Below are 50,125 nucleotides of genomic sequence, written 5' to 3' on the forward strand. Positions count from 1 at the left end.
GGAGCTCTTTCACGTGATTACGCGTTCCGCGAAGCGGCTCGAGGGTTGGTACGCGTTGGAGCGAGTCCCGGCCGGGGAGGTCGAAGATCACCGAGTCCCAGGAGGCGGCTGCGACGTCGTCCGCATACTGCTCGAGGCAGCGTCCGCGGAAGTAGGCGCGAGTGTCCTCTGGTGGCTTGGTGCGGGCTCGTTCCACGTCTGTGTCGTCGAGGAGGCGCTTCATCTTGCCGCGGGCCGCCAGACGGTTGTAGAGGCCCTTTTCGGGGCGTACGTCGGCGTACTGGAGGTCGACGAGGTGGAGTCGTGCCGCGTCCCATTCGAGGTTGTCACGGCGTCGGTAGCCCTCCATGAGTTCCCGCTTGGCGACCCAGTCGAGTTCGCCGGCGAGGCTCATGGGGTCGCTTTCGAGGCGGCTGAGGACGTCTTCCCAGCGGGTGAGTACGTCCTTGGTCTGTTCGTCCGCGTCGGCGCCGTATCGCTCTTCGACGTATTTGCGTGCGAGTTCGAAGTACTCCATCTGGAGTTGGACTGCGGTGAGTGTGCGGCCGCTGCGGAGCGTGATCAGGCGCTTCAGTGAGGGGTCGTGTGAGACCTGGTGGAGGGTGCGTACGGGCTGGTCGACGGCGAGGTCGACCGCGATGAAGCCGTCCTCGATCATGGACAGGACCAGGGCGGTCGTGCCCAGCTTGAGGTACGTGGAGATCTCCGACAGGTTCGCGTCGCCGATGATCACGTGCAGGCGGCGGTACTTCTCGGCGTCGGAGTGCGGTTCGTCGCGCGTGTTGATGATCGGGCGCTTGAGAGTCGTCTCGAGGCCGACTTCGACTTCGAAGTAGTCGGCGCGCTGGCTGAGCTGGAAGCCGTGTTCGTGGCCGTCCTGGCCGATGCCGACGCGGCCTGCGCCGGTGATGACCTGGCGTGAGACGAAGAACGGCGTGAGGTGGCGCACGATGTCTGAGAAGGGGGTTTCCCGCTTCATCAGGTAGTTCTCGTGTGTGCCGTAGGAGGCGCCTTTGTTGTCGGTGTTGTTTTTGTAGAGGTGGATCGGCTGGGCACCTGGGAGCTGGGCCGCTCGTTCGGCGGCCTCTGCCATGATGCGCTCGCCGGCCTTGTCCCACAGGACTGCGTCCCGTGGGTTGGTGACCTCTGGTGAGCTGTATTCGGGGTGTGCGTGGTCGACGTAGAGCCGTGCCCCGTTGGTGAGGATGACATTGGCGAGGCCGATGTCCTCGTCGGTGAGCTGGCTGGCGTCGGCGGCCTCGCGGGCGAGGTCGAAGCCTCGGGCGTCCCGCAGCGGGTTCTCCTCCTCGAAGTCCCAGCGGGCGCGGCGCGCCCGGTGCATCGCCGCCGCGTAGGCGTTGACGATCTGGGACGAGGTGAGCATGGCATTGGCGTTGGGATGGCCGGGGACGGAGATCCCGTACTCCGTCTCGATGCCCATTACTCGCCGTACAGTCATGCGGCCCTCCTTGCCCGGCGGCGCCCTCGGTCGGGGGCGCCGCTCAAGTACCGCTGGCGCTCCGGTGCGTGTGCGGTGCCCGTCCCCGCACTGCGCGACTCGGCGGTATGGAAGAGCCTAGAACGCCTTTGCGCTGGTGGGGAGATCATTTGCGTCATTGCTCCGCTCCGGTGATGCCCTGAAAAACAGTCGACTGCGGGTACCCGGTGAGGGCACCCGCAGCCGCCCTGTCTTTTACAGGTACTGACCGGTGTTCGCCACCGTGTCGATGGAGCGTCCGGTGTCTGCGCCCTGCTTTCCGGTGATGAGGGTGCGGATGTAGACGATCCGTTCGCCCTTCTTTCCGGAGATGCGGGCCCAGTCGTCCGGGTTGGTGGTGTTCGGCAGGTCTTCGTTCTCCTTGAACTCGTCGACGCAGGCTTGGAGCAGGTGGGCGACCCTGAGGCCCTTCTGGTTGTGTTCCAGGAAGTCCTTGATGGCCATCTTCTTGGCGCGGCCGACGATGTTCTCGATCATGGCGCCGGAGTTGAAGTCCTTGAAGTAGAGGACTTCCTTGTCGCCGTTGGCGTAGGTGACCTCGAGGAAGCGGTTCTCCTCGGATTCGGCGTACATCTGCTCGACCGCGGTCTGGATCATGCCCTGGACCGTGGCGCCCTTGTCGCCGCCGTGCTCGCCGATGTCCTCGGGGTGGAGGGGGAGGCGCTCGGTGAGGTACTTCTGGAAGATGTCCTTGGCCGCTTCGGCGTCCGGACGCTCGATTTTGATCTTCACGTCGAGGCGGCCGGGGCGCAGGATGGCCGGGTCGATCATGTCCTCGCGGTTGGAGGCGCCGATCACGACCACGTTCTGCAGGCCTTCCACGCCGTCGATCTCGGCGAGCAGCTGCGGGACGATGGTGTTCTCCACGTCCGAGCTGACGCCTGATCCACGGGTGCGGAAGAGGGATTCCATCTCGTCGAAGAAGACGATGACGGGTGTGCCCTCGCTGGCTTTCTCACGGGCGCGCTGGAAGACGAGGCGGATCTGCCGCTCGGTCTCGCCGACGTATTTGTTGAGAAGCTCGGGGCCTTTGATGTTGAGGAAGAAGCTCTTGCCCGTGGCCTGTCCGGTCACCTCGGCGACCTTTTTGGCCAGTGAGTTGGCGACGGCCTTGGCGATGAGTGTTTTGCCGCATCCGGGAGGCCCGTACAGCAGGACGCCCTTGGGCGGCCGCAGTTCATGCTCCTTGAAGAGGTCGGGGTAGAGGTACGGGAGCTCGACTGCGTCGCGGATCATTTCGATCTGGTTGCCCAGACCGCCGATCTGTTCGTAGCCGATGTCGGGGACCTCTTCGAGGACGAGTTCTTCGACCTCGCTCTTGGGTACGACCTCGTAGACGTAGCCGGATCGAGGTTCGAGCAGGAGGGCGTCGCCGGGGCGGATGGTGACGTCCATCAGCGGCTCGGCGAGTCGTACCACTCGTTCCTCGTCGGTGTGCCCGAGTACCAGGGCGCGCTCGCCGTCCTCGAGGATTTCCTTGAGGGTGACGATGTCTCCGACTCGCTCGTACTCCATGGCCTCGACCACGTTGAGCGCTTCGTTGAGCATCACTTCCTGGCCGCGCCTGAGCTCTTCGAGTTCGACGCTGGGGCTGACGTTCACCCGGAGCTTGCGGCCCCCGGTGAAGATGTCGGCCGTGCCGTCCTCGTTCGCCACGAGGAAGACGCCGAAGCCGGCCGGCGGCTGTGCGAGCCGGTCGACTTCCTCCTTGAGGGCCACGATCTGGTCGCGGGCCTCTCGGAGGGTGTTGGCGAGCCGCTCGTTCTGCGCGGACACGCCGGCCAGGTTGGTCTGCAGCTCGACGATCCGCTCTTCGAGAATTCTCGTGTGTCGCGGAGAGTCGGCGAGCTTACGTCGCAGGACGGCGATCTCCTGCTCAAGATAGGCAATCTGCCCGGCGGGGTCCTCGGACCCTCGTCCCGGGCGGATGCCGCGGTTCATGTCGTCGTCGTGGGCTGCCACGGTCCTCACCTCCTCCAAGGGGAGCTGGACGCTTCCAGACCCTACCTGGGTGGGTGTCGATTGAAACCCCTAGATCACAAAGACGGTAGGGGTGTGTCCGATCTTCACCCTTGCGCTCTCCCTCATGCCAGGGAAATACCCACTGAACATGGCTGGGAAGCGGACGGAGGTAGGGTCGAAGTGTTCAACACCCGTCAGAGCTGGGCCGACTTGCGTTTTATTCCGGTTCGCTCGGCACAGGATCGGCAGGAGTCATGAGCGTTCAGCAAGAGGCCGGCGTCGGCGGCGAGGACCTGGAGGTGTGGATCGATCAGGACCTCTGCACCGGCGACGGCATCTGTGCCCAGTATGCACCCGAGGTTTTCGAGTTGGACATCGACGGACTGGCCTATGTGAAGGGGTCCGGCGATGAGTTGTTGCAGGCTCCGGGAGCCTCAACGCCCGTGCCCCTGACGCTTTTGCGTGATGTTGCCGACTCCGCGAAGGAGTGCCCGGGCGAGTGCATCCATGTGCGTCGGGTTTCGGACAAAGCCGAGGTGTACGGCCCGGACGCGGAGTAGTTCGACGGTCACGTCAAGTCACTTTTCGTTCCGGGCCGTTCCTGTATGTCTCTTTGGTCACACGCTCTGGGCGCCAGCAGGGACAGAGCGGACGAATGTGCCGTTTTTCCACTGCCACTTGGCGCGTTCGTCCACGTCCGGGCAGCAACGCGGGACGTCGGGCGAGGAGTAGCCGAGCAGGGTGGCGGTGACGGAGGCGTCACGTACGGCGAAGTCTGTGACGGTGAGGCGGTCTTTCGGGTCGACCAGGGTGGCCACGATGCGGGGTTCGGTGGTGTCGGCGGCCTGGGTGAGTACGTACACGCCGCTGGGCGGGGCGCCCGCGATCGCGTCGCAGCGGACCACGGCGACCGTCTCGGGGCGACCGTCGCCGTCGAGGTCTCCGGAGGCCTTCTTCTGCACGACGACCTTGGTGGGGCCGCACTCCACGGGGAAGTCGACGCCGCTGGGATCGGGTGGCGCGGTGGCGGCGGGGGCGGTCTGTGCGCCGCGGCCGGGCTGGGCGGCGGTGGCCTGGTCGGGCTGGAGGAAGGCGGAGGCCGCGACGACTCCGGCCAGGGCGGTGGCTGTGGCGACCCAGTGGATCGGGCGGGCGTGGGTGTGTGCCAGTTCCGGGACGGCGGATTGCTGCACGAGAGATGTGTCTCCTGTGAGGGCTGTGCCGGTGGGGGTGGCCAGCATGGTGCCATACGTCACAGTGAGGGGGAACGGCGGGGTGCGCTTTCCTGTCGCGGTGTCAACAGAAAAGTGCCGTGGCCGAGTTCCCGAGGGGTTTCGGGAACTCGGCCACGGCACTTGCGCGTTGTGTGCGGCACGGGGCCGCCTCAGCGGCCGGTGCCTCCGTCGGCGTTCGGGCCGGTGTAGTCCTCGCCGTACGCGCCCTTGGCGGGGCGGCGGCGGCGCATGGGCGGCTCGACGCCGTCGGCGAGGCGGCGGGCGGTGAGCAGGAAGCCGGTGTGCCCGATCATGCGGTGGTCGGGGCGGACAGCGAGGCCCTCGATGTGCCAGTTGCGGATCATCGACTCCCAGGCGGTCGGCTCGTTGAAGCAGCCGATCTCGCGGATGGACTCGACGGTCCGGGCGAGCTGGGTGGTGGTCGCGACGTAGCAGCACAGGATGCCGCCGGGGACGAGCGCCTTGGAGACGGCCTCCAGGCATTCCCAGGGGGCGAGCATGTCGAGGATGACGCGGTCGACGTCCGTGTCGCTCAGGTTGTCCTGGAGGTCGCCGACGGTGAGCTGCCAGGCGGGGTGCGGGCCGCCGAAGTAGCGCTCCACGTTCGCTTGGGCGATCTCGGCGAAGTCGGCGCGGCGCTCGTAGCTGTGCAGCATGCCGTGGTCGCCGATGGCGCGCAGCAGGAAGCTGCTGAGCGAGCCGGAGCCGACGCCGGCCTCCACGACGCGGGCGCCGGGGAAGATGTCGGCGAAGGACAGGATCTGCCCCGCGTCCTTGGGGTAGACCACGGCGGCGCCGCGGGGCATGGACAGGACGTAGTCGGGGAGCAGGGGACGCAGCGCGAGGTAGGCGACGTTCCCCGTGGTGCGGACAACGCTGCCCTCGGGGGCGCCGATCAGCTCGTCGTGCGGGAAGGACCCTTTGTGGGTGTGGAAGTTCTTCCCGGCTTCGAGCGTGAACGTGTAGTGGCGTCCCTTGGGGTCAGTGAGCTGGACCTGGTCCCCGACCTTGAAGGGCCCGCGTCGGCGGGCGGCACCGGTCGGTTCGGACATGTGACCAGCCTACCGGCCTGGGCGGAGGCCGTAGACCACGCGCGCGCGTGCCCCGAGGTCAACTGGGCCTGGCCATGGCTTTGACGAAAGCGCGCTCGACGTCGGCCGCGGACAGGACACCGTAGATCTCGCCGGACTCCTCCACCACCAGGTATTCGGTGGCGGGGGTGGCCCGCAGGACGTCGAGGAGTTCCTCGCCTGCGAGTTCGGCGGAGATCCGCATGCCGTCCGTGAGGTCCTGGGCGAGGCCGCTGACCGCGACCCAGGGGCGGCGGTGCTCCGGTACGCCGACGATGGCGGCCTCGCGGACCAGGGAGAGGGGCTCTCCGTGGGCGTCGACCACGACCAGGGCGCGGGCACCGGCGTCGTTGGCGCGGCGCAGCGCTTCGGAGAGCGGGGTGTCGGTCTCCACGGGGACGGCGCGGCGGGTGAGGGAGCGGGCGCGCAGCTCCGGGAGGTGTTCCCTGAGGCGGGCCATGCGGAGGCTGTTTCCGGCGCCGGTCCAGATGATGGCGGCGAGGATCGCGGCGAGCAGGGCGTCCATGACGGTGTCCATGCCGCCGAGGTCCTGGGCTTCGCCGCCGAGTGCGCCGGACTGGGTGAGCAGGGGCAGTCCGATCAGCACGGAGATGGCGAGGGCGCGGCCGACCCAGGCGGCGGCGATGGTGCCGGTCATCGGTTTGCCGGTGATCTTCCAGACGACGGCGCGGAGCATGCGGCCGCCGTCGAGGGGCAGGCCGGGGAGCAGGTTGAACGCGGCGACGATCAGGTTGGAGATCATCAGGCCGGCCAGCAGTACGCCGGGGACGGTGCCCGGTTCGACGGTCAGCAGGGCCAGGTAGAAGAGGCCGGCGAGGACGAGGGAGAGCAGGGGGCCGACGAAGGCGAGGATGAACTCGCGGCCCGGAGTCTCGGACTCCTTCTCGATCTCGGAGACGCCGCCGAAGAACTGCAGCTGGATGCGGCGCACCGGCAGTTTGAAGCGCAGGGCGGCGACCGTGTGGGCCAGTTCGTGGACGAGTACGGAGGCGTAGAAGGCGACCGCGAAGAAGAGGGACACGAGGTAGCGGGCGCCGCCGAGTTCGGGTAGTACGCGCTCGAGCTGGCCGCCGAAGACCCAGGTGATGAGCGCCGCGACGAGGAACCAGCTGGGCGCGACGTACACGGGGACCCCGAACGGGCGGCCCATGAGCAGCCCGCCACCGGGCCCCTTGCCGCGCGGTGGCGGCTGGAGTCCGGAGCCGCCGCCGGCAGGGGGCCGCGCGTCCGGGCCACCGCCGCCGGGGCCGTCCGTGCCCTCGCCTCGGCGGGCCTCGGCCGGCTCCGTCGAACCGTCCGGGCCTCCGGCCGGGGAGTCCGTGGCCGAGGGCCCCGTGGCGTCCCCCGTCGTGCCGGAGCGGTGTGCGGGCGTGGGCTGCTTTTCCCAAGTCACCGTGTCCGTCGGGCCGTTGGGGGCGGTGGAGTCGGTGGGCTCTGGGCGGGTGTCGTCGCTCGCCGGCTCCGCGTCCGGGCGCGGGCGTGCGGTGGTGGCGTCCGGCACCGCGGGGTGCTCGGTCGCTTCGTCCGTCCCGGATCGCGGCTGCCCGCTCCCGCCGCTCTCGTCCACGATGTCCCCTCGTTCGACGCGTCTCCCGCTCACGATCATGCAGAACGAGAGGTTCTGCCGTCGATGGTATGCGGCCGTCGCGGTGCGTTTCGCCCGGCACCCCCACTGTTTCCCGGGCGGTCGCGCCCGTACGCAGGTCACTGTGTGTCGCGTTGTCAGTGGCGGGCCGTAAGGTCTGTCGGCATGGAAACCAGTACCGGCGACGGCGTCGCGCAACCGGACAGCGGCACGGGCTCCGGCACCGGGTCCAGGGCCGTCGTGGCCGTGCCCCCGGCCTCGTTGTCGCCCTCGCGTGCCGGGGACTTCATGCAGTGTCCGCTGCTGTACCGCTTCCGGGTGATCGACAAGCTGCCCGAGAAGCCGAGCGAGGCGGCCACGCGCGGCACACTGGTGCACTCGGTCCTGGAGCGGCTCTTCGACGCCCCGGCCACCGAGCGCACGGTACCGCGCGCGAAGTCGCTGATCCCCGGTCAGTGGGACCGGCTGCGCGCGGCGAAGCCGGAGCTGGCCGAGTTGTTCGCCGACGCCGACGAGCAGGCGGCAGGCGAGCGGCTGGCGCGCTGGCTCGCCGAGGCCGAGCAGCTCGTGGAGCGCTGGTTCACGCTGGAGGACCCGACCCGCCTCGAGCCCGCCGAGCGCGAGCTGTTCGTGGAGGCCCAGCTCGAGTCGGGCCTGAAGTTGCGCGGCATCATCGACCGGGTCGATGTCGCGCCGACGGGCGAGGTGCGGATCGTCGACTACAAGACGGGCAAGGCGCCAAGACCGGAGTACGCCGAGGGCGCGCTGTTCCAGATGAAGTTCTACGCCCTGGTGGTCTGGCGCCTGAAGAAGGTCGTCCCGCGCCGCCTCCAGCTCGTCTATCTCGGCAGCGGTGATGTGCTGACGTACGACCCGGTGGTCGCCGACCTGGAGCGGGTCGAGCGCAAGCTGCACGCGCTGTGGGACGCGATCCGGCTGGCCACCGAGACGGGCGACTGGCGACCGCGGCCCACCAAACTGTGCGGCTGGTGCGACCACCAGGCGGTATGCCCGGAATTCGGCGGCACTCCCCCGCCGTATCCGCTGCCGGTGAAGGGTGCCGAGTCGGGTTCGGCCGGGGGTCCGGGGGCCCGCGGCGGCAGCCGCTGATGTCACAGCCCCGGGACATGCAGTCGCTGCCGGTCAGGGCGGCCGATCCGGGCGGAGCCCAACAGGGCAGAATGGGGCCGGACTAGCGAAGGAGACTTACGTGGCCATCCGTGTCCTACTGGTCGACGACCAGCCGCTGCTGCGAACCGGCTTCCGGATGATCCTGGAGGCGGAGCAGGACATCGCGGTCGTCGGCGAGGCCGGAGACGGTCTCCAGGCACTCGACCAGGTACGTGCCCTGCAGCCCGATGTGGTTCTGATGGACATCCGTATGCCGCGGATGGACGGTGTCGAGGCGACCCGGCAGATCACCGGCCCCGGCCGGGACGGCCCCGCAAAGGTCCTGGTGCTGACCACTTTCGACCTCGACGAGTACGTGGTGGAGGCGCTGCGCGCGGGCGCCAGCGGTTTCCTGCTCAAGGACGCCCCGGCCAACGAGCTGGTGCAGGCGATCCGTGTGGTAGCCGCGGGCGAGGCGATGCTCGCGCCGAGCATCACGCGCCGGCTGCTCGACAAGTACGCGGGCCATCTGCCCTCGGGCGACGAGCCGGTGCCGGACACACTGCACACGCTGACCGAGCGCGAGGTGGAGGTGCTGAAGCTGGTGGCCCGCGGCTTGTCGAACGCGGAGATCGCCGCGGACCTCTTCGTCAGCGAGACCACGGTCAAGACGCATGTGGGCCACGTCCTGACCAAGCTGGGCCTGCGTGACCGCGTACAGGCGGCGGTGTACGCGTACGAGAGCGGACTGGTGCGCCCCGGCGCGCAGTGACCGACGGCGCACCATTGTACGGCTATACGGCGATGGCCGCCCCCTTCCGAAGACAGGGGCGGCCATCGCCGTATACGCACAACCGTCAGTCCTTGCTGATCTCCCAGAACCGGAACACGGTCGACGCGTCGAGGCAGTACTCCAGGCCGTACACGTTGTCGCGGACGACCGCGTACTGCTTGGCCTGCCAGATCGGGAGGACCGGGACCTCCTCGGCGACGATGTCCTGGAGCTGCCCGTACTGCTGCTCGGTCGAGGCGCGGTCGCTCAGGGCGGCGGTCTCGGGGATGAGCTGCCCGGTGACCGTGGAGTTCGTGTAGCCGTTGCCGAGCACGTTGCCCTCGCCGAAGAACGGGGCCGTGAAGTTGTCCGGGTCGGGGTAGTCCGGCACCCAGCCCTTCACGTACACGCCGTACTTGCCGGCCTCGATGTCCTTCTCGTACTGGTCGTAGGCGACCGACTTCACGCTCGCGTCGAACAGGCCGCTGGCGTTGAGCTGCTTGGCGATCGCCTTGAACTCCTGGTCCGTGGACGGGCCGTAGCGGGTCGGCGTGGACCAGAGGGTCAGCTTCACCTTGTCGGTGATGCCGTCGGCGCGCAGCACGTCCTCGGCCTTGGTGCGCGAGGGGCGGGCGCCGTAGGTGTCGAAGAAGGCCGTGTTGTGGCCGGTGATGCCTGCCGGGATGATCGAGTACAGCGGTGTCGCCGTGGAGTCGTAGACCTTCTCGACGAGGGCCTCGCGGTCCAGGAGGTGGGCGATCGCCTTGCGGACGCTCAGCTTGCCCGCGACCGGGTCCTGGGTGTTGAAGACCAGGTGCTGCACCTCGGCGCTGGAGCCCTCGACGACTTCGATGCCCCGGCTGGTGGACGTGTCGTTCTCGACGTCCGCGACGTCCTGGGCGGCGAGACCGCGGTAGGCGACGTCGACCTTGGTGTCGGTGAGGGCCTTGCGCAGGCGTGAGCGGTCGCCGTGGAAGAACTTGAGGGTCACGCCGGAGTTCTGCACATCGGCGTTGCCCTCGTAGTTCTCGTTGACCGAGAACACGGCCTCGTCCTCGCTGAAGGAGTCGAGTTGGTACGGGCCCGAGCCGATGGCCTTGCCGTCCTCGCGCAGCCCGTCCGCGTCGTACTCCCGGTGGTTCACGATCGAGCCGGCGCCGGAGGCGATCTTGCTGGGGAAGGTGGCGTCGGGGACCTTCAGCTGGAAGACGACCGTCTTCTCGTCCGGGGTCTCGACCTTGTCGAGCATGGGGAACATGATCGCGGGGCCGTCGGCGTCGTCGATCTTCATCATGCGGTCGAAGGAGAACTTGACGTCCTCGGAGGTGAGTTCGTCACCGTTGCTGAACTTCAGACCGTCGCGCAGGGTGCACTCGTAGACCCTGGTGTCCCCGTCCGTGAAGGAGCACGACTTCGCGGCTTCCGGCTCCGGTTCCGTGCCGCCCTTGGGGAAGCTCAGCAGGGACTGGAAGACGTTGTTGAACAACAGCCAGGAACCCGGGTCGTAGCCCGAGGCGGGATCGGTGGCCAGGACGTCGTCGGTCATCCCGATGACGACGGACGAGCCGGTGCCGCCGGATTCGCCCCCCTGGGAGCCGCAGCCGGTCAGCAGAGTGCCGGCCAGCGCCGTCGCGGTGGACAGAACCGACCATTTGGTGCGCATGTTCACGTACGTGTGCCTTGTCGTTGGTCTGAGAAATCCGGCGGTGAATTCCGGTCAGCCGCTTTCGCCGTGCGGGGTCGGCTGCTGACGGTGTGCTGGGTCAGCTGCCGACGCCGCGGCCCAGTTCCCAAAGCTGGAGCGTGGCGGTGGAGTTGAGGGTCCGTTCGGCGCCGGTGATGTCGTCCCGTGCGGCGATGTACTGCTTGCCCTGCCACAGCGGCAGCATGGGGACGTCATCGGCGACGATGTTCTGGATCTCCTCGATGCTCCGCGACGCGGTGAGCCGGTCGGCCTGCCGACGGGACTCCGGGATCAGGGTGCCCCGGATCTCGTTGTTCGCGTAGGGCGAGCCGATGGTGTTGTTCTTGTCGAGGAACGGCGCGAGGTAGTTGTCGGCGTCGGGGAAGTCCGGGAACCAACCCATGCCGTAGACCTCGTACTTGCCCTTCTGCTCGTTCGGGCGGAACGTCGCCCACTTCTCGCCCTTGACGTCGACCTCGAACAGGCCACTGTCGTTCAGCTGCTTCTTCAGCAGCTCGAACTCCTCTTTGGTGGCGGGCCCGTAGTGGTCGTCCGTGTAGTGCAGGGTCAGCTTCACCGGTGTGGTGACGTTCGCCTCGGACAGCAGGGCCTTGGCCTTGGCGGTGTCGGGCTCGCCGTACTTGTTGAAGAACGAGTTGGCGTGGCCCGTGACGGTGGTCGGCACCATGGAGTACAGGGGGTCGGCGCCGGTGCCGTACACATCGGAGACGAGTTGGCCGCGGTTGATGACCTGCGCCATCGCCTGACGGACGGCCTTGGACTTCACCGACGGGTCGTTGGTGTTGAAGCCCAGGTAGCGGATTTCCAGGCCGGGCTGCTCGATCAGGTCGATGTCCGTGGACTTGGCGTTCTGGAGCTTCCTGATCTGCGCGGGCGACATGGTGCGGGTCATCACGTTGATGGTGCCCTTGTTCAGCGCGGTACCCATGGCGTCGGCGCTGTCGAAGGAGCGCAGTTCGACCTTGTCGTTCTTCACCTTCAACTGCCCCTGATAGTTGGGGTTCTTGGTGAAGACGGCACTCACGAGTTCGTCGTTCTTGACCTCGGCCTCGAGGGTGTACGGGCCGGAGCCGTCCACCGAGAAGCCGTCGCGCAGCTTGTTCTTGTCGTAGTCGTCGGGGTTGACGATGCCCGCGACCGGCGTCGACAGCTTGAACGGGAACGTGGCGTCGGCGGTCTTGAGGTGGAAGATCACCTCGCGGTCGCCCTGGGTCTCGACGGTGTCGATGCCCGAGAGCAGTGCGAAGACACCGCTGTCGGCTTGGATCCGCAGCGCGCGTTCGATCGAGAACTTCACATCGTCCGCGGTCACGGGGTCGCCGTTCGCGAACTTGAGGCCCGAGCGCAGGGTGCACGCGTACCGCTCGTTGCCGGTGTCGGTGAAGCCGCAGCGCTGGGCGGCCTCGGGCTGGGGGTCGCCGCCGCCGTCGGGCAGGGTCATCAGCGTCTGGACGGTCTGCCTCAGGACGTTCCAGGTGCCGACGTCGTACGCGTACGCCGGGTCCAGCGGGGCGGGTGCCTCCTTCGAGGCGGCGAACCGGTCGGTGGTGCCCACGACGATGGCGTCATCGCTGCTGCCGCCGCCGGTGGACCCGCCGCAGCCGGCGAGGACCGGGGCGAGCAGGCCGATCACGGCCGGCAGCACCAAGGTCTTACGGTTCATGCTCGAAGTTCTCCAGAGCTTTCGATCCGTGAACCCGGCATGCCGGGGTGTCGCAAGCGGGTCACGGGTGTTACGACGAGGTTCTCGCCAATGAGATTAGTCCGCACCAGCAGGAGGGCTCGCCAATACCGGAGTTGACTTCCCATCACGCTGCGAAACCGGGCGTGGACGCACTGAAAACCCGACAGCGGAAGGTTTCGTGCACGGTTCCATCAAACGGGACACAAGGACACGTTCCGTACCGCCAGTAAGGGACTTACGGCATATCGCGGCCCCCATGTCGACCCTGCCCATGGGTGGTGAACATCACAGGCTCAACTGGGTTGGACGGCCCCGTAATTCAACCTTCCGATGAAGATTGAATTACTCGGGTGGCCTGCACACGTACTGCTTTCCAGTTTCCTCTCGTATTCAACTTTTCACGCGCGGTGAGCGCCCGTCACATTCCCGTCCACAAGCAGTCCTGGCAGTCCCTCAGACCGTCAGCAGCCCGCGCAGGAAAGACAGGTCGACCTCTTCCAGCGAGGGCACGACGGTGCGCCGGACGGCCGGGGTGATCGGCGCGACGGAGGGCACGGCCACCACATGGCAGCCCGCGGCCTCGGCGGACGCGATACCCGTCGCGGTGTCCTCGATGACCACGCATCTGGCCGGGTCCGCGCCGAGGCCCCTGGCCGCGAGCAGATACGGGTCGGGGTGCGGCTTGGTGCGCTCGATCTCGTCCCCCGCGACGGTCAGCCCGAAGTTCGCCGGGCCGAGCGAGGTCAGTACGCGGTCGATGATGCGGCGGTGCGAGGCGGAGACCAGCGCCGTGGGGATCTCGTGCGCGGACAGCTCGGCGAGCAGCCTCGCGGCGCCCGGCATCAGCGGCAGGGCGCGGCCGATCCGGTCCTCGAATCCGTCGTTCAGCAGCACCGTGAGCTCGGCGAGGGTGATGTCGGCTCCGGTGGCCTCGATGAGGAAACCCGCGCTGCGGGTCATGGGACCGCCGACCACGACGTGCCGCCAGGAGTCGTCGAGCCGGTGGCCGAGGCGCGCGAACACCTCGACCTCGGTGTCCCACCAGAAGCCCTCGGTGTCCACCAAGGTTCCGTCCATGTCGAGGAGCACGGCCTGCAGGGCGGAGCCTTCGGCCGTACGAGTACCGAGTGCGGGGACCGTACTGGTCATCCGGGCACACCTCCGAGAGGGACGAGAAGGCCGGCTCCTGGTGAGGAACCGGCCTGCGCTGGACCGACCAGTGTACGACTCTCGCCGCGGATGTGCCGCGTTTGACCGACGTGTGCGAGGGCACACTCCAGACCCGCCATGGGGCCATCTCAGCGTGCCCTCGCACCCGGTGTGTGTGCCCTCGCGAGGCCTCAGTCCCGGCTCAACGGGCGTTGAAGTACTTCGCCTCGGGGTGGTGGATGACGATCGCGTCCGTGGACTGCTCGGGGTGGAGCTGGAACTCCTCGGACAGCTGGACGCCGATCCGCTCCGGCTCCAGCAGTTCGGCGATCTTGGCGCGGTCCTCCAGGTCCGGGCAGGCGCCGTAGCCCAGTGAGAAGCGGGCGCCTCGGTACTTCAGCGCGAACATGTCCTCGACGTCGGCCGGGTCCTCACCGGCGAAGCCGAGTTCGGACCGCACGCGCGCGTGCCAGTACTCCGCCAGGGCCTCCGCCAACTGCACGGACAGACCGTGCAGTTCGAGGTAGTCGCGGTAGGCGTCGGAGGCGAACAGCTTCGCCGTCTCCTCGCCGATCCGGGAGCCGACGGTGACGACCTGGAGGCCGACCACGTCCGTCTCGCCGGACTCCTCGGGGCGGAAGAAGTCGGCCAGGCACAGCCGGCGGCCACGGCGCTGGCGCGGGAAGGTGAAGCGGGTGCGCTCGTTGCCCGCCTCGTCCAGCAGGATCAGGTCGTCGTCCTTGGACACGCACGGGAAGTAGCCGTAGACGACGGCCGCTTCCAGCAGGTTCCCGGTCTGCAGCTGGTCCAGCAGTCCGCGCAGCCGCGGCCGGCCCTCGGTCTCCACCAGCTCCTCGTACGTCGGCCCGTCGCCCGTACGCGCCTGCTTGAGGCCCCACTGACCCTTGAACAGCGCGCCCTCGTCCAGCCAGGAGGCGTACTCCTTGAGCTGGATGCCCTTGATGACGCGGGTCCCCCAGAACGGCGGCTCCGGGATGGGGTTGTCGATGGCCACGTCGGAGCGGACCGCGCCCTCCTCGGGGCGTTCCTCGACGACGGTGGGGGCGGTGGCCCTGACCCGGCGCTGCTTCAGCTCGGGCAGAGACGCTCCCGGCACACCCCGCTTGACGCCGATCAGCGCGTCCATCAGCCGCAGGCCCTCGAACGCGTCGCGGGCGTAGCGGACTTCGCCCTCGTAGATCTCGTGCAGGTCCTGCTCGACGTACGCGCGGGTCAGGGCCGCCCCGCCGAGGATGACCGGGTAGTCGGCGGCCATCTTGCGCTGGTTGAGCTCCTGCAGGTTCTCCTTCATGATCACCGTGGACTTGACCAGGAGGCCGGACATGCCGATGACATCGGCCTTGTGCTCCTCGGCGGCCTCCAGGATCGCGGAGACGGGCTGCTTGATGCCCAGGTTGACGACGTTGTAGCCGTTGTTGGACAGGATGATGTCGACCAGGTTCTTGCCGATGTCGTGCACGTCGCCGCGCACGGTGGCGAGCACGATGGTGCCCTTGCCTGCCTCGTCGCCCTCGACCTTCTCCATGTGCGGTTCGAGGTAGGCGACCGCGGTCTTCATCACCTCGGCGGACTGGAGCACGAACGGCAGCTGCATCTGGCCGGAGCCGAACAGCTCGCCGACCACCTTCATGCCGTCAAGCAGCGTCTCGTTGACGATGTCCAGGGCGGGGCGCTCCTGGAGTGCGTCGTCCAGGTCCTGTTCGAGACCGTTCTTCTCGCCGTCGATGATGCGGCGCTTGAGGCGCTCGTCCAGCGGCAGTGCGGCCAGTTCCTCGGCGCGGCCCGCCTTCAGGGACTTGGTGGTGGCGCCCTCGAACAGGGCCATGAGCTTCTGGAGCGGGTCGTATCCCTCGGCGCGGCGGTCGTAGACCAGGTCGAGGGCCGTCTGGACCTCTTCCTCGGTGAAGCGGGCGATCGGGAGGATCTTCGACGCGTGGACGATCGCCGAGTCCAGGCCCGCCTTGACGCACTCGTCCAGGAAGACCGAGTTGAGCAGGACGCGGGCGGCCGGGTTCAGGCCGAAGGAGATGTTCGACAGGCCCAGCGTGGTCTGGACGTCCGGGTGGCGGCGCTTGAGTTCGCGGATCGCCTCGATGGTGGCGATGCCGTCGCCCCGGGACTCCTCCTGACCGGTGCAGATGGTGAAGGTCAGGGTGTCGATGAGGATGTCCGACTCGTGGATGCCCCAGTTGCCGGTCAGGTCGGCGATCAGCCGCTCGGCGATCGCGACCTTGTGCTCCGGGGTACGGGCCTGCCCCTCCTCGTCGATGGTCAGCGCGATCAGCGCGGCGCCGTGTTCCTGGGCTAGCTTGGTGACCTTCGCGAACCGGGACTCGGGGCCGTCGCCGTCCTCGTAGTTGACCGAGTTGATGACCGCGCGGCCGCCGAGCTTCTCCAACCCGGCCTTGATGACGTCGACTTCGGTGGAGTCCAGGACGATCGGCAGCGTGGAGGCGGTGGCGAAGCGGCCGGCCAGCTCCTCCATGTCGGCGACGCCGTCGCGGCCGACGTAGTCCACGCACAGGTCGAGCATGTGGGCGCCCTCGCGGATCTGCTCGCGGGCCATCTCCACACAGTCGTCCCAGCGGCCCTCCAGCATGGCCTCGCGGAACTTCTTCGAGCCGTTGGCGTTGGTGCGCTCACCGATCGCCATGTACGCGGTGTCCTGACGGAACGGCACGGTCTGGTAGAGGGAGGCGGCGCCGGGCTCGGGCTGCGGGTGGCGCTCGGCCGGGGCCAGATCGCGTACCCGCTCGACGACTTGGCGCAGGTGCTCGGGCGTCGAGCCGCAGCAGCCGCCGATCAGGGAGAGGCCGTAATCGCGTACGAAGTTCTCCTGGGCGTCGGCCATCTCGGGCGGTGTCAGCGGGAAGTACGCGCCGTCCTTCGTGAGGATGGGCAGCCCGGCGTTCGGCATGCACATCAGCGGCGTACGCGAGTGGCGGGCCAGATAGCGCAGGTGCTCGCTCATCTCGGCCGGGCCGGTCGAGCAGTTCAGGCCGATCAGGTCGATACCGAGCGGCTCCAGGGCGGTCAGCGCCGCACCGATCTCCGAACCGAGCAGCATGACGCCCGTGGTCTCGAAGGCGAGCGAGCAGATCAGCGGCACGTTCACGCCCACGGCATCCATCGCGCGGCGCGCACCGATCAGACTCGACTTGGTCTGCAGCAGGTCCTGCGTGGTCTCCACGATCAGGGCGTCCGCGCCACCGGCGAGCAGGCCCTCGGCGTTCTGCTGGTAGCCGTCACGCAGTACGTCGTACGCGATGTGACCGAGCGACGGCAGCTTGGTGCCCGGGCCGATCGAGCCGAGGACCCAACGCTGGCGACCGTCCTTGGCGCCGAACTCGTCGGCGACCTCACGGGCGATCCGGGCGCCCGCCTCGGACAGCTCGAAGATCCGGTCGGCGATCTCGTACTCGCCGGCGGCCGAGTGGTTCGAGCCGAAGGTGTTCGTCTCGACGCAGTCGACGCCGACGGAGAAGTACTCCTCGTGGACGGAGCGAACGATGTCCGGGCGCGTGATGTTCAGGATCTCGTTACAGCCCTCGAGGTTCTCGAAGTCCTCGAGCGTCGGGTCCTGGGCCTGCAACATCGTGCCCATGGCGCCGTCGGCCACCACCACACGGGTGGCGAGCGCCTCGCGAAGGGCGGTGATGCGGGTCCGGCTGTCGGCGGAAGGGGTTGGCGACGAGGCCATGAAAGGGCTCCCTGTTGTGCGACGGCTGTCGGCTATGCGGCTCCCGGCGGAGGACGCACCAAGCCAGGGTAGCCGGGAGCGGTTCGGACGGTCAGGGGAGTCCACGGGACGGACGGGCGTTGCGGGCGCGGTCCCGGTGAGGTTCTGTCCGGTGACCGGTGACGACAACTGTCGGCACCTATTGGCGAGAGGTCGACAACGACCGATAGTGTTCAGCATTGTCGAACGGCGGCACCGAAGCCCGCATGTCGACGGTCGAAGGGGACGGAGGCGGGACTGCGATGGCACGGAACATCCAGTCGCTCGAACGGGCGGCCGCGATGCTGCGGCTCCTCGCGGGCGGTGAGCGACGGCTCGGCCTGTCGGACATCGCCTCCTCGCTCGGTCTCGCCAAGGGCACGGCCCACGGGATACTGCGCACGCTCCAGCAGGAGGGCTTCGTCGAGCAGGACGCGGCCTCCGGGCGCTATCAGCTGGGCGCGGAGCTGCTGCGGCTCGGCACCACGTATCTGGACGTCCACGAGCTGCGCGCGCGTGCCCTCGTCTGGACCGACGATCTGGCCCGCTCCAGCGGCGAGAGCGTCTACCTCGGGGTCCTGCACCAGCACGGAGTGCTGATCGTGCACCACGTCTTCAGGCCCGACGACAGCCGTCAGGTCCTGGAGGTCGGTGCCATGCAGCCGCTGCACTCCACGGCGCTGGGCAAGGTGCTGACGGCGTACGACCCGGTGGCGCACAGCGAGGTCGTGGAGGGCGAACGCAAGGCGTTCACCGCGCGCACGACAACCGAACTGGACGCGTTCGAGGGGGTCCTGGACATCACCCGCGCGCGTGGGTACGGGGCCGACGTGGAGGAGACCTGGGAGGGCGTCGCGTCCGTCGCCGCACCCATCCACGACCGGCGACGGATGCCGGTCGGCGCGGTGGGCGTCACCGGGGCCGTGGAGCGGATCTGTGCGAACGGGGAGCTGCGCCCCGAGCTGATCGCGGCGGTGCGCGACTGCGCCCGCGCCGTGTCGCGGGACCTGGGCGCCGCCCGGTTCTGAGCGTCCGCAGGAGACCAGCAGGAGTCAGGGCCGGGGCATCGACGATGCCCCGGCCCTCTTTCGTTCAGTAACGATCACGAGGTCGGCAAGAGATTCGGCAACAGAGCTCTTGACGTGCCGCTGAGCCTGGGACAAGACTCGCGTCCAACGGTCGGCATTGTCGAACACCTACCGGCAATACGCGCTAGAGTGTGACGACGCCAAGGGCCGGCACCGCTCTCATCCTTGAGAGCACGGACCACCGGAGGGACCCGGGGTTCGGCATTCCCCTGGACGAAGGACAAAGGAGTCGCGGGTGTCCAGCTCCGACATCTTCATCGGCGAGACCATCGGTACCGCCATACTCATCCTCCTCGGCGGCGGGGTCTGCGCCGCCGTCACGCTGAAGGCCTCCAAGGCGCGTAACGCCGGATGGCTCGCCATCGCCTTCGGGTGGGGCTTCGCGGTACTCACCGCCGTCTACACCTCGGCACCCCTCTCCGGTGCCCACCTGAACCCCGCGGTCACGCTCGCCATCGCCATCAAGGACGGCGAGTGGGGCGACGTCCCCGTCTACTGGGCGGGACAGTTCCTCGGCGCCATGATCGGCGCGGCGCTGGTCTGGGTCGCGTACTACGGGCAGTTCCACGCCCACCTCACCGACCGCGAGATCGTCGGCGGGCCCGGCGCGCAGGACACCAAGTCCGTCGAGGCGCGGGAGGCGGCGGCCGGCCCGGTGCTCGGCATCTTCTCCACCGGCCCCGAGATCCGGATCGCCGCGCAGAACCTCGCCACGGAGATCATCGGCACGGTCGTGCTGGTGCTCGCGATCCTCACCCAGGGCCTGAACGGCGAGGGCAAGGGCCTCGGCACCCTCGGCGCGCTGATCACCGCGCTCGTGGTCGTCAGCATCGGCCTCTCGCTGGGCGGTCCGACCGGGTACGCCATCAACCCGGCGCGTGACCTCGGCCCGCGTATCGTCCACGCCCTGCTGCCCCTGCCCAACAAGGGCGGCTCCGACTGGGGCTACGCCTGGATCCCGGTCGTCGGTCCGCTGATCGGCGGAGCGATCGCCGCAGGTATCTACAACGTCGCTTTTGCTTAGAGCGGCACGGCCCCTCAGCGCCGTACGTTCACTTGTAGCCGCAAGCGACCCGTAAACCAGCGCAGTGAGCCAGCCTCTCAGACCGCCCCTTTGACCACGGAATTTCAGGGAGCACACCGTGACCGACGCCCACACCGCAGGCCCCTTCATCGCCGCCATCGACCAGGGCACCACCTCCAGCCGCTGCATCGTCTTCGACCGCGACGGCCGGATCGTCTCCGTCGACCAGAAGGAGCACGAGCAGATCTTCCCCAAGCCGGGCTGGGTCGAGCACAACGCCGCCGAGATCTGGACCAACGTCCAGGAGGTCGTGGCCAGTGCCATCGAGAAGGCCGGCATCACCCGTGACGACATCAAGGCCATCGGCATCACCAACCAGCGCGAGACCACGCTGCTCTGGGACAAGAACACCGGCGAGCCCGTCCACAACGCCATCGTCTGGCAGGACACCCGTACCGACGCGCTCTGCAGGGAACTCGGCCGCAACGTCGGCCAGGACCGCTTCCGCCGCGAGACGGGCCTGCCGCTCGCCTCGTACTTCGCCGGTCCGAAGGCCCGCTGGCTGCTCGACAACGTCGAGGGCCTGCGCGAGCGCGCCGAGGCCGGCGACATCCTCTTCGGCACCATGGACTCCTGGGTCATCTGGAACCTGACCGGCGGTGTCGACGGCGGCCACCACGTCACCGACGTCACCAACGCCTCCCGCACCCTCCTCATGAACCTGCACACGCTGGAGTGGGACGAGAAGATCGCCGAGTCCATCGGTGTCCCGCTGGCGATGCTGCCCGAGATCCGCTCCTCCGCCGAGGTGTACGGCGAGATCACCGGCGGCAAGCTGGGCGACCTGCTCGGCGGCATCCCGGTCGCCTCCGCGCTCGGCGACCAGCAGGCGGCCCTGTTCGGCCAGACCTGTTTCTCCGAGGGCGAGGCCAAGTCGACGTACGGCACCGGCACCTTCATGCTGATGAACACCGGTGACAAGATCATCAACTCGTACTCGGGCCTGCTGACCACGGTCGGCTACCGGATCGGCGACCAGGCGCCGGTCTACGCCCTTGAGGGCTCCATCGCCGTCACCGGCGCGCTGGTGCAGTGGATGCGCGACCAGATGGGCCTGATCAGCACCGCAGCCGAGATCGAGACCCTGGCCTCGTCGGTGGAGGACAACGGCGGCGCCTACTTCGTCCCGGCGTTCTCCGGCCTGTTCGCCCCGTACTGGCGCCCGGACGCCCGCGGTGTGATCGCCGGCCTGACCCGGTACGTCACCAAGGCGCACATCGCGCGTGCCGTGCTGGAGGCCACCGCCTGGCAGACCCGTGAGATCAGCGATGCCATGACCAAGGACTCCGGCGTCGAACTCGCCGCCCTCAAGGTCGACGGCGGCATGACCTCCAACAACCTGCTGATGCAGACGCTCTCGGACTTCCTGGACGCCCCCGTGGTGCGCCCGATGGTCGCCGAGACCACCTGCCTCGGCGCCGCCTACGCCGCCGGTCTCGCCGTCGGCTTCTGGAACAGCACCGACGACCTGCGCGCCAACTGGCGCCGGGCCGCCGAGTGGACCCCCAACATGGCCGCGGAGAAGCGCGACCGCGAGTACAAGAGCTGGCTCAAGGCCGTGGAGCGGACCATGGGCTGGCTCGAGGACGAGAGCTGACGAGCGCTCCGAGAAGCTCTGACAAGGAGTAAGAATCCGCATGACCAGTCAGTCCACCCTGCAGTCCGTACCTGCCCTCGGTACGCGCCCGGCCTCCGGCTTTCACCCGAGCCGCGCCGAGACCCGGGAGCGGCTCTCCAAGGCGACGTACGACCTCCTCGTCATCGGCGGCGGCATCCTGGGCATCTCCACCGCCTGGCATGCCGCGCAGTCCGGGCTGCGGGTGGCCCTGGTCGACGCCGGCGACTTCGCCGGTGCCACCTCCTCCGCCTCCTCCAAGCTGCTCCACGGCGGTCTGCGCTATCTGCAGACCGGCGCGGTGAAGCTGGTCGCGGAGAACCACTTCGAGCGCCGTGCGGTCTCCCGCCAGGTGGCCCCCCACCTGGCGAATCCGCTCACGTTCTACCTCCCCGTGTACAAGGGCGGGCCGCACGGCGCGGCGAAGCTCGGGGCGGGCGTCTTCGCCTACTCCGCGCTGTCGGCGTTCGGGGATGGTGTCGGGCACCTGCTCTCGCCGTCGAAGGCCGCGCAGGACGTGCCCGAGCTGCGTACCGACAACCTCAAGGCCGTGGCCGTGTACGGCGACGACCAGATGAACGACTCCCGGATGGCGCTGATGACGGTCCGCGCGGCCGTCGAGTCGGGCGCCGTCGTACTGAACCACGCCGAGGTCACCGGGCTGCGCTTCACCAGGGGCCGGGTGACCGGCGCCGAGCTGCGCGACCGCCTCGACGGCAGCGAGTTCGGGGTGTCGGCACGCCTTGTGCTCAACGCGACAGGGCCGTGGGTGGACCACCTGCGCCGGATGGAGAACGCGAACGCGGCGCCTTCCATACGTCTGTCGAAGGGCGCGCACCTCGTCCTCAAGCGGACTTCGCCGTGGAAGGCCGCGCTGGCCACCCCCATCGACAAGTACCGCATCACCTTCGCCCTCCCCTGGGAGGACATGCTGCTGCTCGGCACGACCGACGAGGCGTACGAGGGCGACCCCGCGGACGTCGCGGTCAACGAGAAGGACATCGCGCAGATCCTGGACGAGGCCGCGTTCTCGATCCGCGACCAGCAGCTGTCCCGTGACCTGATCACGTACTCCTTCGCGGGTCTGCGCGTCCTGCCCGGCGGTCCTGGCGACACCTCGAAGGCCAGGCGGGAGACGGTCGTCACCGAGGGCGCGGGCGGCATGCTGTCCGTCGCGGGCGGCAAGTGGACGACCTTCCGCCACATCGGCCGTACGGTCATGAGGCAGTTGGAGTCGCTGCCGGGCCGTCCGCTCGGCGAGGACTTCGAGCCGGTCTCCGAGCTGCCGAAGAAGCTGCCGCTGCCGGGCGTCGCCAACCCGCGCGCGGTCGCACACCGCCTGCTCGTCGACCACCCGGCACCAGGGCCGCGCATGGCACCGGACACCGCCAGGCACCTGGCCACCCACTACGGCTCGCTGGCCTTCGACATCGCCCGCCTCGCGAACGACGACCCGGAGCTCTCCGAGCGTGTCCACCCGGACGCCCCGGAGATCTGGGCGCAGGTCGTCTACGCCCGGGACAACGAGTGGGCCGAGACGGCGGACGACGTGCTGCGCCGCCGTACGACACTGACGATCCGCGGGCTCGCGACGGACGAGGTCCGCGGCACGGTGCAGGATCTTCTCGACAAGAAGTAGGGGCGCGCGGTCCGGCCCGAGGGGCGGCTTCCACCCGGTGGAGCCGCCCCTCCCCCATGTCGTGTTTGCTCGTCCCGCACGGGCCTCACCAGGGCCATCGAGGCCCCATAATGAGACATCGGATGTCTGAGCGACATATCTGATCGACAGGGAGGCCCGCCATGGCAGTCACCGATGAGGCGATCGAAAAGATCAAGGGAATGATCGTCTCCGGCGCGCTGCGCCCCGGCGACCGGCTCCCCAAGGAGAGCGAACTCGCCGCCGATCTGGGCCTGTCCCGCAACTCCCTGCGGGAGGCCGTACGGGCGCTGTCCCTGATCCGCATCCTGGACGTACGGCAGGGCGACGGCACCTACGTCACCAGCCTGGACCCGCAACTCCTCCTGGAGGCGCTGAGCTTCGTCGTCGACTTCCACCGCGACGACACGGTCCTGGAGTTCCTGGCCGTACGCCGCATCCTGGAGCCGGCCGCGACCTCGATGGCCGCCATGCGCATCAGCGAGCAGCAACTGGACGCGCTCACGGCCCAGTTGGACGCGCTGGGCGCCGCGCCCTCGGTGGAGGAACTCGTCGCCTGCGACCTGGAGTTCCACCGCGGCATCGTGCAGAGCTCCGGCAACTCCGTGCTCTGCTCGCTCCTCGACGGTCTCTCCGGGCCCACCACCCGGGCCCGGATCTGGCGCGGGCTGACCCAGGAGGACGCGGTCAGCCGCACCCTGCACGAGCACCGCGCGATCCTCGCGGCCCTGCGCGACCGCGACGCGGAGGCGGCCCGCTCCTGGGCGACGGTGCACATCGCGAGCGTGGAGCAGTGGCTGCGCAGCACCCTGTGAGGAACGGGCAATCACAGCTCGGATGACTGGAGGGTGTTCCGGGGTGGCGAACGGGGCAGTGATGCGTTCACTCCCCCATGTAAGGGGGCTGCGGGCGCTCCGCATGCACGCCGTAAGGTTGGGGCGTACGTGAGGGCACGTCGGAAGGAGGCGCTGGGTGATCGAGCTCGAGGGGGTTCCCGAGCTGGTCGACCCGGTCATGGTGGCCGCGTTCGAGGGCTGGAACGACGCCGGCGACGCCGCCTCCACCGCGGTCGCGCATCTCGACAGGGAATGGAAGGGCGAGGTCTTCGCGGCGCTCGACGCCGAGGACTACTACGACTTCCAGGTCAACCGGCCCACCGTGTGGCTGGACGGCGGCGTACGCAAGGTCACCTGGCCGACGACCCGGCTCTCCGTGGTCCGGGTCGGCGGCGAGAAGCCGCGTGACCTGGTCCTGGTCCGCGGTATCGAACCGTCCATGCGCTGGCGCTCGTTCTGCAACGAGATCCTGGGCTTCGCCCATGAGCTGGGCGTGGAGCTGGTGGTGATCATGGGCGCCCTGCTCGGCGACACCCCGCACACGCGTCCGGTCCCGGTCAGCGGCGTCACCTCCGACGCGGACCTGGCCCGCACCATGGACCTTGAGGAGACCAAGTACGAAGGGCCGACGGGCATCGTCGGCATCCTCCAGGAGGCGTGCACGCACGCGGGCGTACCGGCGGTCTCCTTGTGGGCGGCCGTCCCGCACTACGTCTCGCAGCCGCCGAACCCGAAAGCGACGCTGGCCCTCCTCAACCGCCTGGAGGACCTCATCGACATGCGTATCCCGCTGGGCGAGCTGCCCGAGGACGCGCGGGCCTGGCAGTTGGGCGTGGACCAGCTGGCCGCGGAGGACAGCGAGGTCGCCGAGTACGTTCAGTCGCTGGAGGAGGCCCGGGACACCGCCGAGCTTCCCGAGGCCTCGGGTGACGCGATCGCCCGCGAGTTCGAGCGCTATCTGCGGCGGCGGGACGGCAATGGCCCGGCGGCAGGCCAGGCCGGCGGGCATGCCACGGAGAGTGGCGATCCCGCCCCGTTCCTGAGGGACAACCCGGGCGGCCGTCCCCGGCCGCCGAAGCCGCAGCGCCCGGGGGCCGATGACGAGGGCTCGGCTGACGACTCGTCGGAGGACTGAGCCGTAAGAGCGGAACCACAAGGGCGGTGCGCACACGGCGCACCGCCCTCGGTTGCTTCCGAACCTGCTCGCCGGCCTTACAGGGCCACCCCGAGCAGCGCGTCCACCGCACGCGATACGACGCCGGGGGCGCCCTCGTCGCTGCCGCCCTGTTCCTGCTGACGGGCTGCCCAGCGGTCGACGGCCGTGAGCGCGGCGGGCGCGTCCAGGTCGTTCGCGAGGGCCTCGCGGATCTCCTCGACGAGCGCGTCGGCGGCCGGTCCGTCGGGCCGCGACACGGCGGCCCGCCAGCGCTCCAGCCGCGCGAGGGCGTCCTGGAGGACCTGGTCGGTCCATTCCCAGTCGGCCCGGTAGTGGTGCGAGAGCAGGGCGAGCCGGATGGCCACCGGGTCGACGCCGTCGCGCCGCAGCTTCGACACGAAGACCAGATTGCCCTTGGACTTCGACATCTTCTCACCGTCGAGCGCCACCATGCCCGCATGCACATACGCCTGCGCGAACGGGAACTCCCCGGTCAGCGCCTGCGCATGGGAGGCCCCCATCTCGTGGTGCGGGAAAGCGAGATCGGAGCCGCCGCCCTGGACCTCGAAACCCATGCCCAGGTGGTCGAGGGCGATCGCGACACACTCGATGTGCCAGCCGGGCCGGCCCTGCCCGAGCGAACCGCCGTCCCAGCTGGGCTCGCCCTCCCGGGCGGCCATCCACAGCATCGGGTCGAGCGGGTTCTTCTTGCCCGGACGCTCCGGGTCACCGCCGCGCTCGGCGGACAGCAGCCGCATCGCGGCGGCGTCCAGCCCGGACACCTTCCCGAAGTGCGGGTCCGCCTCCACGGAGAAGTAGACGTCGCCCTCGAGTTCGTACGCGGCTCCGGCGTCACGCAGCCGCTCGACGAGCGGGACGATCCCGGGTATCGCCTCGACGGCGCCGATGTACTGCTTCGGGGGCAGCATCCGCAGGGCGGTCATGTCCTCGCGGAAGAGGGCGGTCTCCTTCTCGGCGAGCGCCACCCAGTCGATGTCGTCCCGGGCGGCGCGCTCGAGAAGCGGATCGTCGATGTCCGTCACGTTCTGGACGTAGTGAACCTGCCGCTTGGTGTCGAGCCACACGCGCTGGACGAGGTCGAACGCGTTGTAGGTCGCCGCGTGACCGAGGTGGGTCGCGTCGTACGGAGTGATGCCGCAGACATAGATACGGGCGACGGGGCCGGGATCGAGGGTGATCAGACCCCCGGTCGCGGTGTCGTGGATCCGGAGGTCGCGGCCCTGTCCAGGCAGGGCGGGGACCTCAGAAGCGGGCCAGGCATACATGTCTTGAGCCTAACCGGACGCATCATCCGTATACGAACCGCATCGGGCCCGGTGGCCGTGAAGGCCCTCTTGCGTACGCGGCTGCCGTGTGCGTCGCCGTGCCGGCCGTACTACACGGGCGGCCACGGGATCGCGGGCCACTCCCCCGAGGGCTCCGGATGCCGTCCCGTGGTGAGCAGATCGGCGACACGCGCGCGTGTGGCGTCCAGTTCGGCCTGTGTGATGAGCTCGGCCAGCCGCCGGCCCAGCGCCCCGTCCAGGGCGTCCTTGAGCCCTGCGAGTACGTCGACGGCCTCAGGGGTGAGCTTCTCCCCCGCCCAGCCCCACAGCAGCGTGCGCAGCTTGTTCTCGGTGTTGAAGGTCACCCCGTGGTCGATGCCGTACAGCTGCCCCTCGGCGGTGGGCAGCAGATGCCCGCCCTTGCGGTCGGCGTTGTTGATCACGGCGTCGAGTACGGCGAGCCTGCGCAGCCGCTCGTCGTCGGCGTGCACGAGCAGCGCCGTACGCCCCTCACCCACCTCGGCGAACCCGATGGCCTTCCAGCCCTCGCCGGGCTCCTCGCCGTCGACCAGCGCGAGCAGTTCGGAGCCGGGCACCGGCTCGATCCACTGCTGGCACATGCCCTCGCCGTACGGCCCGTCGCGCAGCACGGTGGTGGGGACGAGCCCCCAGCCGGTCGCCTCGGACACCTCGTACGCGGCGACCTCCCGCTGGGCGAGGGTGCCGTCGGGGAAGTCCCACAGCGGGCGCTCGCCGGCGACCGGCTTGTAGACGCAGGGCTCGGTGCGGTCCTCGTACGTCACATCGCACAGGAGAACCGCGTTGGAGGCCTCACGCACCTGGCCGCGCACCGTCAGCTCGCCCTCGGCGAGCAGCTCGGCCGTGGTCGTCACACCTCGCGGCGGTATCCGTTCTGGCGCGGACATACGTGTCCTTCCGGATCGAGCGGGAGACTGCACAGCGGGCAGGGCGGCCGACCCGCGTTGACGACGTCGAGGGCGCGCTTGGCGAAGGCCCTGGCCTGCGCGCCGGTGAGGCGGACCCTCAGCATCGGCGGGCCGTTCTCCTCGTCCTGCAGGAGCCTTTCCTCGGCGGCGGCGAGGTCCTCCTCGGAGTCGGCGTCCAGCTCGACGAGCGCCTGCGCCTCGACGATCATGCGCTGCTCGTCACCGTCCCAGGCCAGCGCCATGGTGCCGACCCGGAACTCCTCCTCCACGGGAGTCTCCAGGGGGGCGGTGTCGGAGACCTCCGTCGGGGCCACCGCCGGGACGGCCGCACTGCCTCCCGTACGTCGTACGACCTCGTCGAGAAGCTCGTCCATCCGCTCGGCGAGCGCCGCCACCTGCGTCTTCTCCAGAGCCACGCTGGTCACCCGGGGCCCGGCGACGGCCTGCAGGAAGAAGGTACGGCGCCCGGGCAGCCCGACCGTACCGGTCACGAAACGGTCCGGTGGGTCGTAGAGGAACACCTGACGGGACACGTCCTGTCTCCATTGGATCGAGTGCTTCTGCCATCGACTGCGTCTGCTGCTGACAACTGCTGCGCTGCTTCGACCGCTTCACCCTACTGCGGCTGACGATCACGGTGCGCCCGCACTGCCACCCACCGTGGCGTCACCGCCCGGAGGCTCCTCGCGCGGCGCGAGGGAGGCGAAATCACCGGTGTCCCCGAGGCGTACGAGAAACGGCCGCAGCCGTGTGTAGCGGATCGCGGTGATGGAACACGGTTCTACGGAAATCCGCTGGAAGAGGTCCAGATGAAGCCCCAGTGCGTCCGCGACGAGGGACTTGATGATGTCGCCGTGCGAGCACATGAGGTACACGGCGTCGGCGCCGTGATCGCGCTCCACGCGCGCGTTCCACTCGCGTACGGCTTCGGCGGCCCGGGTCTGCATCGCCCGCATCGACTCGCCGCCCGGGAACGCGGCGGCGGACGGATGCGCTTGTACGACCTCCATCAGCGGCTCGTCCATCAGCTCGGCGAGCTTGCGCCCCGACCAGTCGCCGTAGTGGCACTCCCCGATGCGCTCTTCGGTGTGCGCGCGCAGTTCGGGCCGGGCGTCGAGCAGGGGGCGCAGGGTCTCCTGGCAGCGCTCCAAGGGGCTGGTGACGACCTCGGATATCGGCAGCCCGGCGAGCCGCCCGGGCAGCTCGGCGGCCTGTTCGGCGCCGCGCTCGTCGAGGGAGACGCCGGGCGTCCACCCGGCGAGCAGTCCCTCGGTGTTGGCGGTGGAACGTCCGTGCCGGACAAGGATCAACGTGGGCATGCGGCCCAGCGTAAGCCGCCGCCGGGATGCGTCCCGGTCCGGGAGGCACCGGAGCTCCGCGGGGTCACTTGTCGGCCTCCACGCGCGCGTGCCCCGTACTCGTGTCGGGTACGAGCGGCACGCGCACGTGGCTCGTGCCGTTACGCGAACTCGGGTGCCGCCGATGCCGGCCCGCCCAGGGCGTCGCGACGCTCGGGCATCTTCAGGGAGACCATGCGGCGCCAGCCGCCGAGCCGCTCGTACAGGTAGACGGCGTGGATGCCCGCGGCGAGGACGCCGGACCTGGCCTTCGACCAGCCGAGGATGCGCCCCATGCCGGCCATCACGGCGAGGCTGACGTCCCGGTAGATACGGATCTCGGCGAGCGCGCACTCGCGCAGGGTGCGCTGGATCATCCGGCCGTGGCCCGCCGCCGCGAAACGCAACAGTTCCTCGTGGCAGTACGCGAGGTGGTTGTCCTCGTCGTTGGAGATCATCTTGACGGCTCGGCCGAGGTCGGGATGGTCGGCGAAGTGCTTGCGGAGGAGCTCCATCTCCTCGGAGGCGCGCTGCTCGGTGACCCTGCTGTGCGCGAGGTAGGTGACGATGTCTTCGACGGTGAGCGCTTGGTCGCCCTTGAGCTTCTCGTGGGCGAGGCCGATGCCGTTGTTCTCCAGGAGCATGGTGTAGTCGGTGGCGGGCGGGATCTCGACAGGTTCGAGGCCGCGCTTCTTCATGAGGGCGTTGAAGATGCGCCCGTGCTTGTCCTCGTCGGCGCCGTGGCGGGTGATCTTGGGTGCGAGCGCGCGCTCGCTGTCCGGTACGAGAGCCGCGATGCGCGCGTTCTCCCAGCCCCCCTGTGACTCCCCGCTGGCGGCGATGGAACAGAAGAGCTGGAACGACTCGTCGTTGTCGAGGATCTCCTGGAACAGACTCTTGGCCGAAAGCATCACTGCCCCTTCTCTGCAGAACTCCCGGAACTCCGCAAAGAACGAGTCAAATGCGCTGCCAGGGGCGCGGCAACACCTGTGTCGGACAAATCCGCCGAACGATGGACGCCCGAGGCCTCTGCGACGCGTAACCACAGGGGCCGTCGGCGCGTTGTTCCCGTGACGGCCGTGGCGGGGAAGACCCCCGAGCCCCCACCACGGCCGCAGAAACCTACCGCGGTCGATCCGGTGTCACAGTCCGGCGCGTTCGAGGGCCTGAGTGCCGGCGCGGAGCGAGGCGAGACGCTCGTCGAGTGTGAAGCCCGCGGGAGCGAGGGTCAGGGTGGTGACTCCGGCTTCGGCGTAGGACTTCATCCGGTCCGCGATCCGGTCGACCGAGCCCAGCAGGGTCGTCTTGTCGATCAGGTCGTGCGGTACGGCGGATGCGGCCCCCTGCTTGTCGCCGGACAGGTACTTGTCCTGGATCTCGGTGGCTTCCTTCTCGTAGCCCATGCGCTGGGCGAGCTGGTTGTAGAAGTTCTGCTTGCGGCTGCCCATGCCGCCGACGTACAGCGCGGTGTACGGGCGGAAGGTGTCGGCGAGCGTGGCCACGTCCTTGTCGTCGCCGAGGGCGATCGGCAGCGTCGGGCAGACGTCGAAGCCGTCCATCGTCAGGCCGGCCTTCTCGCGGCCCGCGCGCAGGTGCCGCAGCGTGGTCTCCTCCAGGTGCTCGGCGGAGGGGAAGATCAGCAGGGCGCCGTCGGCGATCTCGCCGGTCTGCTCCAGGTTCTTGGGGCCGATCGCCGCGATGTAGAGCGGGATGTGCTCGCGCTGCGGGTGCACGGTCAGCTTGATGGGCTTGCCCGGACCGTCCGGCAGCGGCAGCGTCCAGTGCTCGCCCTCGTACGACAGGCGCTCGCGGGTCATCGCCTTGCGGATGATCTCGACGTACTCGCGGGTGCGGGCCAGCGGCTTGTCGAACTTGACGCCGTACCAGCCCTCGGAGACCTGCGGTCCGGAGACACCGAGGCCGAGGCGGAAGCGGCCGCCGGAGAGCGAGTCGAGCGTCGCGGCGGTCATCGCGGTCATCGCCGGCTGGCGGGCCGGGATCTGGAAGATGGCCGAGCCGACGTCGATGCGCTCGGTCTGTGCGGCGACCCAGGTGAGCACGGTGGCCGCGTCCGAGCCGTACGCCTCGGCGGCCCAGCAGACCGCGTAGCCCAGACGGTCGGCCTCCTTGGCCACGGTGAGATTGTCGGCGTCCATTCCGGCGCCCCAGTAGCCGAGATTGATCCCGAGCTGCATGGCCGATTCCCCTTACTGATCAGTAACGTCCCTTGTGCGGCACCCTAGCGCGCCCTCGGACCCGGTGGCAGGGAGCCCGGGCGGGGACGGCTTCGGGGACGGCTTCGGGCTCGGGTGATCCTGGTTGTCCACAGGGTTCCCCCGCACTGACTTCGGGCCAGTAATCTCAGCCGACATGGAGCAGAGGCATCTCGGCCGTACCGGCCTGCGTGTGTCCCGGATCGGGCTCGGCACCCTCACCTGGGGCCGGGACACCGACGAGCATGACGCCGCGGACCTGTTGAAGGCGTTCTGGGAGGCGGGCGGCACCCTCGTCGACACGGCGGACGTGTACGGCGACGGGGAGGCCGAGTATCTGCTCGGGCAGCTCATGGAAGGGCTGGTGCCACGCCGGGACCTGGTGATCTCGACGAAGGCGGGGAGCGTGCCGGATCCGGACCGGCGCTTCGACGGTTCGCGCGGGCATCTGCTCTCCGCGCTCGACGCCTCGCTGGCGCGGCTCGGCACGGACTATGTGGATCTTTGGCAGGTCCACGCCTTCGATCCGGAGACGCCGCTGGAGGAGACCCTCCAGGCCCTCGACATCGCGGTCAGCAGCGGTCGCGCCCGGTATGCCGGGGTGTCCAACTTCTGTGGCTGGCAGCTCGCCAAGGCGGCGACCTGGCAGCTCGCGGCGCCCGGCATACGGACCCGGCTGTCCAGTACGCAGATGGAGTACTCACTGCTGCAACGCGGCGTCGAACGCGAGGTGCTGCCCGCGGCCATGGACCTGGGCATCGGGCTGCTCCCGTCCTCGCCGCTCGGCCGGGGCGTACTGACGGGCAAGTACCGAAACGGTACGCCCGCGGACTCCCGGGGTGCGTCGGAGCATCTGGCACCCTTCGTCGCGCCGTATCTGGACGAGGCGGCGAGCAGCATCGTGGACGCGGTCACGACCGCCGCGGACGGGCTCGCGGTGACACCGCTCCAGGTGGCCCTCGCGTGGGTCCGCGACCGGCCCGGCGTCGCCGCCCCCATCATCGGCGCGCGTAACGCACCGCAGCTCACGGCCGCGTTGTCAGTGGAGGCCCTTAGTCTTCCTGACGAGATCTGCCGAGCGCTCGACGACGTGTCAGCGCCCGTGCACCGCTATCCCGATCACCACTGGAGCACGCTGTGACCACGGATCCCGCCGGCATGGAGCCCGCTGCCACGGAGGAAGCCGAGCCGGGGACGCCGACCGCCGGCCCGGGGGCCGACTCGGGCTCCGGGGGCGGGGGGCCNNNNCGACCCGGCCGGCGCCGCAGCCGACCGAGAGGACGTCGAGGGCAGCGCTGCCGCCGACAGCGCGGCCGGTGAGGGCGGCACCGTGGCCGACCGTGAGGACGCTGAGGAGAGCCCCTCTGGCGCTGCGGGGGAATCCGGCGCGGGCGGTGAACTGTCCGAGGCCGAGGCCGAGTTGGCCGCGCAGCGGGAGCTGCGGGAGCGGATCGAGCGACGGAAGGCCGAGAAGAAGGCCGTCGAGAGCGGGAAGAAGCTGAGCGGGACGGCAGCCGATCTGCTCGCGGCCGTGCGTGCGGTGGAGAGCGGGGAGAAGCCCGGTGGGGGCGTCTTCAGCGAGGCGGAGCCGGCGCCGCACAGGGGCGCGCCCGAGCCGGTGCGACGGCCGCAGCCCATGACCTCGTCCGCCGCCGCGCCGGTGCCGACCGAGGCCGTCGATGCCGTACGGGCCGTGCTCCTCGAGGGCGGCGCACCCGAAGTGCTCGCACCGCAGGTCACCGCGGCCCTCGGAGAGGGAGCTCACGGCCAACTGCGCGAGGATCCCTGGCAGTTGCTGCGCGTGGCGGGGGTGCGGCCGGAGCAGGCGGACGGGTTCGCGCGGGCGCTGCTCGGCGCGGAGTGCGGGCCCGGCGACGAGCGGCGGGGCCGGGCGGTCACCGTATGGCTCCTGGAGCAGGCCGCCCTGGTCGGACACACCGCCCTGGAAGCTCCGACGCTCAGCGCCGCGCTCGCGCAGCGCGCCGTGCCGGATCCGGACGCCGCCGTGCAGAGCGCCATCGCCGAGGGGGACGCGCTGGTCTTCCAGGACGCGCTGGACGAGCCGGGCGCACCCGTGGCGCCCCGAGAGTCCGGTGACGAGGCCGAGGAGGGAGAGCAGGAGCGTCCGGTACGCGTCCTCATCGGCCTGGAGCGGTACGCGCTCGCCGAGGAGAGCCTCGCCGACGGGCTCGCGCGCGTGGTCAACTCGCTGCCCAAGGAGGACGGTTCGGCCGACGACTGGGAGTCGGCCGCGACCGGCTCCGCCGCCGAGCTGATCCGCGCCGTCGCGGGCCACGGCCTCGTGCTCCACACCGGTGGAGAGGCGTCCCGGGCGGAACCGGCGGCCCTGGTCGCCGCTGCCCGGGCGATGGGGCTGCGCGTGTGCGCGGCCACACACAGCGTGGACGGACGGCAGCGGTTCGCAGCACTGCTCGCGCCGGCCGAGCAGCAGGAGCCGGCAGCCGAGCCCCACGAAACCGTGGCCACCGTCGCGGGCCTGCTGTCCGGGGCCGAGGGCCCTGGCCGTGACGCGGACGGCATGCTGAAGACCGATCTGCTGGTCGTGCTCGACGCGCCCCAGCTGGACGTGGAGAGCGCGGCGATGCTGGCCGAGTCGCTGCCCGACGGGGCACGCCTTGTGCTGAGCGGTGACCCCGGTGTGCTGTGGTCGGCGGGGCCCGGGCGGGTCTTCGCCGATCTGCTCGCGGCGCGGGTGTGCCCGCAGATCGCCTCGCGGACACCGGACCCCGGCCCGATCGGTGAGCTGGTCTCGGGCATCGGCGTGGGCGAGTTGAACCAGGTGGAGGCCCCCGGCAAGGAGGTGGTGATCGTCCCGGTGCGCGACGCCGGCGAGGCGGTGCACCGCACCGTGCAGCTGGTCGCGGACTCGGTGCCGCGGGCGTTCGGGATCCCGGCGGAGCAGACCCAGGTGATCACGCCGGGCCATGGCGGCGCGGCGGGCACCCGGGTGCTGAACGCCGCGCTGAAGGAGCGGCTCAACCCGGGCCCGGGCCGCTTCGGCGGCTTCGACCCCGGCGACCGGATCGCCTACGCGCCCGCTCCGGGCCGTACGGCGCCCGGTCACGTGGTGAAGGCCGACGCCGAGGGGCTGCACCTGGAGTGCGCGGGCGCCTCCGTGGTCGTACCGAAGGAACAGGTCGAGCAGTCCGTACGCCACGGCTGGGCGCTCACCGCGCACCAGGCAGTCGGCCGACGCTGGCCCGCCGCGATCGTGGTTCTGCCAGGCGACGCCGCCCAGGCCCTGACCAGACCGTGGATCTACACAGCCTTCGGCCGCGCCGAAAGCCACCTCTCCGTGGTCCACGGCGTCGAACAGGCCCTGCCCCACGCGGTGGCGGAGATCCCCGCCAAGCCCCGCACCACGCGCCTGCCCACTCTGCTCAAGACCCAGGTCCCGACGGCCGGTTGATCCCCGCACTGGCGCTGACCGCGGCGCCCACAGGGCCGCCGACACCGCACGAACCACCGGCGGAGGCCCCGAAAACGCCGGTGGCGGTCACCGGGCCGACCAGCCCGTGACCGCCACCCGCACAGCCTGCCCTCAGCGCTCCGCGTCCAAGCGATCCGCGTTCAGTGGCTCCAAGTCCTCGTCGTCGTCCAGGCCCCGGCCGAGGGACCGAGCGAGGCCGTTCTCGCTGCTCTCGTCCAGGTCGTCGTCGGTCTCCTCGTCGAAGACCGCGCTGACGTCGAAGCGGCAGACGATCCGCTGGGGGTCGGCCTGCTCGAAGGGGGCTTCCAGCCATTCGCCGGGGTCGGCCGGTTCGTCCGCGGCGGTGACCCACAGTGTGGAGTCGCCCTCCTCCAGGCCGAACTCCTTGTGCCGGGAAGCGATCTCGTCCGGCTCGAACTCGCCGAACAGCACGCCCAGCGCACCGTGCACGGTGCCGGCCGCCGCGTCGAAGCCCGCGGCCGCCGCCCCCGACTCCTCCACGGCCTCCACCCGCTGGGCCTGCGCCAGCAGCCGCTGCGGCTCCACGACGGCGTAGTCGCGGCGGATCAGCACGCTCAGCGCGTTCGGCTCCTCGGGCCCGGTGTACGGCGGCAGTGTGTCTTCCGTACCGGGGATCTCGAAGGGCGTGACCTCGTCATAGCGGTCGTAGAGGAGCTCGTCGTACTCCTCGGCGGCCGAAGCCAGCTCGTTGAACGCCTCGTAGACGGCCGGGTCGTCCTCACCCGACCTGCGCTCGACCGCCGCAAGGTGGCGGTCGAGCGCAGCCTTGATCGCCTCGGCGGCGGCGCGTACCTCGGCAGCGGTGGGCTGCGCAGCATCAGACATAGTGCAGACGCTATCCGTACCGGGCCTCTGCCCGCACAATAGATGCGATGCCGGAATACGAATTTGTCGACGTGTACGTGCCGCGCGGGGTCTCCCGCAAGGAAACGACGCGCCTGCTGACGGACCATGCGGAGTACGGACACTGGGAGTTGGACCGCCTCAGCCTGCACCCCGACGGCAGCCGCAGGGTGCGGTTGCGCCGGCGGATCATCCGCCAGGTGCGTGCCACGTGGTGACACGAAGTGGCTGAAACTTGAGCGGGCCCCGCGGTCGCGGGGCCCGCTCAAGTTTCAGCAGGTGGTCGGTGCCTTCCGGGCCTGGTTACGCCGCGGCCCGTGCCTTGCGGTAGAGCACGGCGCCCACCAGCAGCGCGCCCGCGCCCACCGGCAGCGCGAGGCCGACCGGCAGCTCGCTGCCGGTCGCCGCGAGCTGCGCGGAGCCCTGGGGCTGTGCGCCGGCCCGGTTGTTCGGCGTCGAAGCGCCTACCTGCTCCTTGTCAGCGGACGGCGGCTGCGGCGTGCCCGGCTGCTCCGGGTCACCCGGAGGCGTCTCGTTGCCGGGAGGCGTCGTCTCGTGACCGCCCCCGGTGTTGCCGCAGTCGTTGTCCGCGGCCTCGTTGCCGATACCGCCGACGTTGACGCCGTTGCCGCAGACGTTGACCGGTACGTCCACCGGGACCTGCACGTGGTTGCCGGAGCCGATGCCGGGTGAGTCACTGGTGTGTCCGTCGGCCTGCGAGCCGCCGCCGGACGAGTTGTCGCCGGACGAGTTGCCGGAGCCGCCGCCCTCGTTGGCGCAGCTGTTGCCCACCGCCGGGTTGAGCAGCCCGACCACGTTCACGGTGTTGCCGCAGACGTTCACCGGCACGTTGACCGGCGCCTCCACGGAGTTCCCGGACAGCACGCCCGGGGAGTTGGAGGCGGAGCTGTCCGCCCCGGAGTCGGCGTGCGCGTAGCCGCCGGTGACGGCCAGGACGCCGGTGGCTGCCGCCACGGTCATCAGGCCCTTGCGGGTGACCTGTCGCATAGCTTTTCCCTGCCTTGTTGCTTCAGGAATGCGCACGCACCCAGTGCACGTACGCGGAATGCGGAAAGTCGGCGGCCCCGGAACGCGTGGCGCGCACTCCGGGGCCGCGAACTCAGACCCTCATGGGGTGAGGCACAACGTCACGCGTTGATGCAGGTGTTGCCAAAAGCGGGGTTCAGCAGCCCGACCACGGAGACCGTGTTGCCGCACACGTTCGTCTGCGCGTGGATCGGCACCTGAACGACGTTGCCCGAAAGCACGCCGGGCGAGTGCACGGCAGCACCCTGGGCACCCGCGTCAGCAGCCGCAACTCCCGCACCAGCGAGAACGAGGCCACCAGTGGCAGCCGCAGCAGCGACGATCTTCTTGATCATTATTCCTCCTTGTTGGCAATGCGACCCTGGTCACGGGTCGCACCACCTGTAACGAGGAGGGAGTAATAGAGCTACGAGCCTATGAGCCCATTCACCCTTCTCAGTCAACTCCGCACGCGCAGGCGATTATTGGAGTTTCGTTTCAGCGTGTTAATTCGGGACACATCGTTGTTCAGGACGCCTCGATGAAGCGGTCGAGTACGCGCACGCCGAACTTCAGGGCATCGACCGGCACCCGCTCATCGACACCGTGGAACATGCCCGCGAAGTCCAGCTCCGGCGGCAGCTTCAGCGGGGCGAAGCCGAAGCAGCGGATGCCGAGGTCGTCGAAGGACTTGGCGTCGGTGCCGGCCGACAGCATGTAGGGCACGGCTCGCGCGATCGGGTCCTCGGCGGACAGGGCGGTCTGCATGGCGTCGACGATGGCCCCGTCGAAGGTGGTCTCCAGCGCCTTGTCGGCGTGTACGTCCTCACGCTTCACGTTCGGGCCGAGGATCCGGTCCAGGTCGGCGAGGAACTCCTCTTCGTAGCCCGGCAGATAGCGGGCGTCGATGTGTGCGGTGGCCTGGCCCGGAATCACGTTCACCTTGTAACCGGCGCCCAGCTGGGTCGGGTTGGCGGTGTTCTGCAGCGAGGCGCCGATGAGCTTGGCGATGCCGCCGAGCTTGGCGAGCGTCTCGTCCATGTTCTCCGGATCGAGCTCGGTGCCGAGGGCGTCGCCCAGCTCGTCGAGGAAGTGCCGCAGTGTCTTCGTCACGCGCACCGGGAACCTGTGCCGGCCGAGCCGGCCGACGGCTTCGGAGAGTTCGGTGATGGCGTTGTCCCGGTGGATCATCGAACCGTGTCCGGCGGTGCCGTCCACGGTCAGTTTCATCCAGTGCATGCCCTTCTGGGCGGTCTCGACGAGATACAGCCGCAGCTTCTCGTTGACGGTGAAGGAGAATCCGCCGACCTCACCGACCCCCTCGGTCACGCCCTCGAAGAGATCCGGGTGCTTGGCGACGAGGTGCTTCGCGCCGAACTTGCCGCCGGCCTCCTCGTCGGCCAGGAAGGCCAGCACGAGGTCACGGGGCGGCTTGCGTCCGCTGCGCAGCCGGTGGCGTACGACCGCGAGGGTCATCGCGTCCATGTCCTTCATGTCGACGGCGCCCCGGCCCCACACACAGCCGTCCGCGATCTCGCCGGAGAAGGGGTGGTGGGTCCAGTCCGAGGCGTTGGCGGGTACGACGTCGGTGTGGCCGTGGATGAGCAGCCCGGGCCTGGATCGGTCCTCGCCCTCGATCCGGACGACTGTGGAGGCGCGGCCCTTGTGCGACTCGAAGATCTGCGGTTCGAGCCCCACCTCGGCGAGCTTCTCGGCGACGTACTCGGCGGCCCTGCGCTCGCCCGGGCCCGAGTGGTCGCCGTAATTGCTGGTGTCGATCTGGATCAGCTCGCGGCAGAGGTCGACGACCTCGTCCTCACCGGTGATGTTCCTGGCCGTGTCCGACTCACTCACGCTGCTGCCTCCCGGGTTCACTGCTGCTTCTCCCTCTCATCCTCCCTCTCCGACCGCCCCTCCCCCAAGGCCGGGACCGGCCCGTCACACGGGGTTCACACGCCGCCGGCCCGTGATCGGGAGCCTCCGGAAGCCTGGTAATGTTTCCTCTGTCGGCGCGGGGTGATTCCCGCACGACCAACACCTTGTCCGGGTGGCGGAATGGCAGACGCGCTAGCTTGAGGTGCTAGTGCCCTTTATCGGGCGTGGGGGTTCAAGTCCCCCCTCGGACACTGAAGATAAACCCCAACTTGTGCGGGCCGAGCTGAGTCTCGGCCCGCACAAGCTGTTTTACGGGGTTGCAGGTGAGCCGGAATGACCCCGCTCCCGGACCTCTCGCCCGGGAGCGGGGCGCGTGCGGGAGTCAGTCGGTGGCGTGTCGCCCGGCTTGCCGCTGGCGGGGCAGGACCGGCTTGGCGGGGGTGGTGAGCGTGAGCTGGCGAACCAGCTGCTGGAAGGAGAGCAGGGCGGTGACCGGCGGCAGGGCCGCCACCGCCATCGCGAGCGGCGTCTTGGGCGCATGGGCGACACACAGGCACATCGCGACGGCGGAGAACAGCAGCACCACGGCCCAGGAGTGCGCGGCGCGGCGGCAGTGCAGCGCGGCCCGCAGGATGGACAACGAGGCCACCAGCCACGGCCCGTAGACCAGCAGCGGCCACCATGCGGCCAGCCCATGGGCCCCCGGGGACGCCACGCGGCGCAACGGATCGTAGGCGACCAACGCGCCGAGCACGCTCACCATGCCCACGGTCACCACGGTCAGTGCCGCGATGGACAGGCTCAGCACCTTCAGCCACGGCCTCCGGAACCAACGGACGCTCCGCACCAGCCGGTTCGGTCGGCGGCGGGCGCCCCGCTTGCGCGGGATGGCGGGCGTCGCGGAGACGGGTGCGGCGGAGGCACCGGTCTGCAGCAGCCGGGTCAGGTCGTGGTCGAAGTCCCACTCGGTGTGCAGGGCTTCGGGGACGGTGGGGTCGAGCACGTCCGCTCCGAAGGAGCCCGACTGATATCGAGTGCTGCCCAATCCGTCCTCGGGCTGAGGCCAGTAACCGCTCATGCCACCATGCCCTGCGTGCTCGTCGTCGCCATGCACTCCCCAACGAGGGGAAAATTAGCTGGATACGCCCAATTTAAAAGCAATGTACCCGTATTGGTGTGCTTAATGATTCGTTGGATGTCCGTCTTCGGCCGATGTGTGGGCGATCTCTCGTCCGAGGGGCAGATCGTGAGGTCACGGCGGGTGGGCGCCTTCGATGGGCAACCCCGAACGGACCTCCCGCGTGGCTGCTCGCAAGGGGCGAGTCCAGAGTCGTACTAGGATTTCCGGCTTGTTACGGAGCTGGAAACGGACAACCCCAGGCAGACCTGCGGGCCCGCCAGCGCCCCGGAGGTTTCCGGGAACGAGAGGCGAGGTCGCGATGACAGCCATACACGAGAGCAGTGCTCTCGGTGTGCTCGACGCAGAGATCCGCGAACAGTTCGGCAATACGGCACGTTTCTCCGCGGGCCCCGCGGCCTCTCCCCGCACCCTTGTCGACGTCTTCGAGGCCTCCGTCCGCTCGTACCCGGACGAGCTCGCCCTGGACGACGGAAGTCGTCCCCTGACGTACCGGGCGCTGGCCGTCGAGGTCGAGAACCTGCGGCGACGCCTGAGCGCTGCCGGGGTCGGCCTCGGCGACCGGGTCGGCGTACGCGTCCCCTCCGGGACCAATGACCTGTACGTCGCCATCCTCGCCGTACTGGCCGCCGGCGCTGCCTATGTGCCGGTGGACGCCGAAGACCCGGACGAGCGGGCCGAGTTGGTGTTCGGCGAGGCCGGAGTACGGGCGGTCGTCGGGGCCGGGCACGAGCTGACCGTCGGCGAGAAGAGCGAGATTCCCGCCGCGCGGCCCGGTACCGAGCACGACGCCTGGATCATCTTCACCTCCGGCTCGACCGGGAAGCCCAAGGGCGTCGCCGTCAGTCACCGCAGCGCCGCCGCCTTCGTGGACGCCGAGGCCGAGCTGTTCCTCACCGAGGAGCCGATCGGGCCCGGCGACCGGGTCATGGCCGGGCTGTCCGTCGCCTTCGACGCCTCCTGCGAGGAGATGTGGCTGGCCTGGCGGTACGGGGCCTGTCTGGTGCCCGTGCCGCGTTCCCAGGTGCGCAGCGGCGCCGATCTCGGGCCCTGGCTGGTGGAGCAGGAGATCACCGTGGTGTCCACGGTGCCGACGCTGGCCGCCCTGTGGGAGCCGGAAGCCCTCAACGACGTACGGCTGCTGATCTTCGGCGGCGAGGCCTGCCCGCCCGAACTGGTCCAGCGGCTCGTGACCGAGGGACGCGAGGTGTGGAACACGTACGGGCCCACCGAGGCCACCGTGGTCGCGTGCGCCTCTCTGATGACCGGTGAGGAGCCGATCCGGATCGGGCTGCCGCTGAACGGCTGGGAGCTGGCCGTCGTCGACGAGGCCGGGGAGCCGGTGCCGATGGGCGCCAGCGGGCAGCTGGTGATCGGCGGGGTGGGTCTGGCTCGCTATCTCGACCCCGAGAAGGACGCGGAGAAGTACGCACCGCTGGAGTCGTTGGGCTGGAAACGTGCGTACCGCAGTGGTGACCTGGTCAAGGCCGAGCCGGAGGGGCTGGTCTTCCTCGGGCGGGCCGATGAGCAGATCAAGCTCGGCGGGCGGCGGATCGAGCTGGGCGAGGTGGACGCCGCGCTGCAGGCGCTGCCCGGTGTCCAGGGCGCGGCTGCCGCCGTGCGCAGCGCGCGCAGCGGCAATCAGCTGCTCGTCGGCTATGTGGTGACGCAGGACGGCTGGGACCACGCGAGTGCCGTCGAGAAGCTGCGCGCCGAACTGCCCGCCGCCCTGGTGCCGCTGCTCGCACCCGTCGACGAGCTGCCGACCCGCACCTCCGGCAAGGTCGACCGGAACGCGCTGCCCTGGCCGCTGCCCGAACTGGAGACGAGCGGTCCCACCGAGCAGCTGTACGGCACCGAGGCCTGGCTCGCCGAGCAGTGGAGCGAGGTCCTCGGCATCCCCGTGGGCAGCGCGCGGGACGACTTCTTCGCGATCGGCGGCAGCAGCCTGGCCGCCGCCCAGCTCACCACCAGGCTGCGCACCCGCTATCCCAGCGCCGCCGTGGTCGACATCTATCAGCACCCCGTGCTGCGCAAGCTGGCCCGGCATCTGGAGAAGTCCGCGCAGGGCGACGGCGCCGCCCGCGAGATCGCGCCGGTGCCGCTGCGGGCCAAGGTCGTTCAACTGCTTCTGCTCATCCCGCTGTTCACGATCCTCGGGCTGCGCTGGACCGTGGCGCTGGCCGCGCTCGGCAACGCCCTGCACTGGTTCGGCGCGTACCCCTGGGCTCCTCAGACTTCCTGGTGGGCCGTCGCCGCCGGGGCGGCACTGTTCTTCAGTCCGCCTGGGCGGCTCGCGATCGCGGCGGGTGGTGCCCGGCTGCTCCTGCGAGGCGTGAAGCCCGGTCGCTACCCCCGCGGCGGGAGCGTGCATCTGCGGCTGTGGACGGCGGAGCGGCTCGCCGAGTTCAGCGGTGCGACCTCGCTGACCGGGTCCTGGCTGGAGCGGTACGCGCGGGCGCTCGGCGCGAAGATCGGCCCCGACGTCGATCTGCACTCCCTGCCGCCGGTGACCGGCATGCTCAAGCTCGGCCGCGGTGCGGCCGTCGAGTCCGAGGTGGACCTGTCCGGGCACTGGCTGGACGGCGACCGGCTGGAGATCGGCCCGGTCAAGGTGGGCGCGGGCGCGGTGGTCGGCACCCGCGGCATGCTCTTCCCGGGCGCTCGCGTCGGCAAGCGGGCCGAGGTGGCCCCCGGCTCCGCCGTGTCCGGGCACATCCCCACCGGTCAGCGCTGGGCAGGCGCTCCCGCCGTCAAGCTCGGCAAGGCGAAGCGGGACTGGCCCAAGGAGCGCCCGCAGAAGGGGACGTACTGGGGAATCATGTACGGCGCCACCGGGTTCGCCCTGACGGCGCTGCCGCTGGTCGCGGGCCTTGCCGCCCTCCTCGTGGCGAGCGTCTTCGTCACTCCGGACGCCGGGCTCGGTGAGGCCCTGCGGGGCGCCGCGCTCGCGCTGGTGCCGGCGACGCTGACCTTCGGTTTCGCCTACGCTCTGCTCTTGCTGATCTTCGTACGGCTGCTCAGTCTGAGCCTGCGTCCGGGCACGCATCCCACGCACAGCCGGATCGGCTGGCAGGCCTGGACGGTCACGCATCTGATGGACCGCTCCCGCGAGGCGCTGTTCCCTCTGTACGCCGGGCTGGTCACGCCGGTGTGGCTGCGGCTGCTCGGGATGAAGATCGGGCGGGGCGCCGAGGTGTCCACCGTCCTCGCGCTGCCCAGCCTCACCACGGTCGGCGAAGGCGCGTTCCTCGCGGACGACACACTGACCGCTCCGTACGAGCTCGGGGGCGGCTGGATGCGGATCGGGCGGGCGGAGATCGGCCGCCGGGCCTTCCTCGGCAACTCCGGGATGACCGCGCCGGGCCGCTCCGTGCCGGACGGCGGCCTGGTCGGGGTGCTGTCCGCGACGCCGAAGAAGGCCAAGAAGGGCAGCTCGTATCTGGGGCTGCCGCCGGTGAAGCTGCCGCGTGCGACGAGCGACAGCGATCAGAGCCGTACGTACGATCCGCCCAAGCGGCTGCTGTGGGCACGCGGTCTGGTGGAGCTGTGCCGGATCGTCCCGGTGTTCTGCTCGGCCGCGCTGGCCGTGCTGACGGTGGCCGTGCTCAGCACGCTGGGCGCGTGGGCGTGGCTGCTCGGCGGCGTGGTGCTGCTCGGCGCGGGCGCGGTCGCCGGTCTGGTGTCCATCGTGGCGAAGTGGCTGCTCGTGGGCCGGCACCGGACCGGTGAGCACCCGCTGTGGAGCGGCTTCGTGTGGCGCAACGAGCTGGCCGACACCTTCGTCGAGGTGGTGGCCGTGCCGTGGCTGGCCGGTTCCGTGGCCGGTACGCCCGTGATGTCCCTGTGGCTGCGCGGGCTCGGCGCCCGGATCGGCAAGGGCGTATGGGTGGAGAGCTACTGGCTGCCGGAGACGGACCTGGTGACGCTGGAGGACGCCGCCACCGTGAACCGTGGCTGTGTGCTGCAGACCCACCTCTTCCACGACCGGATCTTGCGGACGGATACTGTGGTCCTCCGTGAGGGCGCCACCCTGGGCCCGGGCGGAATCGTTCTGCCCGGCAGCACCGTCGGAGCCCGCAGCACACTGGGACCCGCATCCCTCGTCATGGCGGCGGAATCCGTTCCCGACGACACCCGTTGGCTGGGCAACCCGATCGAAGCATGGCGTCCCTAGGCGCGGCCCGTACGGCGCCCGGGGAGGTGGCACCGGCACGTCGTACGAGCACAGGGCAGGGAGCGGACACAGCAGTGGCGCAGCGGACAGTGGGAGCGGACCCGTACTTCCCGGCGAACGGGGATGCCCGCTACCGGGTGCACCGGTACGAACTCGCCCTGGACTACCGTCCCGGCCCCAACCGGCTGTCCGGCACCGCCCGGCTCAACGCCATAGCGGGCCGGGCGCCGCTCGCCGAGTTCCTGCTGAACCTCGCCGACTTCAAGGTGGGCCGGATACGGGTCGACGGCCGGGCACCGCACTACACGCACCGGGGCGGCCGGCTCCGCATCCGCCCGGCGAAGCCGATCCGTGCCGGAGCCGCTTTCACCGTGGAGGTGCACTGGTCGGGCAATCCCAAGCCGGTACGCAGCCCCTGGGGCGGGCTCGGCTGGGAGGAACTGGAGGACGGGGCGCTGGTGGCCAGCCAGCCGGTCGGGGCACCTTCCTGGTACCCGTGCAACGACCGGCCCGCCGACAAGGCCTCGTACCAGCTGTCGATCACCACGCCGTCCGCGTACTCGGTCGTGGCGGGCGGCCGGCTGCTGACCCGGACGACGAAGGCCTCGACGACCACGTGGGTCTACGAGCAGTCGGCGCCCACCTCCAGCTACCTGGTCGGGCTGTCCATCGGCAAGTACCAGACGGTGCTGCTCGGCGACCCCGGCCTCGGCGGTGTGCCGCAGGCCGGGCACATCCCGGCGCATCTGCTCACCCCGTTCTCCCGGGACTTCGCGCGGCAGCCCGCGATGATGGAGCTGTTCGAGGAGGTCTTCGGCCCGTATCCGTTCGGCGAGTACGCGGTCGTCGTCACCGAGGAGGAACTGGACGTCCCGGTGGAGGCGCAGGGGCTTTCCCTGTTCGGCGCCAACCATGTGGACGGGGCGCGAGGTTCGGAACGGCTCGTCGCGCACGAGCTGGCGCACCAGTGGTTCGGCAACAGTGTGAGCATCGCCGACTGGCGGCACATCTGGCTGAACGAAGGGTTCGCGAAGTACGCGGAGTGGCTGTGGTCGGAGCGGTCGGGCGGGCGCAGTGCGCAGGCACTCGCCGCTTTGGCGCACCGGAAGCTGGCCGGGTTGCCGCAGGATCTCCAACTGGCGGATCCGGGGCGTAAGTTGATGTTCGACGATCGGCTCTACGAGCGTGGCGGGCTGGTGCTGCATGCGGTGCGCTGCGCGCTGGGCGACGAGGCGTTCTTCCGGATGCTGCGTGCGTGGGGGGCGCTGCACCGGGGTGGCGCGGTGACGACGGAGGCGTTCACGCGGCACGTCGCCAGGTACGCGGCCGCAGCCGAACCGCTGGACGACCTGTTCACGTCCTGGCTTCACGAGACGGCGCTCCCGCCGCTGCCGTCCGCCTCCGGCGTGGGGATTCCGGCCCGGCCGCCGTATCCGCCCACTACGTGAGCGCACTGTTTGAAGGGCGGTTCGTGGCTGCGGGTTGAGCGTGGCTGGTCGCGCAGTTCCCCGCGCCCCTTAGGTGCGTGGTGGGTCGGGGCCGCGGTCCGGTGCGTCAGCCCGTCGCCAACAGGGCATACGGCCCTTTGCTGGTACAGGGTCCTGGTCCTCCGAGACCGAAGCTACGCGACGGGCATAGGACGCACCGGCCCACGCCCCCTCCCGCCGGAGGGAAGCAGCGGGTTTCATCGTGGCTGGTGAACATGATGACGGCCGGTTCGGGGAGCGCCCCGTCAGGGGCGCGGGGAACTGCGCGACCAGCCACGACGCACCCGCAGCCGCGACACGCAGTGTCACCCCCACCCCCGTAGGCACCCCCGCTCAACCGCCGGAGGCAGGCGGCGGTGGGGCCAGTATGTCCAGCTCCTGGAGTGCGCCCACCGCGATCTCGCGGGTCAGTTCCTCCGCGCGGGCTGCCTTGCCTTCCCGTACCGCTTCCGCGACTTGGACGTGCAGGGTGACGGCGGCCGGGTCGGGGTCCCAGAACATGACCTCGTGACGGGTGCGGCCCGTCAGGACCTCGGCGACCACGTCGCCGAGGCGGGCGAACATCTCGTTGCCGGATGCGTTGAGGATGACTCGGTGGAAGGCGATGTCGTGGACGAGGTACTTCTCGAGCTGGTGGCCGCGTGAGGTGGCGACCATGCCCAGGGCGCACTCGGTGAGTTCGGCGCACTGTTCGGCGGTGGCGTGCTGGGCGGCCAGGCCCGCGGCGACCGGTTCGACGGCGGAGCGCAGCACGGTGAGCGAGCGCAGCTGGCGCGGGCGGTCGGCGCCCGCGAGACGCCACCGGATGACCTGCGGATCGTAGACGTTCCACTCGGAGGCGGGGAGCACGGTCACGCCGACCCGGCGACGGGACTCGACCAGGTGCATCGACTCCAGGACCCGTACGGCCTCCCGCATCACGGACCGCGACACCTCGAAGCGGTGCGCCAGCTCGTCGGTGCGCAGGACGCTCCCCGGCGGGTACTCACCCGCGGTGATGGCAGGACCGAGGCTCTCCAGTACATGGCCGTGCAGCCCCCGGCCCGGTGTGCTCATGGGGTTCAGCCTACGAGGCAGAACGCGGGACTAAAAAGTCAGACTTTTATGTCACAGACTCTTGAACTCGTATGACCTAATGGGTTTCAGTGTCGTCCACGGATGCGGCACGCGGCCTCGACGTACATCCCGTCGTCGACCGTCCGATGTCGAAGAAGACAGCGAGAGCACGATGAATCAATCGCGGTCCACCCATGTCGTCGTGATCATGGGCGTGGCAGGCACCGGCAAGACCACCATCGGTCCCCTGCTGGCCGGCCGGCTCGGCGTGCCGTACGCCGAGGGCGACGACTTCCACCCCGAGACCAACATCGCCAAGATGTCGGCCGGTACGCCGCTCACCGACGAGGACCGCCGGCCCTGGCTGGACGCCATCGGCCGGTGGGCGCACGGGCGGGCCGGGCTCGGCGGGGTGGTCAGCTGCTCGGCGCTGAAGCGGAGTTACCGCGACCGCTTGCGGGCCTCCGCGCCCGGCGTCGTCTTCGTCCATCTCACGGGTGACCGCAAGCTCATCGAGGACCGGATGGCGCACCGCAAGGGGCACTTCATGCCGACAGCGCTGCTGGACTCCCAGTTCGCCACCCTCCAGCCGCTCCAGTCGGACGAGGCGGGTGTCGCCGTGGACGTCTCCGGCAGTCCGGAGGAGATCACCGAGCGGGCCGTGACCGCTCTGCACGGCCTCGAGCTGTAACTCCCCCGAGAACCCCCTGAGCAGTAACTCCCCCTCCCCCCCAAGCCACTCAAGGAAAAGCACCGTGACCAGTCTCAGTGTCGAGATGCTGGCAGCGGACCCCGAGCCGATCACCTCGGCGGGTCACGCGCAGCTGGGCATCGCCGTTCTGGCGGGCATCGCCGTCATCGTCCTGCTCATCACCAAGTTCAAGCTGCACGCCTTTCTCGCGCTGACCATCGGGACGCTGGCGCTGGGCGCCATCGCAGGGGCGCCGCTCGACAAGGCCATCGCCAGTTTCAGCGCCGGCCTCGGCTCGACGGTCGCCGGCGTGGGTGTCCTCATCGCGCTCGGTGCCATCCTCGGCAAGCTGCTCGCGGACTCCGGCGGCGCCGACCAGATAGTCGACACGATCCTCGCGAAGGCGGGCGGGCGTTCGATGCCGTGGGCGATGGTGCTGATCGCCTCGGTGATCGGGCTGCCGCTGTTCTTCGAGGTCGGCATCGTGCTGCTGATCCCGGTCGTCCTGATGGTGGCCAAGCGCGGCAACTACTCACTGATGCGGATCGGCATCCCGGCCCTCGCGGGTCTGTCCGTGATGCACGGTCTGATCCCGCCGCACCCCGGCCCGTTGGTCGCGATCGACACGGTCAAGGCGGACCTCGGTGTCACCCTCGCCCTCGGCCTGCTGGTCGCCATCCCGACCGTGGTCATCGCGGGCCCGATGTTCTCGAAGTACGCGGCCCGCTGGGTGGACGTACCCGCACCCGAGAAGATGATCCCGCAGCGCACCTCCGACGACCTGGAGAAGCGTCCCGGCTTCGGCGTCACCATCGCCACCGTGCTGCTGCCGGTCGTGCTGATGCTGGCCAAGGCGCTGGTGGACATCGTCATCGACGATCCCGAGAACACGGTGCAGCGCGTCTTCGACGTGATCGGCTCCCCGCTGATCGCACTGCTCGCGGCCGTGATCGTCGGCATCTTCACCCTGGGCCGGGCGGCCGGCTTCACCAAGGACCGGATCTCGACGACGGTCGAGAAGTCCCTCGGTCCGATCGCGGGCATCCTGCTCATCGTCGGCGCGGGAGGCGGCTTCAAGCAGACGCTGATCGACTCCGGTGTGGGCCAGATGATCCTTGACATCTCCGAGGACTGGTCGATACCCGCCCTGCTCCTCGCCTGGCTGATCGCGGTGGCGATCCGGCTCGCGACCGGCTCCGCGACCGTCGCCACCATCTCGGCGGCCGGTCTCGTCGCACCGCTCGCGGCCGACATGTCGACCGCACACGCATCCCTGCTGGTACTGGCGATCGGTGCCGGTTCGCTGTTCTTCAGCCATGTGAACGACGCCGGGTTCTGGCTGGTGAAGGAGTACTTCGGCCTCGACGTCGGCCAGACGATCAAGACGTGGTCGGTGATGGAGACCCTCATCTCGGTGGTCGCCGGAGGCGTGGTCCTGCTGCTGTCACTGGTCATCTAGCGTCCTTAGGAGCACGGGCATGAGTCACCCTCTCTTCGACATCAGCGGCCGTACGGCCCTGGTCACCGGGTCCAGCCGGGGCATCGGCCACGCGCTGGCCCGTGGCCTCGCGGAGGCCGGCTGCACGGTGGTGCTCAACGGCCGGGACGCCACGCGCCTCACGAAGGCAGCGGCGGAGCTGCCCGGCGAAGCCGTCCACACGGCGGCCTTCGATGTCACGGACGGCCCGTCAGTGGCGGCCGGAATAACGGACGTCGAGGAGCGAGTAGGCCCCATCGACATCCTCGTCAACAACGCGGGGATGCAACTCCGCGCTCCCCTCCTGGAGTTCAAGGACACCGACTGGCACCGGATCATCGACACCAACCTGACGAGCGCGTTCCTGGTGGGCAGGGAAGCCGCCCGCCGGATGACGGAACGTGGCCACGGCAAGATCGTCAACATCTGCTCGTTGCAGAGCGAGGTGGTACGGCCCGGGATCGCGCCGTACGCCGCCACCAAGGGCGCGCTGAAGATGCTCACGAAGGGCATGTGCGCGGACTGGGGTCCGCAAGGAGTGCAGGTCAACGGGCTCGGTCCCGGCTACATCGAGACCGAGCTCACCCAACCCCTCGTCGACGACCCCGAGTTCAGCGCATGGGTGCGACGACGTACGCCCGCGGGCCGCTGGGGCCGTACTGAGGACCTGGTCGGCGGCCTGCTCTTCCTCGCGTCTCCCGCGGCGGACTTCGTGAGCGGGCAGATCCTGTACGTCGACGGCGGCATGACCAGCGTCCTGTGAAAGGGGCTCCCCCGATGCTCGGTTGCGTGATCCACGGTCAGGGAGACCTGCGGGTCGACGAGCTGCCACCTCCCTCCCCCGGCTCCGGCGAGGCACTCGTCGCCGTACGGTACGGCGGGGTATGCGGCTCCGATCTGCACTACTGGCGGCACGGCGGCGTAGGGGACTTCCGTCTGCGGGAGCCGATGGTGCTTGGGCACGAGGTGGTGGGGACGGTGGTCTCGTACGGGGCCGGGGGTGATGGTCCCGCGCCGGGTACGGCCGTCGCGGTGCACCCGGCGACCGCCTGCGGCTTGTGCCCGGAGTGCGTGTCCGGGCGGCGGAACGTGTGCCGGGACACCCGTTACCTCGGCAGCGCGGCCCGCACACCGCATGTGCAGGGCGGGTTCGCGGCCCAACTGGTCGTGCCTGCCGAGCAATTGAGGGCCCTGCCCGCCGGGCTTCCGCTGCGCCGGGCCGCGCTGGCCGAACCGTTGTCCGTCGCGCTGCACGCGGTGCGGCGGGCCGGTGACGTCTCCGGCCGACACGTCCTGGTCACCGGCGCGGGGCCCATCGGCTGCCTCGTCGTCGCGGCGGCGAAGGCGGCGGGTGCCGCGCGGGTGACGGTCACGGATCTGCTGCCGCGGGCGCTGGAGTTCGCGGTGGCGGCCGGGGCAGACGGGGTCGTACGCGCGGACGAGCCCGCCTCTCCCGGCCTGCCCGCGGAGGTCGACGCCGCGATCGAGGCCTCCGGGGTTGCCGCGGGTCTCGACACCTGCCTCCGGCTCGTACGGCGCGGCGGTGTCATCGTCCAGCTCGGCATGCTCCCGCCCGGCCAGACTCCCTTCGCGGGGAACCTCGTGGTCAGCCGCGAGCTCGAACTTCGGGGGTCGTTCCGCTTCGACGTCGAGTTCGACGAGGCGCTGGCGCTGCTCGCGCAGGAGCCTCGGTTCGACGATCTGGTGAGCGCGGTCGTTCCCCTCCGGGAGGCGGAGCCGGCGTTCGCCCTGGCTGCGGACCGTACGAAGTCCTGCAAGGTGTTGCTGGACTTCGAGGGGTAGGGGTCGTGTCTGGTGTGCGGGTGGGTGGGGGCGGGTTTTCTTTCCCCAGTCCCGCCCCTTCCCGGCTGTATCAATTTGCGGCTCCGCCGCGTGGGGGGGGCTGCGCCCCAGGCCCCCCGCCAGGGGGTGGTGGGTGACAGTCGTGTCGCGGCTGCGGGTTCGTTGTGGCTGGTCGCGCAGTTCCCCGCGCCCCTGAAAAGCAAAAGCCTGCGCCTGCCCGGGCGCCCCGGGGAAGCCCGCACCCCCAACCACCTGCACTTGCCCTCCGGCGGGAGGGGTCGTGGGCCGGTGCGTCGTATGCCCGTCGCTTAGGTTCTGTCTCGGAGGACCA

Annotated in this window: 39 protein-coding genes and 1 tRNA gene (1 of these 40 running past the window's edge); 19 read left to right on the plus strand and 21 right to left on the minus strand. The window is 69.7% G+C overall.

What is annotated here, in order from left to right; translation table 11 throughout:
• Positions 1-1,459, minus strand: the 5' portion of a protein-coding gene (gene dop, locus IEZ21_RS24390) for a depupylase/deamidase Dop (RefSeq protein ID WP_373302285.1). 53 nt of this gene lie to the left of the window's left edge; only the first 1,459 of its 1,512 coding nucleotides appear in the window; it begins with the start codon at positions 1,457-1,459; its stop codon lies off the left edge, out of view.
• 234 nt (positions 1,460-1,693) lie between these two features.
• Positions 1,694-3,460, minus strand: coding sequence for a proteasome ATPase (gene arc / locus IEZ21_RS24395; RefSeq protein WP_033323358.1), 1,767 nt, complete (start codon positions 3,458-3,460; stop codon positions 1,694-1,696).
• 254 nt (positions 3,461-3,714) lie between these two features.
• On the opposite strand from arc, the gene IEZ21_RS24400 reads away from it, so the two are divergent.
• The gene (locus tag IEZ21_RS24400; RefSeq protein ID WP_189324022.1) at positions 3,715-4,020 is read left to right on the plus strand and encodes a ferredoxin; all 306 of its coding nucleotides are present in this window, start codon (positions 3,715-3,717) and stop codon (positions 4,018-4,020) included.
• Between the two features lie 57 nt (positions 4,021-4,077).
• On the opposite strand, the gene IEZ21_RS24405 is transcribed toward IEZ21_RS24400, so the two are convergent.
• The 3 genes from IEZ21_RS24405 to IEZ21_RS24415 all read right to left on the minus strand — a co-directional run bounded on the left by IEZ21_RS24405 (position 4,078) and on the right by IEZ21_RS24415 (position 7,353).
• Entirely contained in the window at positions 4,078-4,653 is a 576-nt protein-coding gene (locus tag IEZ21_RS24405) for a hypothetical protein (protein ID WP_189324023.1), read from the minus strand.
• A gap of 191 nt (positions 4,654-4,844) precedes the next feature.
• Positions 4,845-5,747 carry a tRNA (adenine-N1)-methyltransferase gene (locus IEZ21_RS24410; protein WP_189324024.1) on the minus strand — a complete coding sequence of 301 codons (903 nt, stop codon included), beginning with the start codon at positions 5,745-5,747 and terminating at the stop codon, positions 4,845-4,847.
• Between the two features lie 58 nt (positions 5,748-5,805).
• Positions 5,806-7,353 carry a site-2 protease family protein gene (locus IEZ21_RS24415; RefSeq protein ID WP_189324025.1) on the minus strand — a complete coding sequence of 516 codons (1,548 nt, stop codon included), beginning with the start codon at positions 7,351-7,353 and terminating at the stop codon, positions 5,806-5,808.
• Positions 7,354-7,536: 183 nt separating this feature from the next.
• On the opposite strand from IEZ21_RS24415, the gene IEZ21_RS24420 reads away from it, so the two are divergent.
• Positions 7,537-8,481, plus strand: coding sequence for a RecB family exonuclease (locus IEZ21_RS24420; RefSeq protein WP_189324026.1), 945 nt, complete (start codon positions 7,537-7,539; stop codon positions 8,479-8,481).
• A 100-nt stretch (positions 8,482-8,581) separates the two neighbouring features.
• Positions 8,582-9,253 (plus strand): response regulator, encoded by a 672-nt coding sequence (locus tag IEZ21_RS24425; protein ID WP_016639462.1) that lies wholly within the window; start codon positions 8,582-8,584, stop codon positions 9,251-9,253.
• A gap of 85 nt (positions 9,254-9,338) precedes the next feature.
• Here the strand turns inward: IEZ21_RS24425 and IEZ21_RS24430 are convergent, their stop codons facing one another.
• The 4 genes from IEZ21_RS24430 to metH form a co-directional block, all read right to left on the minus strand.
• On the minus strand, positions 9,339-10,922 hold the full coding sequence (locus tag IEZ21_RS24430) for an ABC transporter substrate-binding protein (protein WP_189324027.1): 1,584 nt from the start codon (positions 10,920-10,922) through the stop codon (positions 9,339-9,341).
• A 94-nt stretch (positions 10,923-11,016) separates the two neighbouring features.
• On the minus strand, positions 11,017-12,621 hold the full coding sequence (locus tag IEZ21_RS24435) for an ABC transporter substrate-binding protein (RefSeq protein ID WP_189324028.1): 1,605 nt from the start codon (positions 12,619-12,621) through the stop codon (positions 11,017-11,019).
• Positions 12,622-13,095: 474 nt separating this feature from the next.
• Positions 13,096-13,791: an HAD family hydrolase gene (locus tag IEZ21_RS24440; RefSeq protein WP_189324029.1), complete on the minus strand. Its 696-nt coding sequence runs from the start codon at positions 13,789-13,791 to the stop codon at positions 13,096-13,098.
• 202 nt (positions 13,792-13,993) lie between these two features.
• On the minus strand, positions 13,994-17,512 hold the full coding sequence (gene metH / locus IEZ21_RS24445; protein ID WP_189324030.1) for a methionine synthase: 3,519 nt from the start codon (positions 17,510-17,512) through the stop codon (positions 13,994-13,996).
• 281 nt (positions 17,513-17,793) lie between these two features.
• Here metH and IEZ21_RS24450 point away from each other — a divergent pair, with 281 nt between their 5' ends.
• The 6 genes from IEZ21_RS24450 (at position 17,794) to IEZ21_RS24475 (ending at position 24,945) form a co-directional block, all read left to right on the plus strand.
• Positions 17,794-18,558, plus strand: a complete 765-nt coding sequence (locus IEZ21_RS24450; RefSeq protein ID WP_189324031.1) for an IclR family transcriptional regulator — start codon at positions 17,794-17,796, stop codon at positions 18,556-18,558.
• A 295-nt stretch (positions 18,559-18,853) separates the two neighbouring features.
• The gene (locus IEZ21_RS24455) at positions 18,854-19,642 is read left to right on the plus strand and encodes an MIP/aquaporin family protein (protein WP_189324032.1); all 789 of its coding nucleotides are present in this window, start codon (positions 18,854-18,856) and stop codon (positions 19,640-19,642) included.
• A gap of 118 nt (positions 19,643-19,760) precedes the next feature.
• Positions 19,761-21,299, plus strand: a complete 1,539-nt coding sequence (gene glpK / locus IEZ21_RS24460) for a glycerol kinase GlpK (RefSeq protein WP_189324033.1) — start codon at positions 19,761-19,763, stop codon at positions 21,297-21,299.
• 40 nt (positions 21,300-21,339) lie between these two features.
• Entirely contained in the window at positions 21,340-22,956 is a 1,617-nt protein-coding gene (locus tag IEZ21_RS24465) for a glycerol-3-phosphate dehydrogenase/oxidase (protein ID WP_189324034.1), read from the plus strand.
• 161 nt (positions 22,957-23,117) lie between these two features.
• On the plus strand, positions 23,118-23,789 hold the full coding sequence (locus tag IEZ21_RS24470; protein WP_189324035.1) for a FadR/GntR family transcriptional regulator: 672 nt from the start codon (positions 23,118-23,120) through the stop codon (positions 23,787-23,789).
• Positions 23,790-23,946: 157 nt separating this feature from the next.
• On the plus strand, positions 23,947-24,945 hold the full coding sequence (locus IEZ21_RS24475; RefSeq protein ID WP_033323331.1) for a PAC2 family protein: 999 nt from the start codon (positions 23,947-23,949) through the stop codon (positions 24,943-24,945).
• A 77-nt stretch (positions 24,946-25,022) separates the two neighbouring features.
• On the opposite strand, the gene mshC is transcribed toward IEZ21_RS24475, so the two are convergent.
• The 6 genes from mshC to IEZ21_RS24505 all read right to left on the minus strand — a co-directional run bounded on the left by mshC (position 25,023) and on the right by IEZ21_RS24505 (position 30,731).
• A complete protein-coding gene (mshC, locus tag IEZ21_RS24480; protein WP_189324036.1) occupies positions 25,023-26,252 on the minus strand; it encodes a cysteine--1-D-myo-inosityl 2-amino-2-deoxy-alpha-D-glucopyranoside ligase in 1,230 nt (409 codons plus the stop codon).
• Positions 26,253-26,362: 110 nt separating this feature from the next.
• Positions 26,363-27,178: an SCO1664 family protein gene (locus IEZ21_RS24485; RefSeq protein ID WP_189324037.1), complete on the minus strand. Its 816-nt coding sequence runs from the start codon at positions 27,176-27,178 to the stop codon at positions 26,363-26,365.
• A complete protein-coding gene (locus tag IEZ21_RS24490; RefSeq protein ID WP_189324038.1) occupies positions 27,142-27,732 on the minus strand; it encodes a DUF3090 domain-containing protein in 591 nt (196 codons plus the stop codon). The genes IEZ21_RS24485 and IEZ21_RS24490 overlap by 37 nt, the downstream gene beginning before the upstream one ends.
• Before the next feature lie 99 nt (positions 27,733-27,831).
• Positions 27,832-28,518 carry a histidine phosphatase family protein gene (locus IEZ21_RS24495; RefSeq protein ID WP_189324039.1) on the minus strand — a complete coding sequence of 229 codons (687 nt, stop codon included), beginning with the start codon at positions 28,516-28,518 and terminating at the stop codon, positions 27,832-27,834.
• Positions 28,519-28,658: 140 nt separating this feature from the next.
• Positions 28,659-29,447, minus strand: coding sequence for a ferritin-like domain-containing protein (locus tag IEZ21_RS24500; RefSeq protein ID WP_189324040.1), 789 nt, complete (start codon positions 29,445-29,447; stop codon positions 28,659-28,661).
• A gap of 231 nt (positions 29,448-29,678) precedes the next feature.
• Entirely contained in the window at positions 29,679-30,731 is a 1,053-nt protein-coding gene (locus tag IEZ21_RS24505; protein WP_189324041.1) for an LLM class F420-dependent oxidoreductase, read from the minus strand.
• A 175-nt stretch (positions 30,732-30,906) separates the two neighbouring features.
• Here IEZ21_RS24505 and IEZ21_RS24510 point away from each other — a divergent pair, with 175 nt between their 5' ends.
• Both IEZ21_RS24510 and IEZ21_RS24515 read left to right on the plus strand, forming a co-directional pair.
• On the plus strand, positions 30,907-31,890 hold the full coding sequence (locus IEZ21_RS24510) for an aldo/keto reductase (protein WP_189324042.1): 984 nt from the start codon (positions 30,907-30,909) through the stop codon (positions 31,888-31,890).
• A gap of 27 nt (positions 31,891-31,917) precedes the next feature.
• Positions 31,918-34,179: a helix-hairpin-helix domain-containing protein gene (locus tag IEZ21_RS24515; RefSeq protein WP_246568103.1), complete on the plus strand. Its 2,262-nt coding sequence runs from the start codon at positions 31,918-31,920 to the stop codon at positions 34,177-34,179.
• Between the two features lie 132 nt (positions 34,180-34,311).
• On the opposite strand, the gene IEZ21_RS24520 is transcribed toward IEZ21_RS24515, so the two are convergent.
• On the minus strand, positions 34,312-35,046 hold the full coding sequence (locus IEZ21_RS24520) for a hypothetical protein (protein WP_189324043.1): 735 nt from the start codon (positions 35,044-35,046) through the stop codon (positions 34,312-34,314).
• A 47-nt stretch (positions 35,047-35,093) separates the two neighbouring features.
• Between IEZ21_RS24520 and IEZ21_RS24525 the strand changes: the two genes are divergently transcribed.
• Positions 35,094-35,282 carry a DUF5703 family protein gene (locus IEZ21_RS24525; RefSeq protein ID WP_033323315.1) on the plus strand — a complete coding sequence of 63 codons (189 nt, stop codon included), beginning with the start codon at positions 35,094-35,096 and terminating at the stop codon, positions 35,280-35,282.
• 85 nt (positions 35,283-35,367) lie between these two features.
• Here IEZ21_RS24525 and IEZ21_RS24530 read toward each other — a convergent pair whose 3' ends face one another.
• The 3 genes from IEZ21_RS24530 to IEZ21_RS24540 form a co-directional block, all read right to left on the minus strand.
• Positions 35,368-36,072 (minus strand): chaplin, encoded by a 705-nt coding sequence (locus tag IEZ21_RS24530; RefSeq protein WP_189324044.1) that lies wholly within the window; start codon positions 36,070-36,072, stop codon positions 35,368-35,370.
• Positions 36,073-36,212: 140 nt separating this feature from the next.
• Entirely contained in the window at positions 36,213-36,446 is a 234-nt protein-coding gene (locus IEZ21_RS24535) for a chaplin (protein ID WP_189324045.1), read from the minus strand.
• Between the two features lie 172 nt (positions 36,447-36,618).
• Positions 36,619-37,944 (minus strand): M20/M25/M40 family metallo-hydrolase, encoded by a 1,326-nt coding sequence (locus IEZ21_RS24540; protein WP_189324046.1) that lies wholly within the window; start codon positions 37,942-37,944, stop codon positions 36,619-36,621.
• Positions 37,945-38,131: 187 nt separating this feature from the next.
• Between IEZ21_RS24540 and IEZ21_RS24545 the strand changes: the two genes are divergently transcribed.
• Positions 38,132-38,216: transfer RNA gene (locus tag IEZ21_RS24545), tRNA-Leu, on the plus strand.
• A gap of 131 nt (positions 38,217-38,347) precedes the next feature.
• Here IEZ21_RS24545 and IEZ21_RS24550 read toward each other — a convergent pair.
• Entirely contained in the window at positions 38,348-39,043 is a 696-nt protein-coding gene (locus IEZ21_RS24550; RefSeq protein WP_189324047.1) for a DUF2637 domain-containing protein, read from the minus strand.
• Positions 39,044-39,404: 361 nt separating this feature from the next.
• Between IEZ21_RS24550 and IEZ21_RS24555 the strand changes: the two genes are divergently transcribed.
• Together IEZ21_RS24555 and IEZ21_RS24560 are read left to right on the plus strand one after the other, a co-directional pair.
• Positions 39,405-43,280 (plus strand): Pls/PosA family non-ribosomal peptide synthetase, encoded by a 3,876-nt coding sequence (locus tag IEZ21_RS24555; RefSeq protein ID WP_189324048.1) that lies wholly within the window; start codon positions 39,405-39,407, stop codon positions 43,278-43,280.
• 89 nt (positions 43,281-43,369) lie between these two features.
• Positions 43,370-44,728, plus strand: a complete 1,359-nt coding sequence (locus IEZ21_RS24560) for a M1 family metallopeptidase (protein WP_246568105.1) — start codon at positions 43,370-43,372, stop codon at positions 44,726-44,728.
• Positions 44,729-45,100: 372 nt separating this feature from the next.
• On the opposite strand, the gene IEZ21_RS24565 is transcribed toward IEZ21_RS24560, so the two are convergent.
• Complete coding sequence (locus tag IEZ21_RS24565) at positions 45,101-45,823, minus strand: FadR/GntR family transcriptional regulator (protein ID WP_189324050.1); 723 nt, start codon at positions 45,821-45,823, stop codon at positions 45,101-45,103.
• Between the two features lie 172 nt (positions 45,824-45,995).
• Here IEZ21_RS24565 and IEZ21_RS24570 point away from each other — a divergent pair, with 172 nt between their 5' ends.
• From IEZ21_RS24570 to IEZ21_RS24585, 4 genes are all read left to right on the plus strand, one after another.
• Entirely contained in the window at positions 45,996-46,514 is a 519-nt protein-coding gene (locus tag IEZ21_RS24570) for a gluconokinase (RefSeq protein ID WP_189324051.1), read from the plus strand.
• Positions 46,515-46,578: 64 nt separating this feature from the next.
• Complete coding sequence (locus tag IEZ21_RS24575; RefSeq protein ID WP_189324052.1) at positions 46,579-47,973, plus strand: GntT/GntP/DsdX family permease; 1,395 nt, start codon at positions 46,579-46,581, stop codon at positions 47,971-47,973.
• A gap of 19 nt (positions 47,974-47,992) precedes the next feature.
• Positions 47,993-48,754 carry an SDR family oxidoreductase gene (locus tag IEZ21_RS24580; RefSeq protein WP_189324053.1) on the plus strand — a complete coding sequence of 254 codons (762 nt, stop codon included), beginning with the start codon at positions 47,993-47,995 and terminating at the stop codon, positions 48,752-48,754.
• Between the two features lie 14 nt (positions 48,755-48,768).
• Positions 48,769-49,794, plus strand: a complete 1,026-nt coding sequence (locus tag IEZ21_RS24585) for an L-idonate 5-dehydrogenase (RefSeq protein ID WP_189324054.1) — start codon at positions 48,769-48,771, stop codon at positions 49,792-49,794.
• Positions 49,795-50,125 lie beyond the last annotated feature (331 nt).

The sequence above is a fragment of the Streptomyces flaveus genome, assembly GCF_014647675.1.
GTDB classification, from domain to species: Bacteria; Actinomycetota; Actinomycetes; order Streptomycetales; family Streptomycetaceae; genus Streptomyces; species Streptomyces flaveus.

Coding starts and splice junctions, on each gene's coding strand:
- IEZ21_RS24485 (WP_189324037.1), bottom strand. CDS start 27,178: ATGTCCGCGCCAGAACGGATACCGCCGCGAGGTGTGACGACCACGGCC.
- IEZ21_RS24580 (WP_189324053.1), top strand. CDS start 47,993: ATGAGTCACCCTCTCTTCGACATCAGCGGCCGTACGGCCCTGGTCACC.
- IEZ21_RS24470 (WP_189324035.1), top strand. CDS start 23,118: ATGGCAGTCACCGATGAGGCGATCGAAAAGATCAAGGGAATGATCGTC.
- IEZ21_RS24570 (WP_189324051.1), top strand. CDS start 45,996: ATGAATCAATCGCGGTCCACCCATGTCGTCGTGATCATGGGCGTGGCA.
- IEZ21_RS24520 (WP_189324043.1), bottom strand. CDS start 35,046: ATGTCTGATGCTGCGCAGCCCACCGCTGCCGAGGTACGCGCCGCCGCC.
- IEZ21_RS24400 (WP_189324022.1), top strand. CDS start 3,715: ATGAGCGTTCAGCAAGAGGCCGGCGTCGGCGGCGAGGACCTGGAGGTG.
- IEZ21_RS24525 (WP_033323315.1), top strand. CDS start 35,094: ATGCCGGAATACGAATTTGTCGACGTGTACGTGCCGCGCGGGGTCTCC.
- IEZ21_RS24530 (WP_189324044.1), bottom strand. CDS start 36,072: ATGCGACAGGTCACCCGCAAGGGCCTGATGACCGTGGCGGCAGCCACC.
- IEZ21_RS24450 (WP_189324031.1), top strand. CDS start 17,794: ATGGCACGGAACATCCAGTCGCTCGAACGGGCGGCCGCGATGCTGCGG.
- IEZ21_RS24495 (WP_189324039.1), bottom strand. CDS start 28,518: ATGCCCACGTTGATCCTTGTCCGGCACGGACGTTCCACCGCCAACACC.
- IEZ21_RS24410 (WP_189324024.1), bottom strand. CDS start 5,747: ATGTCCGAACCGACCGGTGCCGCCCGCCGACGCGGGCCCTTCAAGGTC.
- mshC (WP_189324036.1), bottom strand. CDS start 26,252: ATGTATGCCTGGCCCGCTTCTGAGGTCCCCGCCCTGCCTGGACAGGGC.
- IEZ21_RS24420 (WP_189324026.1), top strand. CDS start 7,537: ATGGAAACCAGTACCGGCGACGGCGTCGCGCAACCGGACAGCGGCACG.
- IEZ21_RS24535 (WP_189324045.1), bottom strand. CDS start 36,446: ATGATCAAGAAGATCGTCGCTGCTGCGGCTGCCACTGGTGGCCTCGTT.
- IEZ21_RS24435 (WP_189324028.1), bottom strand. CDS start 12,621: ATGAACCGTAAGACCTTGGTGCTGCCGGCCGTGATCGGCCTGCTCGCC.
- IEZ21_RS24585 (WP_189324054.1), top strand. CDS start 48,769: ATGCTCGGTTGCGTGATCCACGGTCAGGGAGACCTGCGGGTCGACGAG.
- IEZ21_RS24500 (WP_189324040.1), bottom strand. CDS start 29,447: ATGCTTTCGGCCAAGAGTCTGTTCCAGGAGATCCTCGACAACGACGAG.
- IEZ21_RS24565 (WP_189324050.1), bottom strand. CDS start 45,823: ATGAGCACACCGGGCCGGGGGCTGCACGGCCATGTACTGGAGAGCCTC.
- IEZ21_RS24505 (WP_189324041.1), bottom strand. CDS start 30,731: ATGCAGCTCGGGATCAATCTCGGCTACTGGGGCGCCGGAATGGACGCC.
- IEZ21_RS24440 (WP_189324029.1), bottom strand. CDS start 13,791: ATGACCAGTACGGTCCCCGCACTCGGTACTCGTACGGCCGAAGGCTCC.
- metH (WP_189324030.1), bottom strand. CDS start 17,512: ATGGCCTCGTCGCCAACCCCTTCCGCCGACAGCCGGACCCGCATCACC.
- IEZ21_RS24555 (WP_189324048.1), top strand. CDS start 39,405: ATGACAGCCATACACGAGAGCAGTGCTCTCGGTGTGCTCGACGCAGAG.
- IEZ21_RS24550 (WP_189324047.1), bottom strand. CDS start 39,043: ATGAGCGGTTACTGGCCTCAGCCCGAGGACGGATTGGGCAGCACTCGA.
- IEZ21_RS24465 (WP_189324034.1), top strand. CDS start 21,340: ATGACCAGTCAGTCCACCCTGCAGTCCGTACCTGCCCTCGGTACGCGC.
- IEZ21_RS24510 (WP_189324042.1), top strand. CDS start 30,907: ATGGAGCAGAGGCATCTCGGCCGTACCGGCCTGCGTGTGTCCCGGATC.